Raw genomic sequence first — 57,671 nt, forward strand, 5'->3', positions numbered from 1 at the left:
ATAGTGGGATGTCAAAAACAAACTTTGAGTTCCAAAAGGATTCATCTCGGTTTGGTTGGGGTTTTGTTTTCCTTTTCTTTGAAGATTTTCTGTAAAGATATGCTTCGATCACAAGCTTGTATGGACAATAACTATGCTCTCTCTCCTTTAAATCTAAGAAAAGTTTATCAAAGTAATTAAGTTCACAATCTAACATCAAAGATTCCATTCGGTATATAGTGTTATGCCATTTCACTAACCTAAACCATTGCACAATGAAGAGGAACCAGTAAGCTCTGTGGTTCCCTAGACACACTTATGGCAGAAGCAGAAATAGGGAAATACTACCAGTCCTCGTTGCTATCTGAGCTAGCTCGAACACGTTTTGGAGCATAAAACGAGTTACGCCTGAAAATCTGATTTTGGCGCTGAATCGACCGTCGCACCAAATACTATATCGCTATAACACCCCTATTCTTCCCCCGCACTCGGGTAACAATAAACGGGTTACAACAGCGATTGCGCAAACAAAAAAGCAGCTCATTATAAGCCGCTTTTGAAAGCTATAAGCCTAAGAGAGTTTAAATAAAGCGTTTAACGACAAAGTCCACTTTGACGCGCTTAGCTTGGCCAAGAATCTTTTGCACTGGCTCTGGGTAATCAGCCATTTGCTCCAGCTCTTTATAGCTGTTCAAGCGGGTACAATGTTGCATAATCGCCTGCTTTTCTTGCTCTATCGCTGCAACCATTTGTCCGTCTTTATCATCAATAAAAATGCCGTTTTCGATATCCAGACCCCAAGCTCGAGGATTAAGGTTATGACCACTTAATAAGTGGTAGCGCTTGTCGCTGCATATACCCTTTAAGTGAAACGAGTTGCTGTCATGTTTCCACAGGTACACATTAAGATTACCCGCTTCGATGAAGCGCTTTTGGTTCTTTAAGAACTTGGCCAAAATGGTTTCGTATAAATAAGGCAGTGCCCCTACTTTCGAAAAGCGCTCAGTCGGAGGGATGTAAAAATCATTGGCGGTTTTATCACCGACAACAATGGTTACTTGCTTACCTTGACGTAACAGCCTGCGTAGCGCTCTTAATAGCGGCGTTGGGAAATTAAAGTAAGGAGTATAAAGCACAAGCTCATTATCGGTGATATCAAACAGTTGCTTAATTAAACGATTAAGTTTGTTGTTGCGCCGCCCAAGCCCAATAAAAGGACGTACGGTTAAGGGGGCATGACTGTCTTGGCTGCTCTGGCGATAACTTGCTTTTTTCAGCGCCCTTACTAATTGCTTGTGCTCAGCTTTAATATCGATAAACGCCGGAATTGGCCGTTTGTCTAAGCGCGGCACGGCATCAGAGGCGATTAAGGTCTGCTCTATAAACTCGACAAAGGCGTCACTTAATTGTGCTTGCTTGATAACAAAATACCGGTCTAAGCGGTAGCGCTCGAAATAATGTAGATAAACGTTATTTAGGCTTGCACCGCTGTACAGCAAGGTGTCGTCGATGACGAAGCCTTTGAGATGCAGCACCCCAAACAGCTCCTTTGCCTTTACTGGCACACCATATACTTGCACGTTGGAGCCGCTTTGCTGCAAGCACTGGTAATACAAAGCCGCATTGCCCTCGCTTTTGTCGGCACCAATGAGCCCACGCTGAGCACGATGAAAATCGACCAGTACTTTTACTTCCAACTCTGGGTTTTGGCGCGATGCGTCATGTAATGCATCAAGAATTTCCCGACCCGCTTCATCATCTTGGAGGTACAAAGCGGTGATATAAATACGGTGTTTAGCCGAGGCAATCAGCTCAAGCAGTCGCTGCCGGTAGCTTTTTGCATCAAGTAAAATATCAATGTCTTGTTGTTCGAGCGCATAGCCCGCTTGATGTTGCCAAAAATACATGAGGCCCTTATTTTTCTGCGTCGCCGGGGGCGCACCCTCGGGGTGAGTTTATAATTGCCCTAGAACATAGCAAAAAAAATATCACAGGTCATGAAATAACGGTTTGTTATTCGTTATTTGCTGCAATAACGCACAAGTACAGATTTTTTGACATCCTGCGGTTTTAGCGTTGAGTTATGTTTGCAAAATTGTTTACTTATGGATTGTTTTTCTTAGAATCACCCGCATAACTATGTTCACATGAATTAATTGGAAAGTTGTATGAGCGCCAAACACTGTAAATTACTTATTCTTGGCTCCGGCCCAGCGGGATACACCGCAGCCGTCTATGCCGCCCGTGCTAACCTTAACCCTGTGCTGGTTACTGGTATTCAACAAGGCGGTCAGTTAACCACGACCACTGAAGTTGAAAACTGGCCTGGCGATGCCCACGGTTTAACGGGTCCGGCTTTAATGGAGCGTATGAAAGAGCATGCTGAGCGCTTTGAAACTGAAATTGTGTTCGATCACATCAACGAGGTGAATACCCAGGTTCGTCCGTTCGAACTCAAAGGCGACAGCGATACGTACACAGCCGATGCGCTGATCATCGCCACCGGTGCATCAGCTAAATACCTTGGCCTTGATTCAGAAACGGCCTTCCAAGGCCGTGGCGTGTCTGCGTGTGCGACCTGTGACGGATTCTTTTACAAGAACCAAAAAGTGGCTGTTGTTGGTGGCGGTAACACCGCTGTTGAAGAAGCGCTGTATTTGTCTAACATCGCCTCTGAAGTTCACGTAATTCACCGCCGTGATAGCTTTAGAAGTGAGAAAATCCTTTCTGATCGATTATTAGAAAAGGCTGAAAACGGCAATGTAACTATCCATTGGAATCGTACACTTGATGAAGTGTTAGGTGACGACATGGGCGTAACAGGTGTGCGTATTAAAGATGCCAATTCTGACGCCACCGAAGAGCTTGATGTAATGGGCGTGTTTATTGCTATTGGCCATAAGCCGAACACCGATATGTTCCAAGGCCAGTTAGAAATGAAAGACGGTTATTTAGTTGTTGAATCAGGTCTAAATGGCAATGCTACACAAACCAGTGTGGAAGGTGTTTTTGCTGCCGGTGACGTGTCTGACCACATTTACCGCCAAGCAATTACCTCTGCTGGTACAGGCTGTATGGCGGCGCTCGATGCAGAGCGTTACCTAGATAACTTAAAATAAGTATTGATGGGGCTACGGCCCCATTATTCTATGACTCAATATTTACACCACTTGGGTAGCATTGACGAAGGCTTCCCACACCCGAATACTGCGCTAGAGAACCCTGATGGCCTCCTTGCTATTGGTGGTTGCCTTAGCCCTTCACGCTTAAGCGATGCGTATCGCCAAGGTATTTTTCCTTGGTATAGTGAAGGTGAACCTCTTATGTGGTGGTCTCCTAGCGAGCGCGCCGTCATCGAGCTTGATGATTTCCACGTTAGCCGCAGCCTGCGTAAAAGCGCACGCAAACTCGCTATCAGCGTAAGCGTGAATCAGTGTTTTGCTGAGGTTATCCATCAGTGCAAAGTCCAACGCATAGCGCAAGAAGGTACTTGGATCACAGATGCGATGGAGCACGCATATATCCAAGCTCACCATCAAAACCTTGCCCATAGCGTCGAAGTATGGCAAGGCCCCCGTTTGGTTGGCGGACTTTATGGCATTATGCAGTCACGCGTGTTTTGCGGTGAGTCGATGTTTTTTCGCCAACGGGATTGCTCCAAATTAGCGATGTGGGCGCTGGTGGAATTGCTCAAGCAACATGGTGGAGATTTTATCGACTGCCAAATGATGAACCCCTATTTGGCGCAGTTGGGGGCAACTCCCCTACCCAGAGAGGATTTTTTAGCTAGACTTAAAGAGAGTAATCAATATCCCATTGATTTGTCTTTTTGGCGAGCACGACAACTAGAGTCTCCTTATGGCGCAACACCTTCCCATAAAAATAGGCCTTAGCCAACGTTTTCCTTGTAGTTATCTTGATGAACAAGAAGAACAGCTGTTGGTTATTCTTGATCCCTTATGTTATACCCCGCAAGGGTTTGAAGCGCTCTTGCAACATGGCTTTCGCCGTAGTGGTGAACAAATATATCGACCCCATTGCCCCAGTTGCACAGCCTGTGAATCGGTGCGCATATTAGCCAGTGAGTTCACACCTTCACGTTCGCAAAAGCGTAAGCTTAATAAAGTCAAAGAGTTTGCCGTGCACGTGAGTCACTTTGAACGCCCTGAATACTACCCGCTGTACGAACGCTATATTAACGAGCGCCACAGTGATGGCAGCATGTATCCCGCTGAGCGCAGCCAGTTTGAAAGTTTCTTACTGTGCAAGTGGATGAACATCGCTTTTATTGAGCTTTGGCATCAAGAACGCTTGATTGGCGTTGCCGTCACCGATGTTATGCCCAACTCCTTGTCTGCTATTTATACTTTTTTTGACCCAGATTATGAGGCGCTTAGCTTGGGAAGCGTGATGATCCTCAAACAGATAGAGCATGCCCAGAAGCTAGCAAAAGACTTTGTCTATTTGGGATATCAAATCGATGATTGTCGCAAGATGCGCTATAAATTGCAGTACCGACCAGCGCAAAGATTGCGTGCAGATGCGTGGATTGCCGTCGAATGAGCACAAATTCGACAAATTCAGTGCCTTGGCTTTACTTATTCGTTGCTTTTCGGCACAATCGCATGCGTTTAACTATCACAGAGGTGTTACGCTAGATATGGCGAAAGAAGACGTAATTGAAATGCAAGGGACGGTACTTGATACCCTACCTAATACTATGTTCCGTGTAGAACTAGAAAACGGCCACGTAGTTGTGGCGCATATTTCCGGTAAAATGCGTAAAAACTACATTCGTATTTTGACTGGTGATAAAGTAACTGTGGAACTTACGCCTTACGACTTAAGCAAAGGCCGCATCGTTTTCCGCGCGCGCTAATTTGCCAGCGAAGCCAGTTTAGCAAAAAGCCCAGCAAGTGCTGGGCTTTTTGCTAAGTGCCACGCACATTAGGCGGGGCTAAGCTCTTCAGAGTAGTTAAATTCCAGTTTATCGTTTTTGACATCCACTTTCACATCACCGCCATCAACGAGCTGACCAAATAATATTTCGTTAGCTAATGGTTTCTTAACTTGCTCCTGTATCACTCGCGCCATTGGCCGTGCACCCATGGCTTTGTCATAGCCTTTATGTGCCAACCAAGTACGTGCTTCGTCGGTCAGTTCAAGGTTGACTGATTTCTTATCAAGCTGTGCTTGCAGCTCTACCAAGAATTTATCAACCACTTGCAAGATCACCTCGGTATCAAGGTGGTTGAACCAAATGATATTATCCAAACGGTTTCTAAACTCTGGCGTAAATACCTTGTTGATTTCCGCTAACGCATCATGCGATGAGTCTTGCGTGGCAAAACCAATGGAATTTTTCACCGTTTCTTGTACACCCGCATTGGTGGTCATCACTAAAATAACATTACGGAAGTCCGCCTTACGGCCGTTGTTATCGGTTAGTGTGCCGTGATCCATAACCTGCAACAGGATATTATAAATATCACTGTGTGCTTTTTCGATTTCATCGAGCAGCACAACGGCATGTGGCTGCTTGATCACCGCATCAGTCAATAGCCCTCCTTGCTCGTAACCAACATACCCAGGCGGTGCGCCTATCAAGCGACTTACTGCGTGGCGCTCCATGTACTCAGACATATCAAAGCGGATAAATTCGATCCCCAAGCACTTGGCTAACTGCTTAGTGACTTCGGTTTTCCCTACCCCGGTCGGACCGGCGAACAGGAATGACCCCACCGGTTTATCTTCATTGGCAAGTCCTGAGCGCGACAAACGTATCGCAGAAGATAAAGCCTCAATTGACTGATCTTGACCGAACACCAACATTTTGAGGTTGCGGTCGAGGTTTTTAAGCACTTCTTTGTCGCTTGAAGACACACTTTGCTGCGGAATACGCGCTATCTTAGCGATAATTTGCTCAATATCGGCAACATTAATGGTTTTCTTGCGCTTAGATACAGGCTGCAAGCGTTGATTTGCACCCGCTTCATCAATGACATCAATGGCCTTATCCGGTAAATGACGCTCATTGATATATTTTGCACTTAGCTCTGCCGCTGCACGCAGTGCCTTTTGGGTGTAGCGTATGCCGTGGTGCTCTTCATAACGCTCTTTCAGACCATTAAGAATTTTTGCAGTGTCTTCAACGCTTGGCTCGCTCACATCTATTTTTTGGAAACGACGCACTAGAGCGCGGTCTTTTTCAAAAATATTCTTAAACTCGTTATAGGTTGTCGACCCCATGCAGCGAAGCTCACCACTTGATAGCAATGGCTTAATTAAATTCGATGCATCCATGACGCCGCCCGATGCTGCGCCGGCACCAATAATGGTGTGAATTTCATCAATAAAGAGAATAGCCCCAGGTTCTTTTTGAAGCTGTTTGAGCAAACTCTTTAAACGTTTTTCAAAATCACCCCGGTACTTAGTACCAGCAAGCAAGGCCCCCATATCAAGGGAGTAAACCACGCCATCGGCGATAACCTCAGGGACCTCATTGTGGATGATACGATAGGCCAGCCCTTCGGCTATGGCCGTTTTACCCACGCCGGCTTCGCCGACCAACAACGGGTTATTCTTTTTGCGCCGGCACAACACTTGAACAGTACGCTCCACTTCTTGATCGCGACCGATCAGCGGGTCTACCTGCCCTTTTTCTGCCTGCACGTTGAGGTTAGTGGTGTATTTGTCGAGAATATTTTGCTCTTCCGACGCTTCACCACCCATCTCTTCGTGAATTTCTTCATGATCACCGAGTTCTTCACTCTCGTCGTCCATGCGCGAAATGCCGTGGGAGATAAAGTTCACTACATCGAGGCGATTAACGTCGTTTTTCTTCAATAGGTAAACGGCTTGGCTCTCTTGCTCAGAGAAAATAGCGACCAGCACGTTGACGCCTGTGACTTCACTTTTCCCAGACGACTGCACATGAAACACGGCACGCTGTAAAACACGCTGAAAACCGAGTGTTGGCTGGGTTTCCCGTTCTTGTTCAAGATCTGAGATGACCGGCGTTGTTTCATCAATAAACTCAGACAATTCGTTACGCAACAAACTCAAGTCAACACCGCAGGCAATGAGGGCTTCATTCGCGGATGGATTATCTAGTAATGCCAGCAGCAAATGCTCCACCGTCATAAACTCATGGCGGCGTGTGCGGGCTTCTTTGAACGCGTTGTTCAAGGTAATCTCTAGATCTTTATTTAGCATTGGCAACCCCCAAAACTTTCAAACTTTTATTCCTGCTCACAACTGCAAAGCAGTGGATGCTCATGGTCACGGGCGTAGCGGTTAACCTGCTCTGTTTTGGTATGGGCAATATCTGCAGGGTAGATACCGCAAACCGCTTTACCCTCGTGATGGACCTTGAGCATCACGTCTGTTGCTCTTTCGCTATCCATATTGAAAAACGTTACTAATACTTCAATAACGAAGTCCATGGGCGTGTAGTCGTCGTTATTTAAGATTACCTTAAACTTACGCGGTGGCTGCAGCTTTTGCTTTTGCTCGTCACGACTACGCTCTACAACACCTGAATCTTTCATTCCACTCATATCTAAATATAGTCTTGTCTCTAGATCTCAAGCAAACCTGAAATCAAAAATAAATAAACTGTTAAAAAAATGCACAAAAAACTTGACTGAATGACCAAATAAACTACAGTCAAACGTGGACTGGCTATTCATTCGCCAGTCTAACAAACTATCAGGTTTAGATTAACTAAATTAGTCAACTTATAGAAGGATGTAGAAGTATGGCTTGTGGAAAAGTCAAATGGTTCAACAACGCCAAAGGGTTCGGTTTTATCCAAGAAGATGGTAGCGAAGAAGATATCTTTGCGCACTATTCCACTATTCAGATGGACGGATATAAAACACTGAAAGCTGGCCAAGATGTTACGTTTGAACTGCAACAAGGGCCTAAAGGCCTGCACGCAACCAATATTGCACCAACTGATGGCTCTGAACCGCTTTAATGCGGAAAGACCTAAGTGCTTTTGACGCGTACGCAGACATTAAACAGTACATCGAAGAGCGGGCTTTGCAGTATTTCGGCTCGCTTTGATTTCCCCCTGACCCCTACCTCATTTTTATTTACCGTAAAATTCGTTCATTTGTGTAAACATTACTTGAATTTTTTCTAATCGCCCTAACGTCTAGGTGAATGGAGCTTTTCTGTTTAGCTTGTTACACTGCCATACAGTAACAGCACGAGTTGGCCGCGCTAAACTAGACTTTAAAAGCGGTCGATACGATACAACGATAAATTAGGACACAAAATGACCTCGAAAATCATTTATACAAAAACTGATGAGGCGCCAGCCCTGGCTACCTACTCACTCCTACCTGTTATTGAAGCCTATTCCAAAGCTGCGGGCGTTGAGGTAGAAACCCGTGATATCTCGCTAGCGGGGCGCATCATTGCGCTATTCCCCGATTTCCTAAATGAAGATCAGCGCATTGGCGATGCACTTGCCGAATTAGGTGAGCTGGCAAAAACACCTGAAGCAAACATTATCAAATTGCCTAACATCAGTGCCTCAATTCCACAGCTGAAAGCGGCTATTAAAGAGTTACAAGCGCAGGGTTATGCCCTTCCAGATTACCCAGATGAGCCAAAGAACGAGCAAGAACAAGACGTTAAAGCACGTTATGACAAAGTAAAAGGCAGTGCGGTAAACCCTGTATTACGTGAAGGTAACTCAGATCGTCGTGCGCCTTCTTCTGTAAAAGCGTACGCTCGCAAAAACCCACATTCAATGGGTGCATGGAGCAAAGATTCACAGTCACGTGTCGCGTCAATGCAAGACGGCGATTTCTTCGGCTCTGAGCAGTCAGTTACCGTTGATAAAGCCACTAGCGTACGTATCGAGCATGTTGACGGTGCAGGTAACACCACCGTATTGAAGCCGGAAGTAAAATTACTTGATGGCGAAATTATTGATGGCTCACGCATGAGCGCAGCAAAATTACAGGCCTTTATTGGCGAACAAATTGATGCTGCGAAAGAGCAAGGCGTGTTGTTCTCGCTGCACATGAAAGCCACTATGATGAAAGTGTCTGACCCAATTATCTTCGGCCACGCTGTTAAGGTGTTCTATAAAGACGTTTTCGACAAGCACGGTGAGCTCTTCAATGAGTTAGGCGTAGACGTTAAAAACGGTATTGGCGATGTGTATGCACGTATCGAAAACCTTGATGAAGCCAAGCGCAAAGAAATTGAAGCGGACATTATGGCCGTGTATGACAAGCGCCCACGCGTAGCCATGGTTGACTCAGACCGAGGCATCACCAACTTACATGTACCCAGCGATGTGATCATTGACGCGTCAATGCCAGCTGCTATTCGTTCGTCAGGTCAAATGTGGAACGCCGATGGCCAGTTGCAAGACGCCGCATTTGTTATCCCAGATCGCAGCTACTCTGGCGTATACGATGCAACCGTTGAGTTTTGTAAAAAGCACGGCGCATTTGACCCAAGCACCATGGGCAGCGTGCCTAACGTCGGCTTGATGGCGCAAAAAGCAGAAGAGTATGGCTCACACGATAAAACGTTTGAGATTAAATCAGCCGGTAAAGTACGCGTTGTCGATGCGAACGGTCACACCTTAATCGAGCACGATGTTGAAGCCGGTGATATTTGGCGTATGTGTCAGGTTAAAGACGCGCCTATCCAAGACTGGGTTAAACTAGCAGTGAATCGTTCACGCGCGTCAAACACCCCTGCGGTATTCTGGTTGAATGAAAACCGCGCCCATGACGCCGAGCTAATCAAAAAGGTGAACACCTATTTACCTCAACACGATACTGACGGCCTAGATATTCGTATCATGGATCCAGTCGCGGCAACGCAGTTCTCATTAGAGCGTATTAAAGATGGTAAAGACACCATTTCCGTTACCGGTAACGTACTGCGTGACTACCTAACTGACCTATTCCCAATTCTAGAGTTGGGAACCAGTGCAAAAATGCTGTCTATCGTTCCATTAATGAATGGTGGCGGCCTGTTTGAAACTGGCGCTGGCGGTAGTGCACCTAAGCACGTGCAGCAATTCCAAAAAGAAAACCACTTACGTTGGGATTCTTTGGGTGAATTCCTTGCACTGGCAGCATCATACGAGCACCTAAGTGGTCGCTTTGACAATGCCAAGGCACAAGTGCTCGCCGATACGTTAGATGCAGCAACGGCGAAGTTCTTAGATGAAAACAAATCACCGTCTCGTAAAGTGGGTGAAATCGATAACCGTGGTAGCCACTTCTACCTAACGCTGTTCTGGGCCGAAGCGCTTGCAGCTCAAGATGACGATGCTGATCTAAAAGCACGTTTCACAGAAATTGCAGGTGAGTTGCGTAGCAACGAGCAGAAGATTATGGATGAGCTTAACGGTGCCCAGGGTAAAGCCATGGACATTGGTGGTTATTACCAGCCAAATGAACAGCTTGCCTTCGGCGCGATGCGTCCAAGCGAGACATTTAACGCGATTCTAGCTAAACTTAAGTAATCGCCATTAATGCATTGGAAGGCACCCATAATGGGTGCCTTTTTTATTGGAAAAACTAACATTGATGAAACAACCACGTGGATTTAAAGGCGCAAGCGGACATGCGCGCACGCGCCCAAAAAAAGCCAGCAAGCCCCCGTTGCCGAAAGAGCAAGTAAAAGTCGTGCTGTTTAATAAGCCTTTCGATGTGCTTAGCCAATTCACCGACGCTGAAAAACGGCAAACCCTAGCCGATTTTATTCCAATTAAACATGTGTATGCCGCTGGTCGCCTAGATAGGGACTCTGAAGGCCTGCTACTACTTACTAACTGCGGTAAGTTACAACATCAACTGGCCAATCCGAAAAAAAACACCTTTAAAACCTATTGGGCCCAAGTCGAAGGCGCAGTCAGTAAAGAAGCGCTTGAGGCACTACGAACCGGGGTCGAATTAAAAGATGGTCTGACCCGCCCTGCCAAGGTAAGTGTGATTGCCGAGCCACCTCACCTTTGGCCTCGCAACCCGCCTATTCGTGAGCGCAAAAGTGTGCCCACTACCTGGCTGCAAATTGCTATCAGTGAAGGGCGTAATCGCCAAGTAAGGCGCATGACCGCCCATGTGGGCCACCCCACCCTTAGGTTGGTAAGAGCCAGTATAGGTGAGTATCAATTGGGTGAGTTACAACCCGGTCAGTATCAGGAACTGCGCCCTTATGCATAAGCCAAATGTCACGGTCGCCATGGTCGTAAAGTGCGCAGAGCGCTATTTACTGGTAGAAGAGCGCGATAAAAGTACCGGTCAGCGCGTATTAAATCAGCCAGCGGGCCATTTGGAAGCGAACGAAAGCTTAATAGCAGCAGCGCAGCGCGAGTTATTGGAAGAAACAGGGCTCAACCTCGCGCCGCAAGGCCTAGTGGGTATTTACAGTTTACAAGCGCGCAATGGCACCCATTATTTACGATTTTGCTTTTTTACTGAGCTCGATGAAGCAAGTGAAACCGCTCCCCAAGATAGCGATATAATTGCCTGCCACTGGCTGAACATAGCGCAAATCAAGGAGCAGCCATTGCGTTCGAGCATCGTGTTAACATGCATTGATGACGCCCAAAACCGCCCTATTTTACCCTTAGAATATCTGCGTCATTGTCAAGACTAAGCGCGCAGCAGTACTTCAAGCCCTTATGTAAGCGTGGTATAATCCGCGCCTTAGTAGCAACGTGATAGTTATTTTCAGTTTTTATGACCGATAACAGCCAAATAAAAGTCATCGTCGGCATGTCCGGCGGTGTAGATTCCTCCGTCTCAGCATACCTGTTAAAAGAGCAAGGCTACCAAGTGGAAGGCTTGTTTATGAAAAACTGGGAAGAAGACGACAATGACGAATATTGTGCCGCCGCCGAAGATTTAAAAGATGCGGAAATGGTATGTGAAAAGCTGGGAATTGAGCTGCATACGGTCAACTTCGCTGCCGAATACTGGGATAACGTGTTTGAGTACTTCTTAGCCGAATACAAGGCAGGACGTACCCCGAACCCAGATATCATGTGCAATAAAGAAATCAAATTTAAAGCCTTTTTAGAATTTGCTGCAGAAGCCTTAGGCGCCGACTATATAGCCACAGGTCACTATGTGCGCCGTGAGCAACGCGGTGATAAGTTTGTTATGCTGCGCGGCGAAGACGACAATAAAGACCAAAGCTACTTTTTGTATACGTTGAGTCATGAACATATCGCGCAAACCCTCTTCCCAGTCGGTGATATTCCCAAGCCACAAGTGCGTGCCATCGCTGAGCAAGAAGGCCTAGTCACCCACGATAAAAAAGACAGCACCGGTATTTGCTTTATCGGCGAGCGCAAATTTAAAGACTTTTTACAGCGTTACTTGCCCGCCCAACCCGGTAACATTGAAGACACCGAAGGTGAAGTTGTCGGCGAGCATGAAGGGTTGATGTATCACACCCTAGGACAGCGTAAAGGCCTGCATATAGGCGGCTTAAAAGAAGGTTCAGGTGAGCCTTGGTATGTGGTTGATAAAGACATTGAGCGCAACGTGCTTATCGTTGGCCAAGGCAAGAATCATCCACGGCTATTTAGTAATGGCTTAAACGCCAATCAACTGCATTGGGTTGATCGCATCGGGCCTAAGGGCACGTGCCGACTTACGGTAAAAACCCGCTATCGCCAACAAGATATTCCCTGCACCGTGGTCGCTGGTGAAGACGGCGTCGCACGCGTGCTGTTCGATGAACCGCAAAAAGCGGTAACACCCGGTCAATCGGCGGTCTTTTATGACGGAGATCTGTGCCTAGGTGGCGGCATTATCGACTCGGTGATTAAATAATATGAATGCCAATCAGATCATGGCCTTAGCCGCTATGTGCCAAGTGGCCATTCAAGTACAAAAGCTCGCTAAGTATGGCCAAGCCCAGCAAAGTGATATCGAACCCCTGCTCAATTCGCTGGTAATTACCGACCCGGATAACGTCGAAGATGTATACGGCTCTCGTCGCGAACTATACAGCGGCTATCGCGCCCTGGTGGCTCAGCTAAGTGCCGGCACCGAGAAAAATGTCGAACTCGTGAAATATGTCGGTGGCTTAATTCAGCTTGAGCGCATCTTAGCGTCCAAGCCCGAGGCGTTGAATAAGTTGGGTAGTGAAATTCAAACCACTAAACATAAGCTGACTCATTTAGAGCTAATGGATGAGTCCATTATTGCCGCTTTTGCCGAGACATATGCGACGGTAATAAGCCCCCTAGGGCAGCGTATCCAAGTATTTGGTCAGCCTCAACTACTGAAACAAAGCAGCATCCAAAACCGTATTCGCGCCCTGCTATTAGCCGGTATTCGCGCGGCGGTGTTATGGCGCCAGTTAGGCGGTAAACGGCGGCACTTTATTTTTGCCAAGCGCAAGATGTTGGCATTGGCCAAAGAACAACTTTAAACCCCGGCGCCGCTTCCGGCGGCGTACACATAGACATTATCGTTCAAACGTAAAACTTAGGAGTTAATATGGAGCTTTCAGCGTTAACCGCGATCTCTCCGGTAGATGGGCGCTACGGTAGCAAGACCAGCGAATTACGTAGCATTTTTAGTGAGTACGGCCTAATCAAATACCGCGTACAGGTAGAAGTACGTTGGTTACAAGCTCTTGCTGCTGCCGAGCAGATCACTGAAGTTCCGGCTTTAAGTAGCGAAGCCAATGCACTCCTCGATGGCATTGTCGCCAATTTCAACGAGCAAGACGCACAGCGTGTCAAAGATATCGAGCGCACCACCAACCATGATGTTAAAGCCGTTGAATATTTACTAAAAGAAAAAGTGGCTGATAACGCTGAGCTTAACGCCATCAACGAATTTATCCACTTCGCCTGCACCTCAGAAGACATTAATAACCTATCTCATGGTTTAATGCTGCGCGAAGCCCGTGACAGCGTATTACTCCCTTACATGGATCAACTGCTTGAGGCCATTAAAGCCAAAGCGGTTGAGTACAAATCGGTGGCGATGATGACCCGCACTCACGGTCAGCCTGCCTCGCCTTCGACCATGGGTAAAGAGTTCGCCAATGTTTATATGCGCTTAAAGCGCCAACGTGATCAGGTTGCGAACATTGAATTGCTTGGCAAAATTAATGGCGCAGTCGGTAACTATAATGCCCACCTAAGTGCTTACCCAGATTACGATTGGCACAGCCACGCCGAGCGTTTTGTTACTAGCCTAGGCCTAAGCTGGAATGCCTTTACAACGCAAATCGAGCCGCACGACTATATCGCCGAGCTGTTTGATGCCGTCGCCCGCTTTAACACCATTATCATCGACTTTGACCGTGATGTGTGGGGTTATATTGCTTTAAACCACTTTAAGCAAAAGACCATTGCCGGTGAGATTGGTTCATCAACCATGCCACATAAAGTGAACCCGATTGATTTTGAAAACTCCGAAGGTAACCTTGGCATCGCCAACGCTATTTTCGCCCACCTAGCGCAAAAACTACCAATTTCTCGTTGGCAGCGTGACCTTACCGACTCAACCGTATTACGTAACTTGGGTGTGGGCATGGGTTATACCTTGATTGCCTACCAAGCAACGTTAAAAGGTGTAAGCAAGCTCGAAGTGAACGAAGAGCGCCTACTGGCTGAGCTCGACCAAAACTGGGAGCTGCTTGCTGAGCCGATTCAAACCGTAATGCGTAAATACGGCATTGAAAAACCGTATGAAAAGCTTAAAGAGCTGACTCGAGGTAAACGTGTAGACCAAGCCGCTATGGCCGAGTTTATCGATACCCTTGCGTTACCAGAGCAAATCAAAGCGCAGCTAAAAGAATTAACACCGGCAAATTATATTGGCCGTGCCGTTGAATTTGTAGAAAACCTATAAGTCCATCGACAGTGATAACATAAAAGCGAAAGGGCTGCCCTTTCGCTTTTTTATTGGGAGAAACTATGTATAGCTTAACAATCAATGAGCTGACTAAAGAACAGTTTTTGCAGCACTATTGGCAAAAGAAGCCGCTGCTGATAAAAGCGGGCTTTACTGATTTCAATGATCCACTTTCACCCGAAGAGCTTGCCGGACTTGCTATGGAAGAAGGAATTGAATCACGGATTGTCACCAATGATGGCAGCTGGCAATGTCTAAATGGTCCTTTTGAAGACTTTAGCGCCCTTGGCGAGTCTGACTCAACCTTGCTGGTGCAGGCGGTGGATCACTGGCATCCTGAGGCAAGTCAATTACTGGAACCATTTCGATTTATCCCGAATTGGCGTATTGATGATTTAATGGTTAGTTACTCTACCCCAGGCGGCGGCGTTGGTCCCCACTTAGATCAGTATGATGTGTTCATTATTCAAGGGCAAGGTCAACGCCATTGGCGCGTTGGCGAAGTAAATAAGAACCTACGTCAATTCAGTGCTAATAAAGGATTATTACAAGTCGCACCCTTTGAGGCCGTCATTGACGTGCAATTAGAGCCCGGCGATATTCTCTATATTCCCCCGAATGCACCGCACGAAGGCTATGCTGTGGCCCCCTCGCTGAACTACTCGGTGGGCTTTCGCGCTCCCAACCAAGTTGATTTAATGAGTGCCTTTGCCGATCACCTTATCGATCACGACCTAGGTCAACCTCGCTATGGCGACCCAGAACTGGCAATTCGTAGTAGCCAAGGTCAACTGCATGACCACGAGCTGGAGAGCTTACGGGCGCTCATGCATCAAGCGATTGATGATGACAGTGTGTTCTTACGCTTTATTGGCGAAACTTTAAGCCAGCCCAAGCACGACAAAGACTTACTCCCTGTTGAACCCGCCATGTGTGCAGATACAATCTGCGACTATGTGAGCGATTATCCGCATTTATACAAGGCAGGAGGCTTACGAGCCCTATACATTACTCGCGATAACGCGGTGATACTATTTGTCGAGGGACACAGCTTTTCCCTACCGATTGAGCATCTTGGCGTTATACAGGCGTTGTGTGATCAGCAAAGCATCTGTACATCCCAACTTGAGCCTGCGTTAAATTGTTTACTTTTTCGTCAAACCTTGTCTACACTGATCAATGAGGGATACTGGTACAGTGAATAGGAGGGTGTATGTCCTATCAGATCCACCAAGTCGACTGGGGATCACAAGACAACCCAATAAGGCAAATTCGCGAAAGGGTTTTTGTGTGTGAGCTGAATATACCAAAGGCCATCGAGTTTGATGGCCGTGATACAACCGCCCTGCACTTTATTGCCTATGCAGATAACGGCGAACCCGTTGCCACTGCGCGGCTATGTAAAGATGGCTTACTTGGCCGTATAGCCGTGCTACCGCCGCATCGAAACCGAGGCATTTACTCGCAAATGCTCACTTTCATACTGAGCAACGCGGCTAGCAATGGCTTAGAGTCGATATGCATTAACTGCTTACTCGATGAAGTTGAGCGTTTTAAGAACAAGGGTTTCTCGCCGTGTGGATGCGTGTTTATGGAAGCGGGCATCCCAAGGCAACGCCTGCAATGCCCCATTGCACAATGTGATTCAAGCCCTTTTACGATGGTTCATTAACCCATAACGCGTCTTTGTCACACAGCTCATACAAGCCGTGAGCGCGCTTGATTAGCAGTTGTGCAAAGTCGTGTTGGGTTTTATCTAAGTTTTGACTATTAAGTAGTTGCTCAGCTTGCATTTGCCACTGCAACGAGAAATAGCGCATTGCCTCACGTGCGTTGGTGGCCGCTGTAACCTCAACATGGTCAGCAGGCAAGCGCCCTGTGATCACCCAATAGGTTTTGCCGTTCTGCGCTCTGAATTTCCACACCGCACACAAAGGGGCGAGGAACCGACTGTCTTTGTCGACAACCGATTTAGGCATAATGCCCTTCTCTGCTAAGTGCTTTTGCGCACTTTGGAAACAGTGGCGTTGGAATTCGCGAATTTCTTGTTCTTTTTGCTGTTCTTGTTGTTCTGACATGTTACTACTTTTTTATCTGTTAACGCTGGCTTCACTTTACGAATTACCACTGCGTGTTGCAAGAGCTACGACAGATTTTACCGTTAATTACCAAGTACTTTTGCAGGGTCCACTTTGCTGGCCTGCCAAGCAGGGTATATAGAGGCTAAAACAGTGATGACTAAGGCAATCACAGCAATAGCAACAATATCTTGCCAATGGATTTGCGAAGGCAAAAAGTCGATAAAGTAGACCCCTGCCAACTTGTTCTCACCGATGAAGGCACTCCACCAAGCAAAAAGTTCGGTGATGTTCATGGCTAACAGTACGCCGATACCAATACCCACTATAATCGCAAACAGCGCTGACACGACACCTTGCAGTAAAAATGAATGCATAATCACAAAGTCACTGGCCCCCATGGTGCGCAATATAGCGATGGCGCTTTGTTTTTCTTTTACTTCCATAAACAGCGACGAAACGATATTAAAGCTCGCCACCGCGATGATCAGAAAGACGCTTAAATACACAATAGTGCGAACCATTTGAATGTCCGCATAGAGGCTCCCTTGGGTTCTTATCCAGCTATTGACGTACACATAATCACTGAGTGTACGGCCTATGGCCATTGCCTGAGTTTGCGCGGCAAAGACATCATGCAGTGTGACTCTTAGCCCTGTGACCTGATCGTCAGCCATTGAAAAAGCCGACTGCAATCTAGACATAGGCAGATAAATCAATTGCTTATCAAGCGGCCCATGGCTGTTTAGCATTCCCACCACCCGACCTTGAATACGGATCGGCGCAGACAGCCCTTTGCTTTTATTGGTCACATCACTCATTAGCAAAGTGATATCGTCACCAATATTAACCGCCAGTTGTTTTGCTAGCTGCTGGCCGATAATAAGGTCATTGCCTGCGATTTGTGCTAAGGGTTTACCATCAATAAAGTCATCGGCGATTGATACTTGGCTTTCAAACTCCGGCACAATCCCCCGAAGCTGAGCGGCAGCAAGTTCACCTCGATATTGCGCCATGGCATTGGCAGCAACAAAAGGCGCTGCGCTGGCTACCGCATCCTGCTCTGCCAGTTGCTGGCGTTTCGCTTGCCAGTTATCAATAGGGGTATCAGCGGCGACATACTCTACATGCGGCACCAAGGCTAGCAGCCGCTCTACCAACTGCTGCTGAAACCCATTAACCACCGAGAGCGCTAATATCAGTACCGCCACACCGAGGATAATGCCAAGACTGGAGCTTTTCGCCATAAAGCCCATAAATCCTGAGTGATGCTGAGATTTACGAAACCGCCGCGCAAGTTGGTAGCTTAGCTGTAGGGCATTCATCGCGCTGAGCCCACCACAGATTCATGAAGCACCCCTTCATCAAGTTCAACTTGGCGACTCAACTTCCCTGCTAACTCCAAATCATGGGTTACCACCACAAAGCTGGTTCCTAAATCTTGTTGTAATTGGGCAATAAGCTCATAAATACGCTGAGCATTATGTTTGTCTAAGTTACCTGTGGGCTCATCGGCCAAGACTAAGGCAGGCTCGTTAACGATGGCCCGAGCAATAGCAACTCGCTGGCGCTCTCCACCGGATAGTTTGGCAGGTTTATGGCTCAAGCGGTGTGAGAGGCCAACGCGCTCAAGCATAGCTGCAGCCTTTTGCTGGGCTTGTTTAGCGTTGGCCCCAGCGATGAGCAGTGGCATAGCGACATTTTCTAGGGCGGTAAACTCCATCAATAGGTGATGAAACTGATAGATAAAACCGAGATGCTTGTTGCGAAACTGGGCCTGTTGCTTACGACTGAGCGCTGCAACGTCGGTATCACTGATACGTAATTCGCCGCTACTTGGTACATCTAAGGTGCCAAGAATATGCAGCAAAGTACTTTTTCCAGACCCAGAGGCGCCAACAATGGCAACACTCTCGCCGCGCTCTAAAGATAAATCGATGCCTTTTAAAACAGTAATTTCTTCTGCTGCATCGGCATATGTTTTGATTAGGCTTTCACAGCGTAACACTGCATTACTCATATCGTAGAACCTCTGCCGGGCGGACCTGCGCCGCTTTTTTTGCTGGGTATAGCGTTGCTAAAAAGCTCATAAAAATCGCTCCGGCAACAATCGCTAATAAATTAATAGAGGATACCACCACGGGCAGCTCCTGCTGCCCTAGAAGCTGGATTCCTATACTCGCTAAAAGGGTATTCAAATTGCTCACCACCAACAGTGCCAATACGGCGCCGATAATGCTACCGACTACACCGTTGTACATGCCCTGAACCATAAACACGCGAGCCACTTGACGGTAGTTAAGCCCTAATGTTTGCAAAATAGCGACTTCACCTTGTTTTTCTCGCACCATCATGGTCAACGACGAAACAATGTTAAATACCGCCACTAATATAATCAGCCCGAGCAGTAAGCTCATGATACGCTTTTCCATTGCCACTGCTGAAAACAGACTTCCCTGACTTTGCCGCCAATCGGTTATGCCTTCACGCTGGCCGATGAGTAGTTTACGTAGCACCTCATCCACCAAGAAAGGGTCGTTGAGAATCACTTCTAATGGCGCATGCGCTTTATCACGGATGCGCATCACGCGTTGCAATGATTCGCCGGAGGTAAATAAGGTATGCATATCAAGCTCGGACCCAGTACGATAGATGGCGTTAATGGTAAACAATCGCTGTGCGGGAATGCGCCCCATGGGGGTATAGGTCGAGACACTGGGAATGGTCACGCGCAAAGTGTCTCCCAAGCCGACCTGCAAAGAGCGAGCAAGATAGCGGCTGATAGCGATGGTGTAGCGCTGGGCAAAAACCTGGCTACTATCGCCTACTTCAACATGTTCAGTGACATGCTCAGGAAGCGCTTCATAGGGTGCTTGCAGCAATACACCTTGGATATCGGCGCTGCTTTGTACAATCGCCTGCGCTTGATGGTAACGGTTGATAGCTTTGACCTCAGGCATTTGCTGCAACCCCGTCTGCAGTGCTTGTTGCTGCGCTTCACTGCGTTGCTGCATATCGATTTGCAAATGAGGGATCATGGATAACATTGAGCGTTTGAGGTTGTTTTCAAAGCCATCCATCACCGACATAACCGTAAACAAGGCGGTGATCCCTAAGGCGATGCCAGCGATGGAGAAAAACGACACAAAAGACACAAAGGCACTGCCTTTGGAGAGTCGCGAATATCGCAGGCCAATAAATAAACTGACAGGCTTATACATCAACAGGTTAACAGTCCAATTGCAAAGCGATGATGCTAACACAGGGGCCAGCGAATAGGTATCCCAACGCGCCCATCACCTGTGTTTACACAGAGCTGGTCTTAAAAATGAGGCTTGAGCGTGTCACTGAGGTGATCGGCAAAGTAATCTAGCAAGGTTTTGGTGGCATTCGCCAAGTAAAGGTTAGCCGGGGTGACGGCCCAAATGGGCTCTTTGCGTATCGCAAATGGTTGCAGTACCTCATGCAAACGCCCTTGTTGTAAATCGCTGCGCACGTAGTAATCAGGCAGTTGCACCAATCCTAGTCCTTGCTTGGCGGCATCCGCCAGTGCCCAACCGCTATTACAGCGCAGCCGGGTTTTAGTGATTTTCACATGGCGCACCCGTTGTTGCTCAGCAAAGCGCCAATAATCCGAATGACCAACTAGGCAATGATGATAGTTGAGTTCGCTTAAAGCATAAGGCTCCCCCTGCTGCTCAAGGTATGAAGGTGCGCCACAAACCACCACAGCGCGTGCACCAATACGCCGTGCGGTGAGGTTGGAGTCAGCCAGTTCACCGATACGGATGGCCAAGTCGATATGTTCTGATATCAAATCTAGAGATTGGTTACTGAGCATCATATTGACGCTCACTTTGGGGTACTTAGCCATAAATCGATGCACCAAGGGCATAATAAATTGCTCACCAAACATCACCGGTGCGGTAATTTTAAGTTGCCCACTGGGCTGCGCTTGTTGCTCTTTGAGAGCCCACTCCCCTTGCTCCAATACCGCTTGCGCCTTTTTAGCATGATGCAACAGCAGCTCACCTTGCTGCGTTAGCACCACTTTACGTGTGCTGCGGATAAACAGCTGAGTATTGTAGTACTCCTCCAAAGCGCTTACCGAGCGGCTTATATGCGCCACGGATGTGCCTAGTTGTTTGGCTGCTTGAGTGAAAGAAGCCGCTTGCGCAGCAGCGACAAACTCGACCATACCTTGCCAGCGCATTATTACCTCTGTGTAAAAGTATATTAATCTGGGCCAAAAAGTATCATATTGTGTAATAATTTCACCACTTTTACATAAACGGGAACACAAAAATGGCCGAATTTATTAAATCAAAAGCTGCTGTAGCCTGGGGTCCAAAGCAACCACTTAAAATTGAAGAAGTGGATGTCATGATGCCTAAGGCCGGTGAGGTGCTGGTTAAAGTCCATGCATCTGGCGTATGCCACACTGACGCATTCACTCTTTCTGGTGAAGATCCAGAGGGCATATTCCCTGCCATTTTGGGCCATGAAGGAGGCGGTGTTGTTGAAGCCGTCGGCGAAGGAGTGACCAGTGTGGCGGTAGGCGATCATGTTATTCCACTTTATACGCCAGAGTGTGGTGAGTGTAAATTCTGTACTTCTGGCAAAACCAACCTATGCCAGAAAATTCGCGAAACTCAAGGTAAAGGCCTGATGCCAGATGGCACCACACGCTTTTATAAAGACGGTGAGCCGATTTATCACTACATGGGCACCTCTACCTTTTCCGAGTACACGGTTCTACCGGAAATCTCATTAGCAAAAGTGAATAAAGAAGCGCCTTTGGAAGAAGTGTGTTTACTTGGTTGCGGCGTCACCACCGGGATGGGTGCGGTGCTCAATACTGCAAAAGTACAGCCGGGTGATACCGTCGCTATTTTTGGTCTCGGTGGCATTGGCTTGTCAGCCATCATTGGCGCGAAAATGGCCGGTGCAAGCCGTATTATCGGCATTGATATCAACGAGAGCAAATTCGCCCTGGCAGAAAAACTGGGGGCCACTGACTTGGTTAATTCCAATGATTACGACAAGCCTATCCAAGAGGTCATTGTCGAGATGACCGACGGGGGCGTTGATTTCTCGTTTGAGTGTATTGGTAACGTCAATGTTATGCGCAGTGCTCTAGAGTGCTGTCATAAAGGCTGGGGTGAGTCCGTAGTCATTGGTGTTGCCGGTGCTGGGCAAGAGATTTCTACCCGTCCTTTCCAATTGGTTACCGGTCGTGTGTGGCGCGGTAGTGCCTTTGGTGGCGTTAAGGGACGCTCAGAGTTACCAGAGATTGTAGAGCGTTACTTAAACAACGAATTTGCTCTTAATGATTTCATAACCCACACCATGGGTCTTGAGGATATCAACGAGGCGTTTGATCTCATGCATCAAGGCAAGAGCATTCGCAGCGTCATCCATTTTGATAAATAGAGGGTACTATGAGCCTTGAACTGATCTCAAAGAACAAGGTTCACGGCGGTTGGCATAAACGCTACCGCCATGAATCTGCCGTCAACAACTGCACGATGACGTTCGCTATCTATTTACCACCCGGAGTGGATGAAAGTCAGCGCGCGCCTGTGCTGTATTGGCTTTCCGGTTTAACCTGCAGCGATGAGAACTTTATGCAAAAAGCAGCAGCATTCAAAAGTGCTGCTGAGCTTGGTCTTATTATCGTTGCCGCTGATACCAGCCCTCGTGGCGAGCAAGTTGCGGACGATAAAGAAGGTGCCTATGATTTCGGCCTGGGTGCTGGGTTTTACGTTAATGCCACGCAAGCACCTTATGATCAGCATTACCAGATGTATGATTATATCAATGAGGAACTACCGGCGCTTATTAACGAGCATTTCCCGGTCAGTGGTAAGCAAAGCATCAGCGGCCACTCCATGGGCGGTCACGGCGCCTTGGTATTAGGGCTGCGTAATAGCGATAAGTTTGCCAGTATCAGTGCCTTTGCACCGATAGCGAGTCCCACTCGGTGTCCTTGGGGTGAAAAAGCCTTAGCCGGTTATTTGGGCAATGATAAGCAGACATGGCGCGAATATGACAGTAGCTTACTACTGGCAGAGACTAACGCCGAGCAGTGTCCCCCGCTCCTGATCAGTCAGGGGTTGGCGGACGATTTCCTGCAACAGCAGCTTAAACCTGAGCTGCTACAAGCAAGCGCTGATGAAGCGGGCATTGCGCTTAGTCTCGAGCAACATCCCGGTTACGATCATAGCTACTTCTTTATTAGCAGCTTTATTGATCAACATTTGCGTTTTCACGCCAAGCACTTAGCTTAATGCACACCCCCTCCTGAGTGTCATTACTCGGGAGGGGGTTGCTGCGAGTCGTCAAGCAACTCTTGCGTAAAGGCGCGAATAAACCCCACAAGTTGCACAATAAAGATCAGTAAAAAAGGAATACCACCAATTACCGCAATATTGCGGTTAAGCGGTTCATCGGCAATAAGCAGTAATGCAAGGCTTATCACCGCCATCGCTGATGACCATAAAATGAGTGAGGCGCGCGAGTGCACGCTTTCACAGAGCTGGCGGATCACCAGCAGCGCAGAATCGGCACTGGTGGCCACAAACACCATGAGTAATAACAAACTGAGCCACGCCAATAGTTCACCGACGCCACCAAGTTGCGAGAAGAAAATAAACACACCTTGAGTGTAATCGGCGCTGATCACGGCAGCTAAATCCGCTTGGGTCTGGCTATCCAATGCCAGTGCTGAGCCCCCTAATACGCTGAACCACACTAAGCTGACCATAGTTGGGATAATAGTCACACCGAGAATGTATTGCCATAGCGGTCGACCTCGAGATATACGCGCTAAAAACAGCCCTACAAAGGGCCCCCAAGCCAACCACCAAAAATAGTAATTATAGGTCCAAGTTGAGGCCCAATCAGCATCTTTTAATTGCGAGTCAAACTGCCATGCACCTGAAACCACCAGCAGCAGGTACTCTTTTAGACCATTCCACAAAGTGCTCAAAATAGGCGTTAGCGGCACCGTCAATATCACCAACTTCATCATAATAAACGCTAGATAGACATTGAACTTACTGAGCACCTGAATACCACGGCGCAGCCCAAAGCGAGCTGAAGTAACATACAACGCGGTGATCGCGAGCAGCATTAAGGCACCGACCCAATGTGCGTTTAAACTCAAGCCGTAATGCTCAAGTTTAATGGTGACGCCATTTTTCAATAACATACTGGCATTGGCAATGGTGCCCACCACGCCAAAAAAGATGGCGATAATGGCAACAAAATAAATAACTCGTTTGATGCGTACTTTATGCTTTACTCCTAAGGAGCCCGGCAACGCGTGTAATACCGGAGCACTGAGATCATCGGCGTTTTTTATCGCCCGCGTAACACCGCCGAGCATCAAACCAAATACTGCGTAAAGTGCCCATGCATGAAAGCCCCAATTGAGCATAGTTAAGGCCATACTGGCGGCGACTGGCTCGGGATACATGCTGTGCTTAAGAGGCATTTGATGGCTGTGCAATACCGGTTCAGCGACGCCCCAAAACACCAACCCCGAGCCCATACCGGCGGCAAACAGCATGGCCAACCAGCCGAAAGTGGAAAACTCTTTTTGGGCATCAGCCCCACCCATTTTCCTTCCCGCCAAGGGACTAAAGCACAACATCAACAAAGCGAGCAGGAGCGCGTTTACAAACAGGAAAAAGCCGCTGCCCAAGTAGGCAATCGCTGTTTGAATGGCAGGTTGAATTAACGTTTTTAGGCCCTGGGGCCATAACGCGGTGATCGCCGCAATAGCGACACACACCACCAGCGCTTTACGTTCTAGGGAGTTTTTCACTACGCACCGAGCAATAAAGACAAACGCGTATTTTAGCTAGAGGCTGCGCCCAGGGCAATTGCTTTACGGTGATAAAGCAGGCCACCTGGGTGACCTGCTGGTATATTGCGCAAATTTCCAAGGATTGTGGCAGCAGCCCATAATCAATGAACAATGGTTGCGCTATTTCATATCTGCAAAAGGGTTCTCAATGTTAAGTTTCACCGAGTTTGTAAACCCGGGAATGCGCATTTGCTGCTGATCAAAGTGAATATCTGCCTCATCGATTAGGCCTTCACCAAAGCGATAGATGATGTTGAATTCACCTTGCTGTGCTTGTTGCCAGTAAATTTGCTGCTGAGCGAGGGTACGTTGCAAGCGCCCGTGGTGCTCGCTCATCGCCTGCTCTCCATGGCGTTTAGCCAACATTTTTTTGGTCAATTCGGGGCTTAGCACGGGCGCAGTAGCGTTGTTACCACCAAAGCCCTTTGAGTTGATAAAGGCAACGTCCTGCGCCTCACAGTGACGATGGGTCAAACTAATATGTAAGCGGTCATCGTGCACATCATCAGCCACTTTATCGATGGTCGTGATCCCCGGCATGATGTTGGTATCAAACACTCCTAATGCAAAAGCTAATTGATCGCCACTGGCTGGCGCAATGGTATGGCCCACATAGGCTTTCGGGGCGACGATAGGCCATTGCTCAATACCATAGGCGCTGGCAATACGGTCGTAAATAGCAGACTCAGTGACGCGATTTTGCGGCGTACTTGAGCCATGCGCCAATACAAAGCTGCGCTGGGTTAAAGATTCATCGCCAACCATGGCTTGGGCTAAGGCCACAGATTTGGCCATGGTGATGTAATTACCCGGCCCTGGCGCAGTTATTGACTTTTTATACCCATCGGCATTTACAAATACCTCTGGCACACTGCCACGTATTTGTGCACCCAGCTCTAAGGCTAGGGCATCATCCATAAGAATGGTGACTTGTGCCCCCTCACCTATGGTGAAACCGCAGTTGTCTCCGAACGGGCGGGAAGTACGGCGATAATCAACTTCATCGCTGTTATCAAGCTTTTTCAAATTATCATCGTTGGCCAACGCGCCCATATTCCCGAAGCCTTCAATAATCTCCGGCTCGATGGCACATTCACTTGAAGCAACAATGGCCACACGCGTACGCCCAGCGGTAATATCATTCACCGCAGCGCGCAGATTGTATAAAAACGTGGCACAGGCACCCGAGGTGGTAAACGTCGTGCCGACACTGCCGGTTACGTAGGCATTGATAAAATCCGTCGACATGGTGTTTAAACCAAGCGCTAACTGCTTAGTACTGACGCGATCACCTTGTAAACGGGAACGAAATAGACCGCCTAAGCCTTCGCTATTGACCTGCCCCGCTACCGAGGCGCTGTAAGTACCAATTTGATCCGGCGCTACAGCACTCATTACTTTTTGCCAATCAAGGCCACTGGAATGGATAGCATCACTGGCTGCAAAAATTGTCGCTTGCAGCCCCCGAGGCTGGTAACGGCTGTTATATAACACCGACGGATCAAAGCCCGTTGGCAATTGCCCTGCCGCTTTAATCGGGTTATCTCGGAAACTATCGTGCTTAAAGATAAATTCGCCGTTGATACGTACTTCAACTTGGCCTTTTTCTAGCTCAGTTATTTGCCAGTTACTGGGCACTGGCGAAGGTAGTTGCCGTGCTCGCGTGGTAAAGGTGATCGCTTGTTCACTGTGACCAGTTAACTTTTGCTGCCAGTGAGTCGCATCCACATCAAAGTGCGTCGCCTCAATGCGACGTATAAGCGTACCCGATAAAATTTGTTCGCCAAGCTGGCTCTCAACATTGTCAAGAGTAATGGTATTTCCATCGCCATCAACTAATTGCTCTTCTTGCTTACTCACCAAATTCATAAGCGCAGCAAGACCAAGCAAGGTTTCTTGGCGCTGTTGCTGCCCTAAAGCATCGAGGACAACACGACGAAACCCGTGGTTAAACGAAGTACGGCCAGCGGCATTGATGCCGCCCATAGCGACAATAACAGGTAATGCTTTCATAATAACTCTAAGACGTTAAGACTTTATATGTCTCTAGTGTAAGTGGAACTACACCTAGTCTTTGTGCTTTAATGGCCATATATTTATTAAAAATAGCCAAATTTAAGTGGTCGGAGCTTTGTATGCCCCCTTACAACGTCATGATTGCCCTGTATCCGCATATGCTGGCCACCAGCTTAACCTTGCCGTTTGAGATGCTTCAGGCTGGCTACGCCTATGCTAAGCGCCATGTGCCAAATTGCCGGGCACTGAGTATTGAGCTGCTTAGCCATAACCGAGAGCCGGTTACCGCACACAGCGGGTTGCCGTTTTTTCCAAGCCGTAACTATGATGATATTTCGCATTGTGATTTATTGATTTTACCGAGCCTGTGGCGTAACCCTAGACCAGTATTGCGCCAACAAAATGCATTGGTAACGGCATTACGGGCGATGAACTGCAAGCACACAGCCATGATAGGGGTGGGTACTGGCAATTGCTTTTTAGCAGAGGCTGGGTTGCTGGATGGTCACCCTGCCACCACGCACTGGCATTATGCTGCGCAGTTCAAACGTGACTACCCCAAGGTTGATCTAAAACCGGAATACTTCATCACCCAAGCCGAAGGGCTATACAGTGTTGCCAGCCTTAACGCGCTCGCAGATGTGATTGTTCATCTATTAGAAAGCCTTTACGGTCGCGCATGTGCTTTACATGTGCAGCGTAACTTCTCACATGAGGTCCGTAAGCCCTATGAACAGCAGCGTTATTTAGAAGGGATGAATGAACGCCACCCTGATGAGCTAATAGCGCAAATCCAATTTTGGATGAAAAACAACTTAAGCGCTGAGCTGAGTATTACAGAACTTGCAAGCTCCTTTGATATTTCTCAGCGTAGCCTCACCCGGCGTTTTAAACAGGCCGCAGGACTCAGCCCCAACCAATATTGGCGTAAACTGAAAATTCAAAGCGCTCAAGAGCTGCTCGCCAGCTCGAACTTAACGATTAACGACATCGCAATGGAATTAGGCTTTGGTAATCAAGCTCTTCTTAATCGCCTATTTCGTCAAGAGCTGGGGCAAAGCCCCAGTGAGTATCGAGCCTTGGTGCGCAAAAAGCTGTTCGACAGCAGTGGCTGAGACATTGTTACGAACGCCCGTTAAATTCATTGCGAGGCAAAAACTCTAACACCGTCGCGTTGATACAATAGCGCGCCTTGCCATCAGGCCCCTCATTGGGAAACACATGACCTAGATGAATGCCCGACGACTTGGAGCGGATCTCGATGCTCTGCATACCGAAACTGTTGTCTTGATGACGAGTCACTTGCCCTGCCACCGGCTGGGTGAAAGACAACCAACCGGTGCCGGAATTAAAGCGGTCGCGAGTATCGAACAGTGGCGCCCCTGATAGCTTATCAACAAACACTCCGTCCGGCGTGTTTTTGAACACCTCATATTGCTTACAAAATCGGCTGTCTGTCCCTTTGGCGAATGCTACCCGGTACGCTTCTGAATCACCCAGTTTAAAGGCGCCGAGTGCTTTGTAGAATAGCTCAGGTGGCATATAACCTTGGTGCGCAGCTACTTCTTGGCCATTTTCTATAAATAAAATGGTGGGGGTGGCGTAAGTCTCGGAAGTAATGGTAAGGCCTTGAAGCTGCGAAGCGTAACGTAAATGTACGTCAATCGTGCCCTGATAACTTGCCAACACCTCTTGTTTAAACTTTTCACAATAAGGGCAATAGTTTGGTGAGTCTAAAACGACAATGTGTTTGCCCTCAAGCAGCTGAGTGTTGTCTTGGTGCTCAGTCTCCTTGGCGTTAAACACCACGCCGGTGGAGTGATCCGGACAGTATCCATTGGGATTCTTACGCAAGTAGTCTTGATGATAGCGCTCAGCCATATGGAACTTATCGAGCGGCTTGATGAGCGTAGCTATCTTGCCGTAGCCCGCCTCGCTCAATAATGCTTGGTATTGTGCTTTTACTCGCTGCGCAAGCTCAGTTTGCTCGTTGCTGTAAGTGAGTATGGTCGAGCGATATTGCGTACCTCGGTCGTTCCCTTGGCGATTGACTTGGGTGGGGTCATGTTGTTCAAAATAAAACTGTAAAATACGCTCTAATGAAATGGCATTGGCATTAAAGGTCACCCTAACCACCTCAGCATAGTTGTTCTCATCATAGCGCCGCTTAGCGGCAATGATATTTTTATATGTAGGTTTGAAACCACGCCCATCGGCATAGCCTGACTGAGCATCGAGTACCCCAGGGAGCGCTTCAAAGCGTTTTTCAACCCCCCAGAAGCACCCTGCCCCGAGCACAACGCGCTCTTTCGCGACACTCATTTGTGCGTCATTGTTGTCTGCGCCCATGGCTGCTGAGCTGGTCACGAGAAAAATAAGAAGAAAAAACAACTTGTTAAACATGCTAGCCTCATTAAACTAAATGATCATAGATGCCCTGTAAGTACGTAGAGTGAATACAACGGTACCGCCAGACCTATGCTATTGCTTTACGCAGTAGCGTGTCTTTTAGTTGACCGTTCACACCAATAAATTTATTCATTGAGTACACGCATGAAAGACAAACTGACCAAAGAAGCCATATATGAACGCCTCGCCAACGTCGAAGATGCACGCGCTTGTAAAGCCATCGACGAAAATGCCTGCAAAGTGGTACCCGGCAATTACTTAACCTTGCTACTGGCGCAAATTCTCAGCAAGTTTGCTGATGCGCTGCTCAACCCTAAAGTCACCCTACCGTGGTTGATGCAAAGTTTGCAGGTCCCCAGTGCACTGATCGCGTGGCTGGTGCCTATTCGCGAGTCTGGCTCGTTATTACCGCAGCTAGCAATTGCCGACTTTATTCGTACTTTAGCGGTGCGCAAGTGGGTGTGGGTGCTCGGTGCTATAGTGCAAAGTTTCTGTATATTTGCCATGGTTGCAGTGGGGTTAACCTTGCAAGGCACCACAGCAGGGCTTGCTATTATCGCTTTGCTGGTGGTGTTTTCCTTAGCGCGCGGGTTTAATTCCGTCGCCGCAAAGGATGTACTGGGTAAGGTCATCCCCAAGCAGCAACGGGGTAGTTTATCGGGTTTTGCGGCAAGCGCAGCTGGGCTTGCGACCATTACCTTTGGCCTTGGTTTATGGTTTTATCAACAACAAGGGGATAAATCAGCGGTACTCATTGCCTTAACCTGCGGTGCCCTTGTGTGGCTAATGGCCGCCCTCACCTATGGTCGTATTCGTGAATACAGCGGCGCTACAGAAGGGGGTCGAAATGGCCTTCGCCATGCGCTGGGCAAGCTCTCTTTACTTAAGACTGACAAACAATTTGCGCACTTTGTGTTAACCCGGGCATTGCTATTGTGTTCGGCGTTAAGCGCCCCTTTTTATATTGTGTTGGCCAGTGAGCAACAGTTCGACTTTTCATTACTCGCTTTATTTATGGGAATTTCCGGCGTCGCCAGCTTAATCTCAGCACCGATTTGGGGGCGTCTCAGTGATTTATCCAGTAAGCATGTGCTCGTCTTAGGTGCCACCTTAGTGAGCATCAATGGTTTTGCCGTTTATCTGGTCGCGACCTACTCCCCTGGTTTGTTGAGTCATATTGCCTTTTTGCCAGCAATGTATCTGGTATTAACTATTGCCCACCAAGGCGTGCGGTTAGGACGCAAAACCTACGTGGTTGATATGGCAGAGGGCAATAAACGTACAGATTATGTGGCGGTAAGCAACACGGTTATAGGGGTCTGTTTATTGGCGTTTGGCAGTTTGGGCTTGTTGAGTCACTGGCTTAATAATGCTGAACTAATTTTAATTTACAGCATTCTCGGCATTGCAGGAGCTATCAGTGCCTTGATGTTGCCACGGGTTTAACTTTATCGCACGCGGTACTTAATTATCCGCATTTATGCTAATTTGCTAGCACAATAACAACAACTCAGTGAGGAGTTTATGGCCACAGCGAGACCTGATCCGCGCTTTTATCATATTGATACCCATACCTTGGTACTCGATTGCAGTGCCATAGACAGCATTGAGCATCAACACAAGCAGCGCATGGTCAATCACTTGGCCAACACATATATAAATCAAGGCTGTTGTATTGATGTGGTCAGCGCCCATCAATGTTTGACTCTGTATTGCGCTCACGGCACTGATGTAGTGCAGTTGCAGCAGCAATTACTCACAGCGTGGCATCAGCTTGACGAAACAACGCTCAGTCACGCACACCACGACATTCCTGTGCACTATGGGGGCGAATACGGTATTGATTTAGAAGCCGTAGCTGAGGCCAGCAAGATGAGTGTTAAGGAAGTCATAGAGCTACACAGTAGCGCCTTGTACGAGGTCGATTTTCTTGGCTTTCAACCTGGCTTCGCTTATATCAGTGGGCTCCCCAAAGCACTGCATTTACCGCGCCTAGACACGCCCCGTACCGAAGTGAAAAAAGGCACCGTCGCCATCGCTCACGATAAAACCGCCATTTATCCTGCGCAATCCCCGGGGGGATGGAACCTGATTGGCTACACTGATCTGTGTTTATTTGACAAACATAATACCCCCCCTGCTTTATTTGCACCTGGTGATACTATTCGCTTTGTGGAGGTAGACCATGATTGAAGTGATAAAAAGCGGCCCACAGCTAAGTATTCAGGATTTGGGGCGATTCAATTATCGCCATTTGGGTGTATCGCAAGCAGGCGCTGCCGACAGTGATGCCCTGCGTATTGCCAACCGATTAGTGGGGAACCCAGATAATACGCCAGCGCTTGAAGTGACCTTAGGCATGGCGCAGCTAAAATTTTGCAGTAGCCAGTGCTTTTCACTCAGTGGCGCCGACATGAGTGCTAATCTCAATGGTGCTCGAGTTGACCCAGGCTGGAGTTATCAAGCGCACCCTGGTGACATTCTGACTTTCGCTTCCAGCGCACTGAACCTGCGCTGTTACCTTGCCTTTGCCGGAGGCATTGCCGCCACCGCAGAACTGGGTAGCTACAGCACCGATATCATGGCCGGTTTGGGCGCCAATCACGGTCGTGCACTCAGTGCGGGTGAGCGAATAGCTATCCACCCGAGCAATTTTCACCCGCAGGGTTTTGGGGCACGCTTACCGACCCGCCAAGGGCCTATTCATTTTATCCCGGAACAACGCGATCATGGTTTAACCGCATCAATCAAAAGCGCTTTTATTGAAGGCCGTTGGCAAGTTGCACCGCAAAGTAACCGCATGGGATTACGACTGCATTGGCCACAGCATGAACGCCTACGCCACTATCTCGGGATCGCCAGCACAGCGGTGAGTCCCGGTACCATTCAATTACCCGGTAATGGCGAGCCCATTGTGTTGCTCAATGATTGTCAGACAACGGGCGGCTACCCTATTCTCGGTCACGTGATCAGTGCAGACTTACCCCGTTTAGGGCAGGCTCGCGCCGGCGCTGAGTTGCAGTTCGAGCCGGTGAGCTTAGCACAAGCAGAGGCGATCAATGCAGCCCACCAGCATGAACTTAACCGCCTTGAAATTGCCATGCGGGGCCGCCAACACGCTCGCTAAGATATCGCGCTTTGGTTTTCGACAAAGTGCCCCCCTCACCCTATCTAAGGCGCACCACCTTGGTGCGTCGCAATTACACCTATCGACCGAAAATATGCTAAAGCTGTTGCTTTTCCCCCGCAACAAACTTACTCCGACCTATTATGGTGCATAACAGCTTTTTTATGACTTATTTCAGTGCATTAAATTTGCATTAAAGAGGTAAATTGCGGTGTGACTTGGCAAAATTTTTCTGATACAACAAAGGTGAAGTAACAGGAATGAGGAAAAACCATGTGTTCAATCTTTGCCGTGCTGGATATAAAATCTGGCGCACAAAAGCTGCGCGAGCAAGCCATAGATATGTCCAAGCTATTACGTCATCGGGGCCCCGATTGGTCTGGTGTTTACAGTAGCGATAATGCCATTTTGGTGCATGAACGACTGGCTATCGTTGGTGTTCAAAGCGGTGCTCAACCTTTGTATAACGCCGATCGAAGTCATGTTTTGGCAGTTAACGGCGAAATTTATAACCACCAACAGCTCGCTGAGACGCTAACAATCGATTTTGACTTTCAAACGCAAAGCGATTGCGAGGTGATCTTAGCCTTGTACGAACAACAAGGCAGTGACTTTTTAGATGACTTAAACGGTATCTTTGCCTTTTGTTTGTATGATGAGCGCAAAAATAAATACCTGATTGGCCGCGATCATATCGGTATCGTGCCCCTTTACACAGGTCGCGACGAGCAAGGCAACTTTTATGTTGCCAGTGAGCTTAAAGCACTGTCACCTATTTGCAACCATATTGAAGAATTCCCTCCGGGCCACTACCTTGACAGTGATATAGGAGAGTATCGCCCTTACTATCAACGCGATTGGCAGCACTTTGACAACGTCAAGAATAATCCCGCAGAAGCCAAAGCCGTACGTGAAGGTTTGGAAGCAGCGGTAAAGCGCCAGTTAATGTGTGATGTTCCCTATGGCGTATTGCTATCCGGCGGGCTCGATTCGTCGGTGATCTCGGCAATAACACAAAAATTTGCCAGTAAACGCATAGAAGACAATGACGCCAGTGATGCATGGTGGCCTCGCCTACATTCATTCTCCATTGGTCTGGAAGGGTCGCCCGACTTAGCTGCCGCAGAGCAAGTCGCCAAACAAATAGGCACCATTCATCACCCCATTCACTTTACCGTGCAACAAGGCATTGATGCCTTAAAAGAAGTGATCTATCACTTAGAGACCTATGATGTCACCACAGTACGCGCGTCCACGCCCATGTACCTAATGGCTCGGCAAATTAAAGCCATGGGCATAAAAATGGTGCTCTCCGGAGAAGGCGCCGATGAGCTATTTGGTGGTTATTTGTATTTTCATAAAGCCCCCAATGCGCAAGAGTTCCATGAAGAACTTAATCGTAAAGTCTCTAAATTGCATATGTTCGACTGCCTGCGAGCGAATAAATCAATGGCAGCATGGGGAGTGGAAGCTAGAGTGCCGTTTTTGGATAAAGAATTTGTCGATACTGCCATGCGCATTAACCCTGAGGCGAAAATGTGTAAAGACGGGAAAATAGAAAAACACATTATTCGCCAAGCCTTCGAAGGCTACTTACCCGACGATGTGCTGTGGCGACAAAAAGAGCAGTTCTCCGACGGCGTTGGCTATAGTTGGATAGACTCACTGAAGGACTATGTCGATACCCAGGTTAGTGATGTTGATATGGCCAATGCCCACTATCGTTTCCCACTAAACACGCCACAAACCAAAGAGGCGTACTTCTATCGCAGTATTTTCAGTCAACACTTCCCTGGAGAAGCGCCAACCCGGTGTGTGCCTCATGGCAAATCCGTGGCTTGTTCAACCCCTGAGGCTTTAGCCTGGGATGCATCTTTTGCCGATAACGCTGACCCGTCAGGTCGAGCAGCCAACACGCACCAAGCGGCCTATGCAACACCCAAAGCATAGGCTGTATCCGGCAAAATCAAAGCTTGCGCTGCGCTTGAGTAAACGCTTTGGGTGCAGCGCGCTTTACTTTGCCAAAGTATTCAGTCAGCTATCGGGCCGGGGAGCAAACCCCAGTTGGGTGTTTGATGGGCCACGCTTGCAAGCCCATCACTGCCGTCATATTTCAATGCGCTTAGCGCCTGTGATGTGCACCTTTGTGACTAACCACGCTCGTTCACAAGTGATCCAATGGTGGCAAAATGGCCACGCTGTGCGCCGCTGTGGTCACGGCACGCTCGCTCACATTGCGTGCAGCGCCAATGGCAAATCAATGTGCTCTAAAACGGAGCCTCTCAGGGGCGGGCTCGCTGTCAACTCTCAAGCGATGTTAACCTTTGACGCGTTTGAAGCACGCCCTTGCAATGACAACAGCTTATCAAAAATCGTAAATCTGCCTTTGAGCTTCACTGGCAGCGAACCTTTTGGCTATGATTTCATGCAATGCGACAGCGACGATCTTCGCTTTCTTGAAGTGGATTTAGAGCGCCTTGCTACGCGCCGCAACGCGCTGATCGTTATCAATAAACCGAGTCACGTTCAACGACACTGGCAATGTCGCTACTTTGCGCCACAATTCGGTAACCCGGAGGACTTGGCGACCGCATCAGCCCTCGCCGTGATAGCGCCCTGGCTGCACCGTCATTATGGTCTCAATACCGCAATCATCCACCAGGGTTCGAGTCGCCTTAGCTATAAGTTATCGGGTCAATATGTGCGTATTTTTGCCAAGGTGTTAGCGCTGCGGCTTCACTAAACACAGCGCAAAATCCCCTTGCGAATCGCACCAACTATCAACCAAGGTCAATCCGGCATTGCCAATCAAGGAACTAAAGCTCGCTAACGTGTACTTATGCGAATTTTCGGTGTGAATGGACTCTCCTGCACGAAGCGTAAAACGCTGTTCTCGCACACTGATGCAGGTGTCTTGATTCGCCACCAAGTGCATTTCAACGCGGTGTTGTTCACTGTTGAAGCGGGCCTCATGGCGAAAGTGCTCTAAGCACAGGTGTGCGCCTAGCTCGCGTGCAATACGCGTCAGTAGATTACGATTAAACGCAGCGGTAACCCCTTCTTTATCATCATAGGCGGCCAACAATCTCGGTGTCGCTTTAATTAAATCAATACCAATGAGCACACGGCCGTCTTGACCACACAGAATACGTAAATTATGCAGCACTTCAATTGCATGGATGGGGGAAAAGTTGCCTAAGGTTGAGCCTGGGAAAAACACCACATTATTGCTGCTATTCAGGCCATGCTGTTGCACTAACGCCTTGATAGTCGGACCATGGGTAAAGTCACCATGCAGTGGGTGGATGTTGACGTGGGCAAAGCGCTGGCGCAAACGCTGCTGAGTGTACAGCAACATTTCTGTGGAAATCTCCAATGGTATAAAGCCATTTACGTCAGGCATGTTATCCAGTAAATACGCAACTTTCTGGCCCGAGCCGCAGCCGGGTTCGATCACGGTTGCCTGTGTCGGCAAGTGCGCGACGATGTCCTGCGCGTACTGTGCCAGCAAGGCCAATTCTGTGCGCGTAAGATAGTACTCTTGCAGCGCCGTGATCTGCTCAAACAATTGCGCACCAAAGTCGTCGTACAGATATTTGCATGGCAGCGTTTTTTGACTTCGCGATAGGCCATCAATAACGTCATCCAAAAAGCTCTGACGGCAGGTGAATGGCAATGCATGGTTACTCATAGATTCTGTCCTTGGCGAGGCGAATGCCACTACACATCCACCGTTGATGGGGGTAAAAAAAGTTGCGATACGTTAATCGCGTATGCTGCTTGGGAGTGAAGTATGACCCACCTCTGAGCACCTGTTGGTTCACCATAAACTTTCCATTATATTCCCCGGCATCGCCGGAAAATGGCCGAAATCCAGGGTATGGCTGATAGCTACTTAAAGTCCACTGCCAAGCGCAGTCATCAATTTGTGCGATATCACAATGACCTGCTTGAGCTTGCTCCATGGCCCACTCCCACTCAAACTCACTTGGCAACCGCGCGCCTTTAAATTGGGCGAAGGCACTGGCTTCATAAAAGCTGAGGTGACGCACTGGTGCATTCACCGCAAGCGGGATTAACCCTTGGGGCGTGAATTCATACCAATTGTTATTCTGGTAGCGCCAATACAGCGGCGCTTTTATCTGCTGGCGTTGTAGCCAACTAAAGCCATCACTATGCCAAAACTCACTGCGCTGATAGCCATCTGCGTTGATAAAGGAAAGATAGTCTGCGTTGGTGACAAGATGTGATGCAATGGAAAACTCATTAATATAGACACGGTGACGAGGCCGCTCATTGTCAAAACTAAAGCCCGCTTGCGCCCCTATTTGCGCATCTGTGCTAACAAAGTCCAGCCACTGCCTGGGTTGCTCGTTCGAGGGACACACTAAATGCTCGTCTAAAGTCGGGTACAGCGGATTAACACTGAAGTTATAAAGCATATCCATGCGCATTAACTCTTGGTGCTGCTGTTCATGCGCAATCCCTAAGTTGACCCACTCTGCGCACCCATCGCTATCATGCTCAAGGGCAGCAACAACGTGGTTATCAACCCAGTGGCGATAATCCATCACTTGGCGCAATGAAGGACGAGATAATACGCCCCGTTGAGGCCGTGAGAACTGCTCACCGATACCTTGATAATAGGAATTGAACAACACCCTGAAATCAGGATGGAAAGGCGCAGAAATAATCTTTTTTGGCGCAAGTAAAAATGTTTCAAAGAACCAGCTGGTGTGCGCCAAGTGCCATTTCATTGGGCTCACATCAGCCATTGCTTGAATTTGACAATCTTCAGCACTGAGGTTTGCCACCAAGGCTTCGCTGTTTTCACGACATTGGCGGTACTGCTCTATCAACGCATGGGTTGTTTTGGTCACGACACGGACACCTTAAATTATTGTTGTTGTGTTTGAGCTTGGTTCCTAAAGCCTAGACGAGCCTCAGTAATTTTCCATTCCCTTGTTTGTAATCGATTATTTACACATCAGATGTGAACTTAGCAGCAAAAAGTTGCACCGAGGTGGCAGCTAAGAGACACTTTTGTGGCACTAAAATAACAACTAGGAACTCTAGATTATGCGTTTTCGCTCTCTAAGCGCCCTCGCGCTCGCTGTTGCTGCCTCACCGGCACTGGCAGACGAAGGTATGTGGCAACCTCACCAGCTTCCGGAATTGGAATCTGTGTTAAAGCAAAAAGGGTTAGAAATAGACCCTAAGAACATCTCTAAGCTCACCGAATTCCCGATGAATGCGGTCATCAGCTTAGGGGGCTGTACAGCCTCATTTGTGTCGCCTAAAGGTTTAGTCGTCACCAACCATCACTGTGCGTACGGCTCCATTCAATATAATTCCAGTGCCGATAACAATATTCTGGAAAACGGCTTTTTAGCGAAAAAGCCTGAACAGGAATTACCTGCCGCCCCTGGCTCTCGAGTGTATGTAACCGAGCAAGTCACTAATGTCACTGACAAAGTGAACGCCCAGTTAAACGATGATATGGATGGTAATACTCGCTACAAAGCCATCGAAAAAGCAGAAAAATCGCTGGTGGCTGAATGTGAAAAAGACGTCGGTTACCGCTGTAACGTCTATACCTTCCATGGTGGATTGGAATATTACCTGATTAAAGCACTGGAAATTAAAGATGTGCGTTTGGTTTATAACCCAGCCATGGGCATCGGTAAATATGGCGGTGATATTGATAACTGGATGTGGCCACGTCACACCGGCGACTATTCATTTTACCGTGCCTACGTCAGTAAAAACGGTCAACCTGCTGAGTACAGTGAAGATAATGTGCCGTTCACTCCAGATTCTTACCTAAAAGTCAGTGCCAAAGGCGTTAAAGAGGGTGATTTTGTGATGGTTACCGGCTACCCGGGGCGCACCAACCGTTACCGCACTGCCTCCGAAGTGGCACACCAATTTACCCACGTGTACCCTACTGCTAAAGCCTATCGTGAGCAAAGCATTGATATCATAAAGGCGCAGGCCCCTGAAGGCTCACAAGCACGTATAGCCTACGAGAGTACTTTGGCTGGACTTGCTAATTATGCGAAAAACTATGGTGGCATGATTGACTCCTATCAAAACACTGATATGCAAACACGCAAAGATGCTTTGGCGCAAAAACTTGCGACTTGGATCAAGGCGGACAGCGCGCGTCAGTCGCGCTACGGCGATACCCTTACCCAGCTCAATGAGCTGGTAAAGCAATCGCAAGCAACCAGTGAACTGGACTTGATTTTAGGCTACATGGGCCGCAGTGCCATGCTCTCTAGTGCGCAGCGTTTATACCGTCTAGCCAATGAGAAACAATTGCCTGATGCTGAGCGTGAGCCTGGCTACCAACAGCGCGATCAAGCTCGTTTTGAAGCGCGCATGACCAGCCTATCTCGTCGTTACGACGACACTGTGGATAGCGCCATCCTCGCCCACTTTATCGACCTTTATGCACAACTGCCGCAAGCGCAGCGTATTGCGTCTTTAGATAAAGCCTTGGGAATTAATAAGGGGTATGACCGCGAGGCCATGCGCCAGCGCATCGACTCTTGGTATGCCAAGACCGAGCTTAACGAACAGCAAGCTCGCATCGATTGGATGGACAAATCAGTATCAGAGTTCAAACAAAGCGACGATCCGTTCTTGGCAATCGCTGTAGCCACCTATGATGATATGCGCAGCCGAGAAAAGGCGAAAAAGGCGCTCAGCGGTGAATTGGCTAAAGTACGTCCGCAATATATGGCGGCCATTATTGCCTTTTATCAAGAGCAAGGGTTACCCGTCTATGCCGATGCCAATAGCACCTTACGCGTGACTTATGGCACAGTGAAAGGCTACTCACCTAAAGACGCGCTGACCTATACGCCGTTTACAACCTTAGAGGGCATCGCACAAAAGTACACTGGCGAGGCGCCTTTTGATGCACCGAAAAAGCAAATGCAGCTAATTGCCGACAAACAATATGGTGAATACCAAATGTCGTCGCTTGGCTCAGTGCCGGTCAACTTTTTAAGCACCGTTGATACCACAGGTGGTAACTCAGGCTCACCGACATTAAATGGTAAAGCTGAATTAGTCGGCCTGCTGTTTGACGGTGTAAGTGAAAGTATTATCGGTGATTGGGACTATGATCCTAACCTCAACCGCTCCATTCATGTAGACACTCGCTATATGCTGTGGGTCATGGAGCATGTGGATAACGCCGATAACCTACTTGCTGAAATGGATATCGTTCGATAATTTGCAGTGAAATTATTTTTACTCATAAGCGCCTTCGGGCGCTTTTTTGATCGCCCCTTGAAACATCCCCGTAATGTATAAGATTCAAGCTGTTAGACAATTGGTGATTTACATTTACATTTTTGCTTCTAAACTAGTGTAAGTGATATGGGGCCTATTTTAGTTAGTCTACAAACCACCTTTTTTGTGCGCTGGCACGCAGGGTAACTCACATAGGTCTAAGCTCTAAGGGCATTATGACAATAACTAGAGGTATGCATGAGTGAACATCATGATAAGTATAGTATAGAAAATACCGACTACACCGTCGGCCAGGACAACGTGCAAAAATGGGGGTTTGATGTCCATAACCCTGTTTTTGGCGTGAGTGCTGGCCTTATTTTGGTGTTTTTAATCGCCATTTTAGTGACCGACCCGGCCACCGCCAAAGGGGCACTAGATGGTATCAAATGGGATATTATCGGCAACTTTGACGCCTTGTTTATGTGGGCGGCGAACATTTTTGTCATCTTCTGTTTAGCATTAATCGTCTCTCCTTACGGAAATATCCGCTTAGGTGGTGAAAGCGCCAGACCAACTCACTCACGTATTTCTTGGTTAGCGATGTTATTTGCAGCCGGTATGGGGATTGGCTTGATGTTTTGGGGCGTCGCAGAGCCGGTTGCCTATTTCACAGGCTGGTATGAAACTCCCCTTGGTGTTGAAGCAAACACACCCGAAGCAGCTAAGGTCGCTATGGGGGCAACCATGTTCCATTGGGGTTTACACCCTTGGGCTATCTATGCAGTTGTCGCATTATCTTTAGCTTTCTTCGCCTACAATAAGGGCTTACCTCTCTCTATTCGCTCTATTTTCTACCCGTTACTGGGCGATCGCGCTTGGGGCTGGCCTGGTCACATCATTGATATTTTAGCTGTTCTTGCGACTTTATTCGGTCTTGCTACCTCATTGGGTTTAGGCGCCCAACAAGCCTCTGCAGGGATTAACCATGTGTTTGGCAGCGATGGCGATATTGGCATGCAAGTGGCCGTTATCGCGGGCGTTACCTTGTTAGCTATTGTCTCAGTAGTGCGCGGTATCGATGGCGGCGTAAAACTGCTCAGTAACGTTAATATGGCCATCGCCTTTGCATTATTGGTGTTTGTTGGTTTGGTGGGTTTTGCCGCAGCAATGGGCAATGTGCCTAATACCATTATGGGATATATTGAAAACATTATTCCACTTAGTAATCCGCACGGTCGCGAAGACGAAGCCTGGCTCCATGGTTGGACTGTGTTCTACTGGGCATGGTGGATTTCTTGGTCACCGTTTGTTGGCATGTTCATCGCGCGTGTATCCGAAGGCCGTACAATTCGTGAATTCTTAACTGCTGTACTGCTGATCCCGACGCTCGTTACCGTATTGTGGATGTCTATCTACGGTGGTATTGCTATCGAACAAGTTATTGATGGGGTTGGTACCTTAGGTGAGAAAGGTTTGACTGAGGTTCCGCTGGCGATGTTCCAGATGTTTGAACAACTGCCTATGGCAAGTGTTCTTTCTTTTATCGCCATTGTTTTAGTATTGGTATTTTTCATCACCTCATCTGACTCTGGCTCTTTGGTTATCGACTCGATTACCGCCGGCGGTAAAGTAGATGCGCCTGTTCCTCAGCGTATATTCTGGGCAACCGTGGAAGGTGCCATTGCCGCTGCACTGCTATGGATTGGTGGTACTGAGGCCATAGAGGCGCTGCAAGCCGGCGCTATATCCACAGGCCTCCCCTTTACCATTGTGCTATTGCTAATGTGTGTAAGCTTAATTTTAGGCCTGCGCACCGAGCCCCGCCCTGGTAAATAGTTAACCTTAATCTAAGTAAAACGCCGCAATATTGCGGCGTTTTTTATATCTATTTTTTATATCTAGGGTATCACTTCCATAACTGCGACAACGGTGTGTCAGGGCGATAATGATAACGCAACTGCGCTTGCAGTAATTCGGCGGTCGCAAGGGCATCTGTCAATGCATTATGACCCTGATAAGCCGGCAGGTTATAGCGCAGCCGAGTGTCCCCCAAGCGCAAAGAGCCTATCTTATCTTTAAATAGGCGACCTAATAAGCCACGACGCGCTAATAACGCTTGATGCTCAACATCCATAGTGTCAATCAACGCAAACTCTATCCCCTCACCTATGCGACGCTCTAATGCATTGAAGAAGAACGGCCGCTCAATCGCATGGTAGTGAACCACTGCTACATGCCCGGCGAGAGCCTCAAGTACAGGCGCTAATACGGCGGTTAAATCCGGAGCATTAGCAATTTCAGAATGGGTAATACCGTGAATAACAATGGACGATTCTGCCAGTTGCTGACTTGGCTTAACCAACCAATGCCCCGATCGTTGGCAATAAATGCGATGCCAACTAAACGGCACCACACCAATACTGACAATATCATCGTTACGAGCATCTAAACCTGTGGTTTCAAAATCTAAAGCCGCAAATGGCACATGTTCTAAAGGGGTATCTCCAGCGGGGATACCAGCTTGATAAAACTGCCTCAGTTGCGGCGACTGGCATTGTTTCGCTAGTGCTTGATAACGCGATGGCCAATCAAGCAAAGACGCTTTGTTAGCCATTACTTCAACCCAGCGCCGTTTTGATAGCGGAATTTTAAGAAGCTTTGTGCTTTTTCTAAAATCGCAAAAGCCTCTTTGAGGTTTCGTTGCTCAAAAGGCGATAGCAAATGCGGGTCTAGGTGGTTGTCCGGTGCTTCGCCTTGCTCTATTTGCCATGCTTGGTGACGAATACGGGTCATGGCAATGTATTCAAGTGCATCGCGCAGATCCTGTGCCTTGCCTTCAGGCAATAGCTTCGCTTCAATAATATCTTCTAGGCGTTCAAAAGAGTTTTGCTTACGCGAGCTGACCGCTAAGGCATGGACCCGCACCACGTCAGTCAACGGCGCTGTACCACGGCGTTTAAGGTTAATTGAGCGCTTGTGTTCACCATCATGTTCGAGTACGAACCCTTTAAAAAACCCCAGTGGCGGAGTTCTATTTCGCGCATTGGAGGCGATATTGGCAAGGAAGCGACGATTTGCTTTGGCTTCTTTAGCAATAAAGGATTTTAGTGCGTCGGCCCATTTAGTTTTGCCCCACACGCCATCGAGGTCAAAAAAGATAGAGCAATGCAGTAGCGCCTGAGGTTTAGGCTCGGCTATCCACGAGGCAAATGTGTCTCGCCACTGCGAGCGTTTAAGGCGCCATTTTTTAAACGATGCCATAATTTCACCGTCGCAATAGCTGTACCCGCACGCAGCGAGCCCATCACAAACAAAGTCCGCTAGCGCTTGAAAGTACTCGTCATGCTGCGCTTCATCAAAGCTGTCATCGAGAATAATGGCATTGTCTTGGTCCGTCACTATCAATTGTTCATCTCGCGCCATTGAACCTAACGCGATAAAACAATAAGGGATAGGAGGAGGCCCTAGCTTTTCTTCTGCTAATGCTAACAGCCGCTGTTTAAACGTACGACCAATCACCGCCATAGCTGTGCCTATCATGTGTGAATTGGCATCTTCATTAACCATACGCACAAATACAGAGGGCAATTGCCGAGCATAATGAGTGAGGTCTTCAACGCTTTGCTGCGCAAGGATACCGCGCACTAATAATAGGCTGCTTTGCGACTCATAGCGCAAAATATCAGAAAGTGAAATGACACCGATTGGCCGACGTTTATGCAATACCGGCAAATGGTGCAAGTTATCACGCAGCATCGCTAACACGGCTTCAAAGACATAGTCATTGGCATCTAACAGCGTAAGGTTAGTTGACATAACTTGCTCAGCAGCAATAGCTAAAGAATGCCCCTGCGCCACAACCTTAGTGCGTATATCGCGATCTGTAATAATACCCACGACTTGTCCATCATCTTCTTCTGGGTCATCGCTAAGAGGCTTGTTGGCATCAGTGACCAACACACTGGATACGCTCTCTTGGGTCATCAAAGCCGCAACCTCCTGCACACTGGCAGTGGTGCTTACAGTAACCACATCACGATGTAATAACACCTTGAGTTTGGCGGTAGTCAAATCATTACTATCAGCTTGCTCAACAACGGCTTGGTGCAAACGAACATTGCCATCTGCTTCAAAATAATCCGCAAATGGCTCAAATTTATCGCAATAGTCACTAAATAACTCAACACTAATGCAATACACCAGCGTGTCTTCCATTGCTTTGACGGGAAAGCGCACTTTGCGGTTCATCAATAAGCCCATTTGGCCAAAGATCCCCCCTTCGTCCATACGGTTGTACAAGTCCCCATTGCGCCGATACGACTCCACTGAGCCACTGCGGATCACGTACAAATCGGAAATGTCATCGCCATAATTGAGAATGTCAGAGCCGGCGCGAAAATACGCTACCTCGACCTGTTGAGCAAGATTATTAAGGGCATCTTCGGGGAGATCGTCAAAGGGTGGATGGGCACTCAAAAATTGTGCAATTTCGATTTGCTCAGCTTGCATAGTGCTGCCTTTAAAGGTGCTAATATACTGAGCTTAATACAAAATTGCTGAAAAAAAAATGTCCGCACCGGGTGCGGACATTTAATTATTAATGCGCTTGTTCTAATTCCTGCGCCAGTTGTTTGCTTTCATCACCTCGTGGCGAGGTGAAACGCGCCAGTCCTAAGTAAATCACCGGAGTGAGGAATAAGGTAAATAGCACCGCTAACGCCAAACCGCCGAAGACCACCCAACCGATGGCATTGCGCGCTTCCGCCCCTGCACCGGTGGATAAAATCAGCGGTAAGGCCCCCAATAAGGTGGACACTAAGGTCATCGCAATGGGACGTAAACGCACCAGCGCAGCACGCTCAACCGCCTCTCGCACAGGGTGTCCTCGGTCACGCAGTTGGTCGGCAAATTCCACCAACAAGATTGCGTTCTTAGCAATCAAGCCAATCAGCATCACTAAACCAATCTGCGAATAAATATTCAGCGATGTACCGGTTAGATACAGAGCTAAAATCGCCGACGTGATACCGAAAGGCACTGTGATCATCACCACCACAGCACTGTTAACACTTTCGAATTGCGCTGCCAGTACCAATAACACAATGACAAAGGCCAAGACATAGGTCATCAGTACTTCATTAGCCGTTTCTTCAAAGGTCAATGCCTCGCCTTTGAATGCCAAAGTGATGCCACTGGGCAAGTGCTGCTGCGATAAGTCTCGCAACTGCTCAACAAGCTGCGCCATTGGCATTTCCGGTGGCAGCTCCATATCCATTTCTATGGCGCGGCGCTGCGCATGGCGCTCAAGCTCTGCAGCCACCCCCTCTTCGCTGATATTAGCAACGGAGCTCAACGGCACCAATTGACCATTGCTGGCACCAACATACAGATTTGCTAGGTCGCTAGGAGAATTGATAGTACGATTTTGTGCTTGCAGCATAATCGGGATGGATTGGTCACCGACATTTAAATCCGCCACGTCGTCGCCATTGATGGCTGCGCGTAAGGTGATGGCAATGTCACTTAGATCAACACCCAGCTCTTGTGCACGACGGCGATCGATATTAACTCGCAGCTGCGGCTGCGAGGGCTGATAAGAAATGCGTACTGGCGCCACTTGTGGGATAGCCTTTTCCACTTCAGCGGCGAATTGTTGGGCAGCAATAAAAATTTGCTCATAATCTTGGCCCAATAATGCCAGCTCGACCCCACCTCCTTGACCGCGCAGGTTCAAACTATTAGAACCAAAAGCGCGCGCAGGTGCACCGGGTATATCGCCTAATGGCCCGCGAATTTTGTTAATAATTTCCTGCTGGCTAAAATGACGCTCATCCCAATGCTTTAATGGCACAGTGATAAAGGTAATATTCGGATCCCACTGCCCAACCACGGTGTAGATAGATTCAATTTCGCCACTTTCGACGTAAGGCAACAGAATATCTTCCATTTCCTTGGCTTGACGGTCCATAAAATTGAGACCGACACCATCAGGCCCACGAGCAAAAATACGAATTTTACCTCTGTCTTCACTCGGTAAAAGCTCATTCTCTAGTTGTGTATACAGTGCCCCCGACGCCACTGCCACCAAAGCACAGGCAATTAACGTAAGCCAAGCATGGTTAAGGACTTTGTGGATACACCACTTGTAAACATTAGCCAGCGCCTGCCCTACTTTGCCAAACACATGTTTGCCGCCGCTTTTTAATTTTAGTTTCGATGTCAAAGCAGGCACTAAGGACAACGCCACAAAGCTGGATATAATGACTGCCCCGGCTAATACACCACCAAATTCACGAAATAATTTTCCTGCCGTAGAGGGCAAAAATGCGATGGGTACGAAAACAGCGGCTAACACGGCGGTTGTTGCCACCACGGCAAAGAACACCTCGCGCGTTCCCACTACAGCAGCCGCACGACGCCCAAGGCCCAAGCTTCGTTGGCGCTGAATATTTTCACTGACAACAATGGCATCATCGACTATCAACCCGGTCGCTAATACCAAGGCCAGCAAGGTTAAAATATTAATAGAAAAGCCCAGTGCCCAAATCAGCGCTAACGACCCCACCAGCGCCACAGGAATGGCGAAGGCCGGAACTAAGGTGGCACGCCATGAACCAATAAACACCCATAAGGTAATGACCACCAAAATGACGGTGAGCACCAAAGAATTCAACACCTCATCCACTGAGCTGCGGATAAACTGAGCATCATCCGAGGTCAGTGTGAAAGTCATCTCAGGGAAACGCTCACGCATTTGAGTTAATAGCGATAGCACTTCATCAGAAATTTCGATGGTATTAGATTGGGCTTGGCGGATTACTTCCATGCCTATTACAGGCTGGCCATCTAAGCGCACCATGGAGCGTGGGTCGGCCGGGCCAAAATAGACCGCTGCGATATCAGCAATGCGGGTATCATCGCCGACGATAATATCACCCACCTGCTCGGCGGTGACCGAAGTGGCATCGGCGCGCACGATTAATTGCTGATCATTCGATTTTAAACTCCCCGCCGGCACATCAAAGGGCGCTTGGCGCAGGGCATCAGCAACATCGGGGACAGTCAGGTTAAAGCTGCTCAGTTTAAGTGGGTCGATACGCACTCGCAGCACCCGCTCTCGGTCGCCATTGAGGCGTACATCAGCGACACCGGGAATGGTCAGAAATTGCGGTGCTAAATCAGTCTCAACTCGCTCTGTTAGCGCTTCCAAGGACAACGCCTCACTGCTGACCGTCAATGACACCACCGCCTCAGCGTCATTATCGGCTTTGATTATTGAGACACGCTCGACCTCTTCAGGGAGTTCGCGTTGAACCCGTGCCACCGATTCTCGCGTTTCGTTCGCGGCATCATCAAGGTTCACACCTGGGCGAAACTCGACCACGATACGAGAACTCCCTTCCTCACTTTGTGCACGAATTGACTTTACGCCACTTACGCGGGCTACTGCGCCCTCAAGCTTGCTCGTCACTTCCGTATCGACCGTTTCCGGAGAGCCACCAGGGAAAGACGCTGACACAGTAATGCGAGGGCGGTCGACATCGGGTAGCTCACGCACTTCGACGCCAGCAATAGCGGCAATGCCGGCGATAATAATGAGTAGGTTGAGTACCACAATGAGGACTGGCCGGCGAATCGCCATCGACGGTAAGTCTTGGATATGGGCAGATGTTTGCTCGCTCATCACTTACTCCTTGCGTGCCAACGCGGGTTGCTCAAAGCGCACGCTTTGCTGAGGTCGCAAGCTTTGTACCCCTTCTACTATGAGGTAATCACCGGCATTTAAATCACCGCTTACGAGCAACCGCCCGGATAACCGTTGTGCTATTTTCACATCAACGCGAGTGGCTTTGTTATCGACGCTTTTCCACACATAAGGGCCCGTTGCCCCCCATAACAGAGCGGCTTCTGGGACAACCGAATAAGCCTGCCCTTGCATGTTTAGATTGACACGAAAACCCATGCCCGGGATAAACTGTTCATTGTCGTTGGCTATTTTTGCTTTGACACGAATGGTGCGGTTTTGCGCATCGATTCGTGAGTCCATGTAAGCGATATCGGCACTGAGTTGTTTTTGCGTGTGCCATGGTACCACGGTGACACTGGCACCATCGCGCAGCATAGGCACAGCTGCTTCTGGGGCTTTAAAGTTAATGTACAAGGCACTGATATCATCAATACTCGCAATCGCGGTTTGCTCGGTGATGCGATCGCCGACTTCCACGTCGGTCAGCCCCATTACTCCACTGAAAGGAGCGCGCACTTGACGGTCTTGCAACTCTGCTTTTGCCACTTGCAGCGCCACTTTGGCTAAGTCTCGCTGCGTCAGCGCATCGTCACGTTCGCTTTTAGGGATAGCACCTTTAGCGAAGCTGTCTTCTAAGCGTTTTAATGTTCGCTCTGCATCAGCTAATTGTATTTGCGCTTCTTGAAGCGCCGCGCTTTGCAAGCGTGAATCAAGCTCCAATAGCAAGTCGCCAGCCTGCACTTCATCCCCAGGCTGAAAATACACACCGGTGACGCGGTCCCCCACTGCTGGGTAAAGCACGACCGAGCGAATCGCCTCCGTACTGCCGACCGCCTGAACTTGCTGCTGTGCTCGCTCTTGGCTTACGGCATTGACGACCACACGCTTGCCCTCAGCGGCCAGCGCATTGCTAGATACTATGAAACTACAAATTAATGCACAAAATACCTGCTTCAAGGAACTCCACCTTCATTATTGTTGTTGGCCACAACCATTGGCCGCTTTAAATTAATACTCTGTGTACGTAGTGTAACAGCTCTGTGATCAGCCTTGACGCTAAGCTCGGTCAGTGACCACTGTAATGCGACTAATCGCTTCCCCTTTTTGGGAAATACAATACATAGCGTTATTTAATCACACATAGCTGCAGACTCATGCTGACTTTGCATATCTTTACTTTGTGGATAATCAAGGGGTGGTTGTTAGGCTCGACACCGGGTGGATGCGGAAATAAACGCTACTTTGAGCCAATAACTTAGCTCAAAGCACGTCCTCTTTTGTCACTGGCTTTTGCGCCGCTATCTCCTGCGCTTGTTGCTTATCTTGTGCATCTGCGTTTATTCCCTGCTGCTGGTGGCCCTGCTGCGGGGAGAAAGTAAGTGAAGCGTACAATGGGAAATGATCTGAGCCAATATTAGGCAGTGGCCGAATCTCATTTAAGGTGAAATGGCGAGAGTGAAATAAGTGATCCAACGGCCAGCGCACCAAGGGGTAATCAGCATGAAAGGTATTAAATAACCCGCGACCTATACGCGGGTCTAACAGACCGCTGACTTTTCTAAATAACCGTGTAGTACGCGACCAAGCGACATCGTTTAGGTCGCCGGTTATAAGCGTCGGTATCGATTGCTCAGCCACACGTCGAGCCACCACCAATAATTCAGCATCACGGGGAGTAGAATGGCTATTTTCAGTGGGGCTCGGTGGCGCTGGATGAAGGAAATGCACCCGCACTTTGTTCCCTGAGCGCAGTACCAAGTCGCCATGAATAGATGGCACATCATCCTCGACTAAATAACGTATTTCACTGTTTTCTATGGCTAAGCGCGAATAAACATGCATACCATAGAGGTTATCCAGCGGACATTTTATACTGTGCGGTCTTTGCGTTAACAACACATCCAGTTGGTCCTGCCACCATTGGTCAGACTCCAAAGTGATCACCACGTCGGGGTTATGTTCATGAATAAGCGCAAGCAGAGCTTTGCTATTGCGGTTGGTCATGAGCACGTTAGAAACCAAAATACTTAGGCTGTTGTCACTATCTTGGCTCTGACAACTATGCACTTCTTTACGCCACACTGGCGTATACGGTAACACCCACCATAATTGCCATAGCAAGCAACCGAGCGTCGCAGTGACCATGAGCCAAGATGCAATGCCTGCAAAAGAAAGAAAGTATGCTTGCAGTATTAGTAAAAGAGTCGCGATGGCCGCAAACTGTAAACGCGGGAAATCAAAACCCCGAACACTCCAATGACCGATAGGTAATAGGGGTAAACAGGTCGCTAAAACGAGAAACACAGTGACTGCCCCAAGCGCCTCAAACATGGCCTTTCCTTCTAATTGTTTTAATTCGGCTTTGCGCCCTGCACAGCTTTTTATAAAAGCACATAAGCTTATGAAAAAAAAGTGCGTTGTATATAGTTGATGGTGATAGGTAGGTCGTTGTAGTCGTCACGACGATAAAGACTGCTCATTGATTAATAGGCTCTTTACTTTATGTGCTTTTTCAAAATGATCGAGCCGATGGGTGTGAATCCACCAAGTAGCCGCCTCCATCAGCAGCTCTGGGTCGTCATTTTTATTTTTGAAAAAAGCGTAGAAAGATAACCCTACCTGCTCTCCTTTGCGCGCTATTTGTTGCTCGCATTTAGCTATCATCGTGCTGCGTAGTGTCGCTCTCATTATCCTTGCTCTTTAAAACGAAAAAGGAAGTGTTAAACACTCCCTTTTCGGTGGCTAATTATTTGCTCGCAGCGCGTTGCTGTTCTTTGAGCTTTTGCTTTTGCTCTTTGCGCTTTTGTAGCATTTCTTGGGCCTCATGGCCAATATGACCCTCACCACGCTGCTTCGCCAAGTCAATTTGCTTTTGACGCTCTGCAAAACGTTGGCGCTGCTCTTCGCTCAAACTGTCATGACAGTGATGACAAGACACACCCTGCATGTACTGCGGCTTTTGCTTATCGTCTTCAGTAATAGGCATACGACAAGCATGACATTGGTCGTATTGACCCTTGTTTAGGTCATGATCCACAGCAACACGGTTGTCGAATACAAAGCACTCACCTTCCCACATGGTCTCTTCCTTAGGCACTTCTTCTAAGTACTTAAGAATACCGCCCTCAAGGTGGTAGACCTCTTCAAAACCCTGCTCTTTCATATAAGCTGTGGATTTTTCGCAGCGAATACCGCCAGTACAGAACATGGCTACTTTTTTGTGTTTTTTAGGGTCAAGGTTTTGCTCGGCCCAATTTGGAAATTCGCGGAACGTTTTCGTTTGCGGATCAACGGCATTTTTAAAGGTACCAATTTCTATCTCGTAATCGTTGCGGGTATCCACCAACACCACCTCAGGGTCGCTTATCAGCGCGTTCCAATCTTTGGGTTTCACATAGGTGCCCACCACTTCTCGTGGGTCGATACCTTCAACACCCATGGTGACTATTTCTTTTTTCAGCTTCACTTTGGTGCGGTAGAATGGACATTCGTCGTCAAAAGACTCTTTGGTAACGATATTAGCGAGGTTAGGTTGCTTATCAAGCCACCCAAGTAAGGCATCAATCCCTTCGCGTTTACCCGCGACCGTACCGTTGATACCCTCTTTGGCAAGCAGTAACGTACCACGTACGTCATTAGCAAGCATGACATCTAAAAGAGGTTGGCGAAGTTGTTCGAAATCAGGCAGCGCAACAAACTTATACAGCGCGCACACGACGTATTGATCAGACATAGTAACTGTTACCTTCAGTGCTTTTAAAACGAAACCGAATCGTAAATCCGGCGCAATGGTCGGCGTATTTTACTGATTGTGGTGAAAAACGCAAAATTCACTGCCAGTGAACTGTCTCATTACGTTATAATAGCGGTGGATAAACTGTAATTTTGGAGAGTTAATTTGCAATTTAGTGATTTGGGTATCGATTCTCGACTGTGTGGGCAACTAACGCATCAAGGTATTACCACGCCCACCGATATCCAAGCGCAGGCCATACCCTTGGCACTCGCTGGCCATGACTTATTTGCGCAATCAAAAACCGGGTCAGGTAAGACACTTGCCTTCTTGTTGCCTGCAGTACAACGGGTTATGAAGCAGCGGGCCCTATCAAAGCGCGACCCCCGTGTAGTAATTGTCACCCCGACTCGCGAGTTAGCGTCACAAGTATACTCACAGCTACGTTTACTGATAGCCGGAACGGCACTGTCGGGAACAAAAGTGATTGGCGGTGAGAACTTTAACGACCAAGTTAAGGCGCTGCGCAAGAATCCACATTTTGTGATTGGCACGCCAGGGCGAATTGCCGACCACCTTGATGGCCGCTCATTACAATTAGGCGGCCTGGAATTGCTCATTTTTGATGAGGCCGACCGCATCCTTGACCTCGGTTTTACCGAGCAAGTTGAGCGTATCAATGCGGCCGCAGATCATCGTCTGCGCCAAAGCCTTTTGTTTTCAGCTACTTTGGAGCACGCTCAGGTCGGTGCGCTCTCGCGTAACCTATTACGCAACCCTAAGGGCGTGACCATTAGTGCCGCCACAGATGAGCATAGCGATATCTCACAGCATCTGTATTTGGCGGATCACCTCGACCATAAAGAGGCCCTGCTTGATCACTTTATTGCCCAAGAGAATGTTGGTCAGTGTATTATTTTTACCGCCACACGAGATGATACCGAGCGCTTGTGTAACAAGCTCACGGCGCAAGGTTTTAAGGCCGTCGCTCTCGCAGGCACGCTGGCGCAAAGCAAACGGCTGGATATTATGGATGCCTTTAGCCGTGGACTATATCAAGTGTTGGTTACCACCGACGTGGCGTCACGGGGCCTCGATTTGCTTAACGTCACCCATGTAATCAATTTTGACTTGCCAAAACATGCGGAAGAATACATTCACCGTATTGGTCGTACTGGCCGCGCGGGCTTTAAAGGTCATGCCATTTCATTAGTGGGGCCGAAAGATTGGCAAAGCTACCTGGCGATAAACCAATTTATGCGCCGTCCTTTGCCGTTCAGTGAAGTTGAAGGGCTAGTCGGCAAGTTTAAAGGCTTTACTCGTCCAAAACCGCCAGCAAATACAAAGAAAAAGCCCCAGGATAAAACTAAGCCAGCAACATCTAAAAAACCTCTTGCTAAGCGCAAGAAAAGTAAACCTATGCAGGTAAAAGTGGCGCAACCCGCACCGTTTGATCCGAACAGCATGGGCGTAAAACGCAAGCCTAAAAAAAATAACGACACAGAGAGCGAATAATGAGTGAATTAGGTCAATGGCAAACGCTGTTTGTTGAGGAAGTCGCAGGCGAAGGCGCGTATTTGCGAAGCACCGAACTCGGTGAAGTCTTTTTACCGGCCTCTGAGCTGCCCGATGATTTACAACAAGGTGATAGCTTAGGCGTATTTGTCTATTTAGATAGTATGGGCCACGCCACCGCAACTCGAAAAAAACCATTAGCGCAAGTAGGCGATTTTGCTTTTTTACAAGTTAAACAAGTCAACAAAACCGGCGCCTTTTTAGATTGGGGTCTGGATAAAGACTTGTTGGTACCCTTTAACGAACAAAAACCCCGAATGCGAGAGGGAAATAGTTATTTAGTAAAGCTCTACCTGGACAATGCCTCCAAACGTATTTGTGCGTCCAGTAACCTCAATAAATTCGTCGGTCACGCAAAGCCTCGTTACCAGCTCAACGATGCCGTTGACATCATGGTGGCTGCTAAAACCGACTTAGGCTACAAAGTGATTGTCGATGATAGTCATTGGGGACTTATTTTTCATAATCGCGTACATCGTCCGCTTTACGTTGGTCAACAGCTTAACGCGTTCGTCTTGCAGTGCCGCGAAGATGACAAGCTTGATATTGTCTTAGAAAAGCAAGGGATAGCAAAGCTAGACCCGCTTAAAGAGCAAATACTGCAAGCGTTAAAAGACGGTGGTGGCGTATTGCCGCTTGGAGATAAGTCTGCGCCGGAAGCCATAAAGCGCCAGTTTGGCACCTCAAAAGCGAACTTTAAAAAGGCTATTGGCGGTCTATTTAAAGATCAACTTATTGATATAGAGGCCACACGAATCACATTAAAAACGCGACCTTAAGTCGCGTTTTTACGTAGATTAGTAGGATTGGTAACGAAGGTCATCGTAAGGCAGAGCGCAGCGTACATAACGCTTAGAATAATCAAGCAACTCTGAGCGATTACTAATACTCAATGGAGCAAGCCGAAAGATACGCCCTTCACACTCTACACGTTTAATATCATGGCCTTCCATACAGTTACCCACTGAACGCCCAGACTCCAACAGCATTGCTTCATTATTGGCGCAAATCGCATAGACACGTTTTGCCAGTGCCTCTTTCAGAGCAAATAGATCCACATCTTGGTATTCTACCTGCTCAATCAGCAGCGCCAGTGCGCGCGCATTACTTTCTGCGGTGCTCTGGCGATGATAATAATAACCTGCGGCCACGATGAGGGCTATCAGCAGAATGTATTTCACCTTAGTCTCCTAGACTCTCATTAATCTCAGTTAATACCGCAACTGGATCAGCAGCTTGCGTGATTGGACGACCAATAACCAGGTAGTCGCTGCCGCTCGCGACGGCTCGCTCTGGTGTCATTATACGTTTTTGGTCCCCGGCATCGCTTCCTGCTGGGCGGATCCCCGGTGTCACGAGTGTAAACTCTGACCCCAACTGTGATTTTAATAACTGCGCTTCTTGCGCTGAACAAACTACACCATCAAGACCAGCCTGCTGTGCAAGCTTGGCTAGATACAATACTTGTTCTTGTGGGGATTTATCAATACCTAATTGTTTTAATTGTATTTCATCCATACTGGTAAGGACGGTCACCGCAATCAGTAACGGCGCTTTGTCACCGAAAGGAGTCAATGCTGCTTTCGCCTTTTCCATCATTGCCACACCACCACTGGCATGAACATTAACCATCCATACCCCTAATTTTGCAGCCGCAGTCACCGCTTTAGCAACAGTGTTAGGAATATCATGGAATTTCAAATCGAGAAATACATCGAAGCCCAAATCCACCAATTGTTTGACAAAATCGGGACCAAACAACGTAAACATTTCTTTGCCTACTTTTAAGCGGCAAGTGCTAGGTGATAATTGCTTTACAAAAGCTAAGGCTTTGTCTTGGTCGTCATAATCTAAGGCGATCAATACTTTTTTAGAATCAACAGAGCTCATTTTTTTCCTGTTTAAAAACCATCAAGCCCACGGCTTGGCTGTATAGACTCCCAGTGTCGACATGAAGGACATAACCAGTAATGGCTATGGCTTTCAAAACCACAATGCTGACATTGATAGTCTGCCTTGGTGTCTATATATGATTGGATCAGTTTATCTATGGGGTTTAATGCCTCATCGAGTTGGGCATTTTGACCAGCCAATAATTGTAACAGAAAACGAAAGCCACGGATATTCGGCTGTTTCTTCAAGCTTTTGGTGAGAAACTCCATAGCCGCTTGGTTTTCGCCTCGTGTTAATAAATGCTGGCAATAATGAATTTTAAGAAGGACACCACCTTGCTCTACCAGCTCACTCAATAATTGCTCGAACTGTTGCTGTAAGTTTAAATGACGATAGGCGTTGGCTAGCTTATCAATCACTAACGGTGAGCAGCGGGTAAATTGAGTGACCAAGTCACGCCAATAGTGAATTGCTTGCACATAATCTTCCCGTTGATAAGCCTGTAAGCCCAGTTCATATAAGGGGCGAATACTCGGCTCGCCTACTCCTAAGGCTTGTGACATCAACTCTGTTTGCTGACTGTTAAGTGCTGCCTCACAGTAAAAATTAGCAATCGCAATACGTTGTTGGCTGTGAATGAATAAATGGGCATGACGCTGGTATAACTCAACGCCTTTTTGCCACTCTCGCGTTTGTGAGTATAAGGTGATCAACGGCTCAATAGCCTGCTGACGCTTCCCCTTAACGAGGATAAGTAGGTGCTCTTCTGCGCTATCAAGCAATCCAGCCAAGATATAGTCCTGTGCTAACTCTAAGCGACTTTCAGTGAGCTGATCTTGATTTAAGTTAGGGTGCTCAAGTAATAACTCATGAATCTTGATGGCGCGGTCAAGCTCGCCGCGCTTGCGAAATAGTGCCGCTAAGGTCAAGTAGTGCTCGACCGAGTCCGCAGAGACCTCGAGTAACTGAATGAGGTGTTCAAGGCCTTGATCCTCTTCCCTATCAAGCAGGTACTTAAGGCCTTTACTGTATTCGGCGGTGATTTTGCGATTATGTTGATGGGCTTGGTTTTTGGCACTGTTTTTACCCATTATCCAGCCGTAGCCCGCAGCTACAGGCAAGAGTAAAAACAACAGTTCAAGCATGGCTAACCGTCTTTTTCAGTGGCAGGCTCAGGGCCTATATCATTGTTGGAATCACGGGCTAGCTTGGTATTGCGTCGCTGCAAGCGGTAGTTTTGCCACTTTAACTTCGAAAACACACGGAAACTTACAAAGCAACCGACTAATAGGCCAATAACAAAACACACGCTGATAAGGGCAGCAAGTGGTAATTGAGCGCTAGCAATAAGATAATTTACTTGAACAGACTGTGGATTTTGCGAACCCAATACGAAGGCAATAAAAACACACAGTACAAAAAGAACGATTTTTACAACCTTCACTCGGTAACGACTCCGTTGTTATTATTGTATGCTCTCGTTAACGCGATCGCGCAATTCTTTGCCTGGTTTAAAATGAGGGACATATTTACCGTCTAGTTCAACGGTTTCGCCGGTTTTTGGATTTCGGCCTGTACGTGGTGCACGGTAATGAAGGGAAAAGCTACCAAAGCCGCGAATTTCGATGCGCTCGGCGCTAGAGAGCGAGCCGGCCATCTGTTCTAGAATTTCTTTTACGGCATTTTCAACATCACGTGCTTGGATGTGTGAGTGTTGTTCTGCAAGCTGTTCTATTAACTCTGACTTGGTCATAATGTTTCCTCAAGTGCTTACAAAAGGAAGGGCTTGCGCCCTTCCTAGACTCGACTAAAGCTTAGTCTTTTTGTGCATTTTTAAATGCAGCAGCCATAGCGTTTTCGAACTGAGGCTCATCTGCCTTCAGTTTCTCAAGCGCTTCTTTCTCTTCAGCTTCGTAAATCGCTTTTACAGAAAGGCTGATAGCGCGGTTCTTACGATCTACGCCAACAAACTTCGCTTCGATTTCGTCGCCTTCAGAAGCAACTGCAGTTGCATCTTCTACACGCTCTTGAGCGATGTCTGCTACACGGATGTAACCTTCAACGCCTTCAGCAAGCTCAACTGTTGCACCTTTAGCATCAACAGCTGTCACTTTACCTTTAACAATAGCACCTTTTTTGTTTGCGTCTAGGTAGTTATTGAAAGGATCCGCTTCGATTTGCTTAACGCCTAGAGAGATACGCTCACGCTCTGGGTCAACTTGAAGAACGATAGCTGTGATCTCGTCACCTTTCTTGTATTCACGTACAGCTTCTTCGCCAGGCGTGTTCCAAGAAATATCAGATAGGTGTACAAGACCGTCGATGCCGCCTTCAAGACCGATGAAGATACCGAAGTCAGTGATTGACTTGATCTTACCAGTAACTTGGTCGCCTTTGTTGTTAAGACGCGCAAATTCCTGCCAAGGGTTCGCTTTACACTGCTTAAGACCTAGAGAAATACGACGACGCTCTTCGTCGATCTCTAGTACCATTACTTCAACAGTATCACCTAGTGATACCACTTTAGATGGGTGGATGTTCTTGTTAGTCCAATCCATCTCAGAAACGTGTACTAGACCTTCTACGCCTTCTTCGATTTCAACGAAGCAACCGTAGTCAGTTAGGTTAGTTACACGACCAGTTAGCTTAGCGCCTTCTGGGTAACGGTTAGCAATTTCTTGCCATGGATCTTCGCCAAGCTGCTTAAGACCTAAAGAAACACGTGTTTTCTCTTTGTCGAACTTAAGTACTTTAACGTTGATTTCGTCGCCAACATTTACGATTTCTGAAGGGTGCTTAACACGCTTCCACGCCATGTCAGTGATGTGTAGTAGACCGTCTACACCACCTAGATCTACGAACGCACCGTAATCGGTAAGGTTCTTAACGATACCTTTAACTTCTTGACCTTCAACAAGGTTAGCAAGTAGCTCTTCACGTTCAGCTGAGTTTTCAGACTCAATAACAGCACGACGTGAAACAACAACGTTGTTGCGCTTCTGGTCAAGCTTAATTACTTTGAACTCTAGCTCTTTACCTTCAAGGTGAGTGGTGTCACGTACTGGACGAACATCAACAAGTGAACCAGGTAGGAAGGCACGGATTGAATCTACTTCAACAGTG

Annotated in this window: 52 protein-coding genes (1 of these 52 running past the window's edge); 25 read left to right on the forward strand and 27 right to left on the reverse strand. The window is 47.9% G+C overall.

The genetic code is table 11. The annotated features are described in order from the left end of the window. Positions 1-196 (reverse strand): hypothetical protein (locus W04_RS19125; protein ID WP_231658161.1); only part of this gene is annotated, 196 nt, incomplete at its 3' end. A gap of 364 nt (positions 197-560) precedes the next feature. Continuing rightward, positions 561-1,886 (reverse strand): CDP-diacylglycerol--serine O-phosphatidyltransferase, encoded by a 1,326-nt coding sequence (gene pssA / locus W04_RS14250; RefSeq protein ID WP_053911289.1) that lies wholly within the window; start codon positions 1,884-1,886, stop codon positions 561-563. Positions 1,887-2,147: 261 nt separating this feature from the next. Here pssA and trxB point away from each other — a divergent pair, with 261 nt between their 5' ends. The 4 genes from trxB (at position 2,148) to infA (ending at position 4,858) form a co-directional block, all read left to right on the forward strand. Beyond that, on the forward strand, positions 2,148-3,098 hold the full coding sequence (gene trxB / locus W04_RS14255; RefSeq protein ID WP_053911290.1) for a thioredoxin-disulfide reductase: 951 nt from the start codon (positions 2,148-2,150) through the stop codon (positions 3,096-3,098). A 30-nt stretch (positions 3,099-3,128) separates the two neighbouring features. Beyond that, positions 3,129-3,872, forward strand: a complete 744-nt coding sequence (gene aat / locus W04_RS14260; protein WP_045978765.1) for a leucyl/phenylalanyl-tRNA--protein transferase — start codon at positions 3,129-3,131, stop codon at positions 3,870-3,872. Continuing rightward, positions 3,838-4,542 (forward strand): arginyltransferase, encoded by a 705-nt coding sequence (locus tag W04_RS14265; RefSeq protein ID WP_022944172.1) that lies wholly within the window; start codon positions 3,838-3,840, stop codon positions 4,540-4,542. Before aat ends, W04_RS14265 begins: the two co-directional genes overlap by 35 nt. Positions 4,543-4,639: 97 nt before the next feature. After that, positions 4,640-4,858 (forward strand): translation initiation factor IF-1, encoded by a 219-nt coding sequence (infA, locus tag W04_RS14270; protein WP_010560183.1) that lies wholly within the window; start codon positions 4,640-4,642, stop codon positions 4,856-4,858. Positions 4,859-4,926: 68 nt separating this feature from the next. On the opposite strand, the gene clpA is transcribed toward infA, so the two are convergent. Both clpA and clpS read right to left on the reverse strand, forming a co-directional pair. Continuing rightward, the gene (clpA, locus tag W04_RS14275) at positions 4,927-7,194 is read right to left on the reverse strand and encodes an ATP-dependent Clp protease ATP-binding subunit ClpA (RefSeq protein ID WP_053911291.1); all 2,268 of its coding nucleotides are present in this window, start codon (positions 7,192-7,194) and stop codon (positions 4,927-4,929) included. Between the two features lie 26 nt (positions 7,195-7,220). Next, on the reverse strand, positions 7,221-7,538 hold the full coding sequence (clpS, locus tag W04_RS14280) for an ATP-dependent Clp protease adapter ClpS (RefSeq protein WP_053911292.1): 318 nt from the start codon (positions 7,536-7,538) through the stop codon (positions 7,221-7,223). 200 nt (positions 7,539-7,738) lie between these two features. Between clpS and cspD the strand changes: the two genes are divergently transcribed. From cspD to W04_RS14325, 9 genes are all read left to right on the forward strand, one after another. Then, positions 7,739-7,960: a cold shock domain-containing protein CspD gene (gene cspD, locus W04_RS14285; RefSeq protein ID WP_022944168.1), complete on the forward strand. Its 222-nt coding sequence runs from the start codon at positions 7,739-7,741 to the stop codon at positions 7,958-7,960. A 303-nt stretch (positions 7,961-8,263) separates the two neighbouring features. Next, complete coding sequence (locus W04_RS14290) at positions 8,264-10,486, forward strand: NADP-dependent isocitrate dehydrogenase (RefSeq protein ID WP_022944167.1); 2,223 nt, start codon at positions 8,264-8,266, stop codon at positions 10,484-10,486. Positions 10,487-10,550: 64 nt separating this feature from the next. Further along, positions 10,551-11,186, forward strand: coding sequence for a pseudouridine synthase (locus W04_RS14295; RefSeq protein WP_053911293.1), 636 nt, complete (start codon positions 10,551-10,553; stop codon positions 11,184-11,186). After that, complete coding sequence (locus W04_RS14300; RefSeq protein ID WP_053911294.1) at positions 11,179-11,622, forward strand: NUDIX hydrolase; 444 nt, start codon at positions 11,179-11,181, stop codon at positions 11,620-11,622. Before W04_RS14295 ends, W04_RS14300 begins: the two co-directional genes overlap by 8 nt. An 83-nt stretch (positions 11,623-11,705) precedes the next feature. Further along, positions 11,706-12,806, forward strand: a complete 1,101-nt coding sequence (mnmA, locus tag W04_RS14305) for a tRNA 2-thiouridine(34) synthase MnmA (RefSeq protein WP_053911295.1) — start codon at positions 11,706-11,708, stop codon at positions 12,804-12,806. Position 12,807: 1 nt separating this feature from the next. Then, positions 12,808-13,410 (forward strand): high frequency lysogenization protein HflD, encoded by a 603-nt coding sequence (hflD, locus tag W04_RS14310; RefSeq protein WP_053911296.1) that lies wholly within the window; start codon positions 12,808-12,810, stop codon positions 13,408-13,410. Between the two features lie 68 nt (positions 13,411-13,478). Next, complete coding sequence (gene purB, locus W04_RS14315) at positions 13,479-14,846, forward strand: adenylosuccinate lyase (RefSeq protein ID WP_053911297.1); 1,368 nt, start codon at positions 13,479-13,481, stop codon at positions 14,844-14,846. A 65-nt stretch (positions 14,847-14,911) separates the two neighbouring features. Further along, complete coding sequence (locus tag W04_RS14320) at positions 14,912-16,054, forward strand: cupin domain-containing protein (RefSeq protein WP_053911298.1); 1,143 nt, start codon at positions 14,912-14,914, stop codon at positions 16,052-16,054. 8 nt (positions 16,055-16,062) lie between these two features. Continuing rightward, positions 16,063-16,521: a GNAT family N-acetyltransferase gene (locus W04_RS14325; protein WP_022944160.1), complete on the forward strand. Its 459-nt coding sequence runs from the start codon at positions 16,063-16,065 to the stop codon at positions 16,519-16,521. Here the strand turns inward: W04_RS14325 and W04_RS14330 are convergent. The 5 genes from W04_RS14330 to W04_RS14350 form a co-directional block, all read right to left on the reverse strand. Continuing rightward, positions 16,505-16,927 (reverse strand): DUF4826 family protein, encoded by a 423-nt coding sequence (locus W04_RS14330; RefSeq protein WP_022944159.1) that lies wholly within the window; start codon positions 16,925-16,927, stop codon positions 16,505-16,507. The two genes, W04_RS14325 and W04_RS14330, sit on opposite strands and share 17 nt — an antisense overlap. A gap of 83 nt (positions 16,928-17,010) precedes the next feature. Beyond that, positions 17,011-18,252, reverse strand: coding sequence for a lipoprotein-releasing ABC transporter permease subunit (locus tag W04_RS14335; RefSeq protein WP_053911299.1), 1,242 nt, complete (start codon positions 18,250-18,252; stop codon positions 17,011-17,013). Then, positions 18,249-18,947, reverse strand: a complete 699-nt coding sequence (gene lolD / locus W04_RS14340; RefSeq protein WP_053911300.1) for a lipoprotein-releasing ABC transporter ATP-binding protein LolD — start codon at positions 18,945-18,947, stop codon at positions 18,249-18,251. Before lolD ends, W04_RS14335 begins: the two co-directional genes overlap by 4 nt. Further along, a complete protein-coding gene (locus tag W04_RS14345) occupies positions 18,940-20,148 on the reverse strand; it encodes a lipoprotein-releasing ABC transporter permease subunit (RefSeq protein ID WP_053911301.1) in 1,209 nt (402 codons plus the stop codon). Before W04_RS14345 ends, lolD begins: the two co-directional genes overlap by 8 nt. 101 nt (positions 20,149-20,249) lie before the next feature. Then, complete coding sequence (locus W04_RS14350; protein WP_053911302.1) at positions 20,250-21,140, reverse strand: LysR substrate-binding domain-containing protein; 891 nt, start codon at positions 21,138-21,140, stop codon at positions 20,250-20,252. A gap of 92 nt (positions 21,141-21,232) precedes the next feature. Here W04_RS14350 and W04_RS14355 point away from each other — a divergent pair, with 92 nt between their 5' ends. Both W04_RS14355 and fghA read left to right on the forward strand, forming a co-directional pair. Beyond that, positions 21,233-22,360: an S-(hydroxymethyl)glutathione dehydrogenase/class III alcohol dehydrogenase gene (locus tag W04_RS14355; protein WP_053911303.1), complete on the forward strand. Its 1,128-nt coding sequence runs from the start codon at positions 21,233-21,235 to the stop codon at positions 22,358-22,360. Between the two features lie 8 nt (positions 22,361-22,368). After that, complete coding sequence (fghA, locus tag W04_RS14360) at positions 22,369-23,217, forward strand: S-formylglutathione hydrolase (protein WP_053911304.1); 849 nt, start codon at positions 22,369-22,371, stop codon at positions 23,215-23,217. A gap of 23 nt (positions 23,218-23,240) precedes the next feature. Here fghA and W04_RS14365 read toward each other — a convergent pair whose 3' ends face one another. Beyond that, positions 23,241-24,758 carry a BCCT family transporter gene (locus W04_RS14365; RefSeq protein WP_082342250.1) on the reverse strand — a complete coding sequence of 506 codons (1,518 nt, stop codon included), beginning with the start codon at positions 24,756-24,758 and terminating at the stop codon, positions 23,241-23,243. Between the two features lie 162 nt (positions 24,759-24,920). Continuing rightward, positions 24,921-26,813, reverse strand: coding sequence for a beta-ketoacyl synthase (locus W04_RS14370; RefSeq protein WP_053911306.1), 1,893 nt, complete (start codon positions 26,811-26,813; stop codon positions 24,921-24,923). Positions 26,814-26,935: 122 nt separating this feature from the next. On the opposite strand from W04_RS14370, the gene W04_RS14375 reads away from it, so the two are divergent. After that, the gene (locus W04_RS14375; protein WP_053911307.1) at positions 26,936-27,931 is read left to right on the forward strand and encodes a GlxA family transcriptional regulator; all 996 of its coding nucleotides are present in this window, start codon (positions 26,936-26,938) and stop codon (positions 27,929-27,931) included. Between the two features lie 7 nt (positions 27,932-27,938). On the opposite strand, the gene msrA is transcribed toward W04_RS14375, so the two are convergent. Further along, entirely contained in the window at positions 27,939-29,165 is a 1,227-nt protein-coding gene (gene msrA, locus W04_RS14380; RefSeq protein WP_231658166.1) for a peptide-methionine (S)-S-oxide reductase MsrA, read from the reverse strand. A gap of 204 nt (positions 29,166-29,369) precedes the next feature. On the opposite strand from msrA, the gene W04_RS14385 reads away from it, so the two are divergent. The 5 genes from W04_RS14385 to W04_RS14405 all read left to right on the forward strand — a co-directional run bounded on the left by W04_RS14385 (position 29,370) and on the right by W04_RS14405 (position 35,095). Next, complete coding sequence (locus tag W04_RS14385) at positions 29,370-30,671, forward strand: MFS transporter (protein WP_053911309.1); 1,302 nt, start codon at positions 29,370-29,372, stop codon at positions 30,669-30,671. Positions 30,672-30,749: 78 nt separating this feature from the next. After that, positions 30,750-31,418 (forward strand): 5-oxoprolinase subunit PxpB, encoded by a 669-nt coding sequence (gene pxpB / locus W04_RS14390; protein ID WP_053911310.1) that lies wholly within the window; start codon positions 30,750-30,752, stop codon positions 31,416-31,418. Beyond that, entirely contained in the window at positions 31,411-32,352 is a 942-nt protein-coding gene (locus W04_RS14395; RefSeq protein ID WP_053911311.1) for a biotin-dependent carboxyltransferase family protein, read from the forward strand. Before pxpB ends, W04_RS14395 begins: the two co-directional genes overlap by 8 nt. A gap of 273 nt (positions 32,353-32,625) precedes the next feature. After that, entirely contained in the window at positions 32,626-34,302 is a 1,677-nt protein-coding gene (asnB, locus tag W04_RS14400) for an asparagine synthase B (protein WP_053911312.1), read from the forward strand. Next, positions 34,283-35,095, forward strand: a complete 813-nt coding sequence (locus W04_RS14405) for a PhzF family phenazine biosynthesis protein (protein WP_053911313.1) — start codon at positions 34,283-34,285, stop codon at positions 35,093-35,095. Before asnB ends, W04_RS14405 begins: the two co-directional genes overlap by 20 nt. Here the strand turns inward: W04_RS14405 and egtD are convergent. Then, on the reverse strand, positions 35,075-36,043 hold the full coding sequence (gene egtD / locus W04_RS14410) for an L-histidine N(alpha)-methyltransferase (RefSeq protein ID WP_053911314.1): 969 nt from the start codon (positions 36,041-36,043) through the stop codon (positions 35,075-35,077). The two genes, W04_RS14405 and egtD, sit on opposite strands and share 21 nt — an antisense overlap. Beyond that, complete coding sequence (egtB, locus tag W04_RS14415) at positions 36,036-37,232, reverse strand: ergothioneine biosynthesis protein EgtB (RefSeq protein ID WP_053911315.1); 1,197 nt, start codon at positions 37,230-37,232, stop codon at positions 36,036-36,038. Before egtB ends, egtD begins: the two co-directional genes overlap by 8 nt. Before the next feature lie 199 nt (positions 37,233-37,431). On the opposite strand from egtB, the gene W04_RS14420 reads away from it, so the two are divergent. Then, positions 37,432-39,597 carry a S46 family peptidase gene (locus W04_RS14420; protein ID WP_053911316.1) on the forward strand — a complete coding sequence of 722 codons (2,166 nt, stop codon included), beginning with the start codon at positions 37,432-37,434 and terminating at the stop codon, positions 39,595-39,597. A 258-nt stretch (positions 39,598-39,855) separates the two neighbouring features. Then, positions 39,856-41,436, forward strand: a complete 1,581-nt coding sequence (locus tag W04_RS14425; RefSeq protein WP_053911317.1) for a BCCT family transporter — start codon at positions 39,856-39,858, stop codon at positions 41,434-41,436. 70 nt (positions 41,437-41,506) lie between these two features. On the opposite strand, the gene W04_RS14430 is transcribed toward W04_RS14425, so the two are convergent. The 7 genes from W04_RS14430 to W04_RS14460 form a co-directional block, all read right to left on the reverse strand. After that, entirely contained in the window at positions 41,507-42,214 is a 708-nt protein-coding gene (locus tag W04_RS14430; RefSeq protein WP_053911318.1) for a 3'-5' exonuclease, read from the reverse strand. Further along, a complete protein-coding gene (locus W04_RS14435) occupies positions 42,214-44,109 on the reverse strand; it encodes a DUF294 nucleotidyltransferase-like domain-containing protein (protein ID WP_053911319.1) in 1,896 nt (631 codons plus the stop codon). Before W04_RS14435 ends, W04_RS14430 begins: the two co-directional genes overlap by 1 nt. A gap of 88 nt (positions 44,110-44,197) precedes the next feature. After that, positions 44,198-47,284, reverse strand: a complete 3,087-nt coding sequence (locus tag W04_RS14440) for an efflux RND transporter permease subunit (protein WP_053911320.1) — start codon at positions 47,282-47,284, stop codon at positions 44,198-44,200. Between the two features lie 3 nt (positions 47,285-47,287). Next, positions 47,288-48,304 (reverse strand): efflux RND transporter periplasmic adaptor subunit, encoded by a 1,017-nt coding sequence (locus tag W04_RS14445; protein WP_082342252.1) that lies wholly within the window; start codon positions 48,302-48,304, stop codon positions 47,288-47,290. A gap of 303 nt (positions 48,305-48,607) precedes the next feature. Further along, positions 48,608-49,678, reverse strand: coding sequence for an endonuclease/exonuclease/phosphatase family protein (locus tag W04_RS14450; RefSeq protein ID WP_053911321.1), 1,071 nt, complete (start codon positions 49,676-49,678; stop codon positions 48,608-48,610). 126 nt (positions 49,679-49,804) lie between these two features. Then, a complete protein-coding gene (locus W04_RS14455; protein ID WP_053911322.1) occupies positions 49,805-50,035 on the reverse strand; it encodes a DUF6500 family protein in 231 nt (76 codons plus the stop codon). A 58-nt stretch (positions 50,036-50,093) separates the two neighbouring features. Then, positions 50,094-51,080, reverse strand: a complete 987-nt coding sequence (locus tag W04_RS14460; RefSeq protein WP_022943844.1) for a rhodanese-related sulfurtransferase — start codon at positions 51,078-51,080, stop codon at positions 50,094-50,096. Positions 51,081-51,245: 165 nt separating this feature from the next. Here W04_RS14460 and W04_RS14465 point away from each other — a divergent pair, with 165 nt between their 5' ends. Together W04_RS14465 and W04_RS14470 are read left to right on the forward strand one after the other, a co-directional pair. Continuing rightward, entirely contained in the window at positions 51,246-52,595 is a 1,350-nt protein-coding gene (locus tag W04_RS14465) for a DEAD/DEAH box helicase (RefSeq protein ID WP_045978736.1), read from the forward strand. Next, the gene (locus W04_RS14470) at positions 52,595-53,434 is read left to right on the forward strand and encodes a S1 RNA-binding domain-containing protein (RefSeq protein WP_045978735.1); all 840 of its coding nucleotides are present in this window, start codon (positions 52,595-52,597) and stop codon (positions 53,432-53,434) included. The genes W04_RS14465 and W04_RS14470 overlap by 1 nt, the downstream gene beginning before the upstream one ends. Positions 53,435-53,452: 18 nt before the next feature. Here the strand turns inward: W04_RS14470 and W04_RS14475 are convergent, their stop codons facing one another. The 6 genes from W04_RS14475 to rpsA form a co-directional block, all read right to left on the reverse strand. After that, on the reverse strand, positions 53,453-53,836 hold the full coding sequence (locus tag W04_RS14475; protein WP_022943841.1) for a hypothetical protein: 384 nt from the start codon (positions 53,834-53,836) through the stop codon (positions 53,453-53,455). Position 53,837: 1 nt separating this feature from the next. Then, positions 53,838-54,545 (reverse strand): orotidine-5'-phosphate decarboxylase, encoded by a 708-nt coding sequence (gene pyrF / locus W04_RS14480; protein WP_022943840.1) that lies wholly within the window; start codon positions 54,543-54,545, stop codon positions 53,838-53,840. A gap of 11 nt (positions 54,546-54,556) precedes the next feature. Further along, positions 54,557-55,693: a lipopolysaccharide assembly protein LapB gene (gene lapB / locus W04_RS14485; RefSeq protein ID WP_022943839.1), complete on the reverse strand. Its 1,137-nt coding sequence runs from the start codon at positions 55,691-55,693 to the stop codon at positions 54,557-54,559. 2 nt (positions 55,694-55,695) lie between these two features. Beyond that, the gene (locus W04_RS14490) at positions 55,696-55,992 is read right to left on the reverse strand and encodes a lipopolysaccharide assembly protein LapA domain-containing protein (RefSeq protein ID WP_045978733.1); all 297 of its coding nucleotides are present in this window, start codon (positions 55,990-55,992) and stop codon (positions 55,696-55,698) included. Between the two features lie 21 nt (positions 55,993-56,013). Further along, on the reverse strand, positions 56,014-56,301 hold the full coding sequence (ihfB, locus tag W04_RS14495) for an integration host factor subunit beta (RefSeq protein ID WP_022943837.1): 288 nt from the start codon (positions 56,299-56,301) through the stop codon (positions 56,014-56,016). A 61-nt stretch (positions 56,302-56,362) separates the two neighbouring features. Then, positions 56,363-57,671 carry the 3' portion of a 30S ribosomal protein S1 gene (gene rpsA, locus W04_RS14500; RefSeq protein ID WP_022943836.1) on the reverse strand. 359 nt of this gene lie beyond the right edge of the window, so the window shows 1,309 of its 1,668 coding nt (coding positions 360-1,668); the start codon falls outside the window, past its right edge; the stop codon is at positions 56,363-56,365.

It is taken from the genome of Pseudoalteromonas sp. SW0106-04, assembly GCF_001293805.1.
Classification (GTDB): domain Bacteria; phylum Pseudomonadota; class Gammaproteobacteria; order Enterobacterales; family Alteromonadaceae; genus Pseudoalteromonas; species Pseudoalteromonas ruthenica.

Coding starts and splice junctions, on each gene's coding strand:
- lapB (WP_022943839.1), bottom strand. CDS start 55,693: ATGCTTGAACTGTTGTTTTTACTCTTGCCTGTAGCTGCGGGCTACGGC.
- W04_RS14375 (WP_053911307.1), top strand. CDS start 26,936: ATGCCCCCTTACAACGTCATGATTGCCCTGTATCCGCATATGCTGGCC.
- W04_RS14430 (WP_053911318.1), bottom strand. CDS start 42,214: ATGGCTAACAAAGCGTCTTTGCTTGATTGGCCATCGCGTTATCAAGCA.
- fghA (WP_053911304.1), top strand. CDS start 22,369: ATGAGCCTTGAACTGATCTCAAAGAACAAGGTTCACGGCGGTTGGCAT.
- W04_RS14295 (WP_053911293.1), top strand. CDS start 10,551: ATGAAACAACCACGTGGATTTAAAGGCGCAAGCGGACATGCGCGCACG.
- mnmA (WP_053911295.1), top strand. CDS start 11,706: ATGACCGATAACAGCCAAATAAAAGTCATCGTCGGCATGTCCGGCGGT.
- asnB (WP_053911312.1), top strand. CDS start 32,626: ATGTGTTCAATCTTTGCCGTGCTGGATATAAAATCTGGCGCACAAAAG.
- clpA (WP_053911291.1), bottom strand. CDS start 7,194: ATGCTAAATAAAGATCTAGAGATTACCTTGAACAACGCGTTCAAAGAA.
- W04_RS14355 (WP_053911303.1), top strand. CDS start 21,233: ATGGCCGAATTTATTAAATCAAAAGCTGCTGTAGCCTGGGGTCCAAAG.
- purB (WP_053911297.1), top strand. CDS start 13,479: ATGGAGCTTTCAGCGTTAACCGCGATCTCTCCGGTAGATGGGCGCTAC.
- W04_RS14470 (WP_045978735.1), top strand. CDS start 52,595: ATGAGTGAATTAGGTCAATGGCAAACGCTGTTTGTTGAGGAAGTCGCA.
- W04_RS14440 (WP_053911320.1), bottom strand. CDS start 47,284: ATGAGCGAGCAAACATCTGCCCATATCCAAGACTTACCGTCGATGGCG.
- W04_RS14335 (WP_053911299.1), bottom strand. CDS start 18,252: ATGAATGCCCTACAGCTAAGCTACCAACTTGCGCGGCGGTTTCGTAAA.
- msrA (WP_231658166.1), bottom strand. CDS start 29,165: ATGGGCGCAGACAACAATGACGCACAAATGAGTGTCGCGAAAGAGCGC.
- W04_RS14330 (WP_022944159.1), bottom strand. CDS start 16,927: ATGTCAGAACAACAAGAACAGCAAAAAGAACAAGAAATTCGCGAATTC.
- W04_RS14455 (WP_053911322.1), bottom strand. CDS start 50,035: ATGAGAGCGACACTACGCAGCACGATGATAGCTAAATGCGAGCAACAA.
- pxpB (WP_053911310.1), top strand. CDS start 30,750: ATGGCCACAGCGAGACCTGATCCGCGCTTTTATCATATTGATACCCAT.
- W04_RS14460 (WP_022943844.1), bottom strand. CDS start 51,080: ATGTCTGATCAATACGTCGTGTGCGCGCTGTATAAGTTTGTTGCGCTG.
- pyrF (WP_022943840.1), bottom strand. CDS start 54,545: ATGAGCTCTGTTGATTCTAAAAAAGTATTGATCGCCTTAGATTATGAC.
- egtD (WP_053911314.1), bottom strand. CDS start 36,043: ATGAGTAACCATGCATTGCCATTCACCTGCCGTCAGAGCTTTTTGGAT.
- W04_RS14425 (WP_053911317.1), top strand. CDS start 39,856: ATGAGTGAACATCATGATAAGTATAGTATAGAAAATACCGACTACACC.
- aat (WP_045978765.1), top strand. CDS start 3,129: ATGACTCAATATTTACACCACTTGGGTAGCATTGACGAAGGCTTCCCA.
- W04_RS14290 (WP_022944167.1), top strand. CDS start 8,264: ATGACCTCGAAAATCATTTATACAAAAACTGATGAGGCGCCAGCCCTG.
- lolD (WP_053911300.1), bottom strand. CDS start 18,947: ATGAGTAATGCAGTGTTACGCTGTGAAAGCCTAATCAAAACATATGCC.
- ihfB (WP_022943837.1), bottom strand. CDS start 56,301: ATGACCAAGTCAGAGTTAATAGAACAGCTTGCAGAACAACACTCACAC.
- trxB (WP_053911290.1), top strand. CDS start 2,148: ATGAGCGCCAAACACTGTAAATTACTTATTCTTGGCTCCGGCCCAGCG.
- W04_RS14350 (WP_053911302.1), bottom strand. CDS start 21,140: ATGCGCTGGCAAGGTATGGTCGAGTTTGTCGCTGCTGCGCAAGCGGCT.
- W04_RS14435 (WP_053911319.1), bottom strand. CDS start 44,109: ATGCAAGCTGAGCAAATCGAAATTGCACAATTTTTGAGTGCCCATCCA.
- W04_RS14300 (WP_053911294.1), top strand. CDS start 11,179: ATGCATAAGCCAAATGTCACGGTCGCCATGGTCGTAAAGTGCGCAGAG.
- W04_RS14265 (WP_022944172.1), top strand. CDS start 3,838: ATGGCGCAACACCTTCCCATAAAAATAGGCCTTAGCCAACGTTTTCCT.
- pssA (WP_053911289.1), bottom strand. CDS start 1,886: ATGTATTTTTGGCAACATCAAGCGGGCTATGCGCTCGAACAACAAGAC.
- clpS (WP_053911292.1), bottom strand. CDS start 7,538: ATGAGTGGAATGAAAGATTCAGGTGTTGTAGAGCGTAGTCGTGACGAG.
- W04_RS14325 (WP_022944160.1), top strand. CDS start 16,063: ATGTCCTATCAGATCCACCAAGTCGACTGGGGATCACAAGACAACCCA.
- infA (WP_010560183.1), top strand. CDS start 4,640: ATGGCGAAAGAAGACGTAATTGAAATGCAAGGGACGGTACTTGATACC.
- W04_RS14370 (WP_053911306.1), bottom strand. CDS start 26,813: ATGAAAGCATTACCTGTTATTGTCGCTATGGGCGGCATCAATGCCGCT.
- W04_RS14405 (WP_053911313.1), top strand. CDS start 34,283: ATGCAACACCCAAAGCATAGGCTGTATCCGGCAAAATCAAAGCTTGCG.
- W04_RS14345 (WP_053911301.1), bottom strand. CDS start 20,148: ATGTATAAGCCTGTCAGTTTATTTATTGGCCTGCGATATTCGCGACTC.
- W04_RS14395 (WP_053911311.1), top strand. CDS start 31,411: ATGATTGAAGTGATAAAAAGCGGCCCACAGCTAAGTATTCAGGATTTG.
- hflD (WP_053911296.1), top strand. CDS start 12,808: ATGAATGCCAATCAGATCATGGCCTTAGCCGCTATGTGCCAAGTGGCC.
- W04_RS14320 (WP_053911298.1), top strand. CDS start 14,912: ATGTATAGCTTAACAATCAATGAGCTGACTAAAGAACAGTTTTTGCAG.
- W04_RS14450 (WP_053911321.1), bottom strand. CDS start 49,678: ATGTTTGAGGCGCTTGGGGCAGTCACTGTGTTTCTCGTTTTAGCGACC.
- W04_RS14420 (WP_053911316.1), top strand. CDS start 37,432: ATGCGTTTTCGCTCTCTAAGCGCCCTCGCGCTCGCTGTTGCTGCCTCA.
- W04_RS14385 (WP_053911309.1), top strand. CDS start 29,370: ATGAAAGACAAACTGACCAAAGAAGCCATATATGAACGCCTCGCCAAC.
- cspD (WP_022944168.1), top strand. CDS start 7,739: ATGGCTTGTGGAAAAGTCAAATGGTTCAACAACGCCAAAGGGTTCGGT.